The sequence below is a fragment of the Agrobacterium sp. lyk4-40-TYG-31 genome, from assembly GCF_030209855.1.
Classification (GTDB): domain Bacteria; phylum Pseudomonadota; class Alphaproteobacteria; order Rhizobiales; family Rhizobiaceae; genus Agrobacterium; species Agrobacterium vaccinii.
The window spans coordinates 978,036-1,034,140 of the sequence record NZ_JARVRE010000004.1 but is presented as its reverse complement, the minus strand read 5'-3'; the positions used below and the strand labels follow the sequence as shown (position 1 = coordinate 1,034,140).

62 protein-coding genes and 1 tRNA gene (2 of these 63 cut by a window edge) are annotated in these 56,105 nt (G+C 56.6%); 19 read left to right on the top strand and 44 right to left on the bottom strand.

Annotated features, from left to right (window positions below):
- On the bottom strand, positions 1-96 hold the 5' portion of the coding sequence (locus QRN55_RS10265) for a hypothetical protein (RefSeq protein ID WP_111838177.1). It extends 117 nt beyond the left edge of the window; only the first 96 of its 213 coding nucleotides appear in the window; its start codon is at positions 94-96; its stop codon lies off the left edge, out of view.
- 215 nt (positions 97-311) lie between these two features.
- On the bottom strand, positions 312-740 hold the full coding sequence (locus QRN55_RS10260) for a hypothetical protein (protein ID WP_284776597.1): 429 nt from the start codon (positions 738-740) through the stop codon (positions 312-314).
- A gap of 127 nt (positions 741-867) precedes the next feature.
- On the opposite strand from QRN55_RS10260, the gene QRN55_RS10255 reads away from it, so the two are divergent.
- On the top strand, positions 868-1,512 hold the full coding sequence (locus QRN55_RS10255; protein WP_284776596.1) for a hypothetical protein: 645 nt from the start codon (positions 868-870) through the stop codon (positions 1,510-1,512).
- 361 nt (positions 1,513-1,873) lie between these two features.
- On the opposite strand, the gene QRN55_RS10250 is transcribed toward QRN55_RS10255, so the two are convergent.
- Positions 1,874-1,950, bottom strand: a tRNA-Lys gene (locus QRN55_RS10250).
- A 231-nt stretch (positions 1,951-2,181) separates the two neighbouring features.
- Between QRN55_RS10250 and QRN55_RS10245 the strand changes: the two genes are divergently transcribed.
- On the top strand, positions 2,182-3,633 hold the full coding sequence (locus QRN55_RS10245) for a site-specific integrase (protein ID WP_112961732.1): 1,452 nt from the start codon (positions 2,182-2,184) through the stop codon (positions 3,631-3,633).
- Between the two features lie 74 nt (positions 3,634-3,707).
- Here QRN55_RS10245 and QRN55_RS10240 read toward each other — a convergent pair whose 3' ends face one another.
- The 10 genes from QRN55_RS10240 to QRN55_RS10195 all read right to left on the bottom strand — a co-directional run bounded on the left by QRN55_RS10240 (position 3,708) and on the right by QRN55_RS10195 (position 9,931).
- Positions 3,708-3,968 (bottom strand): hypothetical protein, encoded by a 261-nt coding sequence (locus tag QRN55_RS10240; protein ID WP_162723324.1) that lies wholly within the window; start codon positions 3,966-3,968, stop codon positions 3,708-3,710.
- Between the two features lie 20 nt (positions 3,969-3,988).
- Positions 3,989-4,657 (bottom strand): hypothetical protein, encoded by a 669-nt coding sequence (locus QRN55_RS10235; RefSeq protein ID WP_284776595.1) that lies wholly within the window; start codon positions 4,655-4,657, stop codon positions 3,989-3,991.
- Positions 4,657-5,172: a hypothetical protein gene (locus tag QRN55_RS10230; RefSeq protein WP_284776594.1), complete on the bottom strand. Its 516-nt coding sequence runs from the start codon at positions 5,170-5,172 to the stop codon at positions 4,657-4,659. The genes QRN55_RS10235 and QRN55_RS10230 overlap by 1 nt, the downstream gene beginning before the upstream one ends.
- A complete protein-coding gene (locus QRN55_RS10225; RefSeq protein ID WP_112961724.1) occupies positions 5,160-5,642 on the bottom strand; it encodes a hypothetical protein in 483 nt (160 codons plus the stop codon). Before QRN55_RS10225 ends, QRN55_RS10230 begins: the two co-directional genes overlap by 13 nt.
- Entirely contained in the window at positions 5,629-6,132 is a 504-nt protein-coding gene (locus tag QRN55_RS10220) for a hypothetical protein (protein WP_112961722.1), read from the bottom strand. Before QRN55_RS10220 ends, QRN55_RS10225 begins: the two co-directional genes overlap by 14 nt.
- On the bottom strand, positions 6,125-6,430 hold the full coding sequence (locus QRN55_RS10215; RefSeq protein ID WP_112961719.1) for a hypothetical protein: 306 nt from the start codon (positions 6,428-6,430) through the stop codon (positions 6,125-6,127). Before QRN55_RS10215 ends, QRN55_RS10220 begins: the two co-directional genes overlap by 8 nt.
- A complete protein-coding gene (locus tag QRN55_RS10210; RefSeq protein WP_284776593.1) occupies positions 6,423-6,866 on the bottom strand; it encodes a hypothetical protein in 444 nt (147 codons plus the stop codon). The genes QRN55_RS10215 and QRN55_RS10210 overlap by 8 nt, the downstream gene beginning before the upstream one ends.
- Entirely contained in the window at positions 6,859-7,401 is a 543-nt protein-coding gene (locus QRN55_RS10205; protein ID WP_162723323.1) for a hypothetical protein, read from the bottom strand. The genes QRN55_RS10210 and QRN55_RS10205 overlap by 8 nt, the downstream gene beginning before the upstream one ends.
- A 212-nt stretch (positions 7,402-7,613) precedes the next feature.
- Positions 7,614-8,552 carry a hypothetical protein gene (locus tag QRN55_RS10200; protein WP_284776592.1) on the bottom strand — a complete coding sequence of 313 codons (939 nt, stop codon included), beginning with the start codon at positions 8,550-8,552 and terminating at the stop codon, positions 7,614-7,616.
- Positions 8,549-9,931, bottom strand: a complete 1,383-nt coding sequence (locus tag QRN55_RS10195; RefSeq protein ID WP_284776591.1) for a replication initiation protein — start codon at positions 9,929-9,931, stop codon at positions 8,549-8,551. The genes QRN55_RS10200 and QRN55_RS10195 overlap by 4 nt, the downstream gene beginning before the upstream one ends.
- 1,402 nt (positions 9,932-11,333) lie before the next feature.
- Between QRN55_RS10195 and QRN55_RS10190 the strand changes: the two genes are divergently transcribed.
- Complete coding sequence (locus tag QRN55_RS10190; protein WP_112961706.1) at positions 11,334-12,938, top strand: DNA cytosine methyltransferase; 1,605 nt, start codon at positions 11,334-11,336, stop codon at positions 12,936-12,938.
- 96 nt (positions 12,939-13,034) lie between these two features.
- Here QRN55_RS10190 and QRN55_RS10185 read toward each other — a convergent pair whose 3' ends face one another.
- Complete coding sequence (locus tag QRN55_RS10185; RefSeq protein ID WP_112961704.1) at positions 13,035-13,214, bottom strand: hypothetical protein; 180 nt, start codon at positions 13,212-13,214, stop codon at positions 13,035-13,037.
- A 202-nt stretch (positions 13,215-13,416) separates the two neighbouring features.
- Between QRN55_RS10185 and ku (QRN55_RS10180) the strand changes: the two genes are divergently transcribed.
- Both ku (QRN55_RS10180) and ku (QRN55_RS10175) read left to right on the top strand, forming a co-directional pair.
- On the top strand, positions 13,417-14,316 hold the full coding sequence (ku, locus tag QRN55_RS10180; RefSeq protein WP_284776590.1) for a non-homologous end joining protein Ku: 900 nt from the start codon (positions 13,417-13,419) through the stop codon (positions 14,314-14,316).
- 11 nt (positions 14,317-14,327) lie between these two features.
- Positions 14,328-15,143 (top strand): non-homologous end joining protein Ku, encoded by an 816-nt coding sequence (ku, locus tag QRN55_RS10175; protein WP_284776589.1) that lies wholly within the window; start codon positions 14,328-14,330, stop codon positions 15,141-15,143.
- 55 nt (positions 15,144-15,198) lie between these two features.
- Here the strand turns inward: ku (QRN55_RS10175) and QRN55_RS10170 are convergent, their stop codons facing one another.
- From QRN55_RS10170 to QRN55_RS10160, 3 genes are all read right to left on the bottom strand, one after another.
- Positions 15,199-15,795: an alpha/beta hydrolase gene (locus QRN55_RS10170; RefSeq protein WP_284776588.1), complete on the bottom strand. Its 597-nt coding sequence runs from the start codon at positions 15,793-15,795 to the stop codon at positions 15,199-15,201.
- Positions 15,796-15,954: 159 nt separating this feature from the next.
- The gene (locus QRN55_RS10165) at positions 15,955-16,404 is read right to left on the bottom strand and encodes a DUF892 family protein (protein WP_284776587.1); all 450 of its coding nucleotides are present in this window, start codon (positions 16,402-16,404) and stop codon (positions 15,955-15,957) included.
- A 483-nt stretch (positions 16,405-16,887) separates the two neighbouring features.
- A complete protein-coding gene (locus QRN55_RS10160) occupies positions 16,888-17,772 on the bottom strand; it encodes a hypothetical protein (protein WP_284776586.1) in 885 nt (294 codons plus the stop codon).
- 222 nt (positions 17,773-17,994) lie between these two features.
- Here QRN55_RS10160 and QRN55_RS10155 point away from each other — a divergent pair, with 222 nt between their 5' ends.
- Entirely contained in the window at positions 17,995-18,486 is a 492-nt protein-coding gene (locus QRN55_RS10155) for a GyrI-like domain-containing protein (protein ID WP_284776585.1), read from the top strand.
- Between the two features lie 184 nt (positions 18,487-18,670).
- Positions 18,671-19,615, top strand: coding sequence for an aromatic alcohol reductase (locus tag QRN55_RS10150; RefSeq protein WP_112961846.1), 945 nt, complete (start codon positions 18,671-18,673; stop codon positions 19,613-19,615).
- A 134-nt stretch (positions 19,616-19,749) separates the two neighbouring features.
- On the opposite strand, the gene QRN55_RS10145 is transcribed toward QRN55_RS10150, so the two are convergent.
- Both QRN55_RS10145 and QRN55_RS10140 read right to left on the bottom strand, forming a co-directional pair.
- Entirely contained in the window at positions 19,750-20,175 is a 426-nt protein-coding gene (locus QRN55_RS10145) for a winged helix-turn-helix transcriptional regulator (RefSeq protein WP_112961688.1), read from the bottom strand.
- A gap of 283 nt (positions 20,176-20,458) precedes the next feature.
- Positions 20,459-21,391: a LysR family transcriptional regulator gene (locus QRN55_RS10140; RefSeq protein WP_284776584.1), complete on the bottom strand. Its 933-nt coding sequence runs from the start codon at positions 21,389-21,391 to the stop codon at positions 20,459-20,461.
- 84 nt (positions 21,392-21,475) lie between these two features.
- Between QRN55_RS10140 and QRN55_RS10135 the strand changes: the two genes are divergently transcribed.
- On the top strand, positions 21,476-22,198 hold the full coding sequence (locus tag QRN55_RS10135; protein WP_284776583.1) for an SDR family oxidoreductase: 723 nt from the start codon (positions 21,476-21,478) through the stop codon (positions 22,196-22,198).
- Between the two features lie 176 nt (positions 22,199-22,374).
- Here QRN55_RS10135 and QRN55_RS10130 read toward each other — a convergent pair whose 3' ends face one another.
- The 18 genes from QRN55_RS10130 to QRN55_RS10040 all read right to left on the bottom strand — a co-directional run bounded on the left by QRN55_RS10130 (position 22,375) and on the right by QRN55_RS10040 (position 42,945).
- Positions 22,375-25,635: an error-prone DNA polymerase gene (locus QRN55_RS10130; RefSeq protein WP_284776582.1), complete on the bottom strand. Its 3,261-nt coding sequence runs from the start codon at positions 25,633-25,635 to the stop codon at positions 22,375-22,377.
- Positions 25,635-27,149, bottom strand: coding sequence for a Y-family DNA polymerase (locus tag QRN55_RS10125; RefSeq protein WP_284776581.1), 1,515 nt, complete (start codon positions 27,147-27,149; stop codon positions 25,635-25,637). The genes QRN55_RS10130 and QRN55_RS10125 overlap by 1 nt, the downstream gene beginning before the upstream one ends.
- Positions 27,070-27,822 (bottom strand): ImuA family protein, encoded by a 753-nt coding sequence (locus tag QRN55_RS10120; RefSeq protein WP_284776580.1) that lies wholly within the window; start codon positions 27,820-27,822, stop codon positions 27,070-27,072. Before QRN55_RS10120 ends, QRN55_RS10125 begins: the two co-directional genes overlap by 80 nt.
- 799 nt (positions 27,823-28,621) lie before the next feature.
- Positions 28,622-29,341, bottom strand: coding sequence for a haloacid dehalogenase type II (locus QRN55_RS10110; protein ID WP_284776578.1), 720 nt, complete (start codon positions 29,339-29,341; stop codon positions 28,622-28,624).
- A 247-nt stretch (positions 29,342-29,588) separates the two neighbouring features.
- Complete coding sequence (locus QRN55_RS10105) at positions 29,589-31,322, bottom strand: sensor histidine kinase (RefSeq protein WP_284776577.1); 1,734 nt, start codon at positions 31,320-31,322, stop codon at positions 29,589-29,591.
- Positions 31,323-31,441: 119 nt separating this feature from the next.
- Complete coding sequence (locus QRN55_RS10100) at positions 31,442-31,816, bottom strand: response regulator (protein WP_284776576.1); 375 nt, start codon at positions 31,814-31,816, stop codon at positions 31,442-31,444.
- A complete protein-coding gene (locus QRN55_RS10095) occupies positions 31,816-33,216 on the bottom strand; it encodes a sensor histidine kinase (protein ID WP_284776575.1) in 1,401 nt (466 codons plus the stop codon). Before QRN55_RS10095 ends, QRN55_RS10100 begins: the two co-directional genes overlap by 1 nt.
- 385 nt (positions 33,217-33,601) lie before the next feature.
- A complete protein-coding gene (locus QRN55_RS10090) occupies positions 33,602-34,606 on the bottom strand; it encodes a sensor histidine kinase (RefSeq protein WP_284776574.1) in 1,005 nt (334 codons plus the stop codon).
- 3 nt (positions 34,607-34,609) lie between these two features.
- Entirely contained in the window at positions 34,610-34,828 is a 219-nt protein-coding gene (locus QRN55_RS10085; RefSeq protein ID WP_284776573.1) for a hypothetical protein, read from the bottom strand.
- A gap of 116 nt (positions 34,829-34,944) precedes the next feature.
- Positions 34,945-35,154, bottom strand: coding sequence for a cold-shock protein (locus QRN55_RS10080; protein ID WP_284776572.1), 210 nt, complete (start codon positions 35,152-35,154; stop codon positions 34,945-34,947).
- 519 nt (positions 35,155-35,673) lie between these two features.
- Complete coding sequence (locus tag QRN55_RS10075) at positions 35,674-36,108, bottom strand: thermonuclease family protein (protein ID WP_350225184.1); 435 nt, start codon at positions 36,106-36,108, stop codon at positions 35,674-35,676.
- A 159-nt stretch (positions 36,109-36,267) separates the two neighbouring features.
- Positions 36,268-36,510 carry a hypothetical protein gene (locus QRN55_RS10070; RefSeq protein ID WP_284776570.1) on the bottom strand — a complete coding sequence of 81 codons (243 nt, stop codon included), beginning with the start codon at positions 36,508-36,510 and terminating at the stop codon, positions 36,268-36,270.
- On the bottom strand, positions 36,507-36,950 hold the full coding sequence (locus tag QRN55_RS10065) for a hypothetical protein (RefSeq protein WP_284776569.1): 444 nt from the start codon (positions 36,948-36,950) through the stop codon (positions 36,507-36,509). The genes QRN55_RS10070 and QRN55_RS10065 overlap by 4 nt, the downstream gene beginning before the upstream one ends.
- Before the next feature lie 143 nt (positions 36,951-37,093).
- A complete protein-coding gene (locus QRN55_RS10060) occupies positions 37,094-39,004 on the bottom strand; it encodes an AAA family ATPase (RefSeq protein WP_284776568.1) in 1,911 nt (636 codons plus the stop codon).
- Positions 39,005-39,118: 114 nt separating this feature from the next.
- Entirely contained in the window at positions 39,119-39,676 is a 558-nt protein-coding gene (locus QRN55_RS10055) for a hypothetical protein (protein WP_284776567.1), read from the bottom strand.
- Positions 39,677-39,849: 173 nt separating this feature from the next.
- Positions 39,850-40,713: a CBASS oligonucleotide cyclase gene (locus QRN55_RS10050; RefSeq protein WP_284776566.1), complete on the bottom strand. Its 864-nt coding sequence runs from the start codon at positions 40,711-40,713 to the stop codon at positions 39,850-39,852.
- Positions 40,714-40,722: 9 nt separating this feature from the next.
- Positions 40,723-41,493 carry a hypothetical protein gene (locus QRN55_RS10045; RefSeq protein ID WP_112961635.1) on the bottom strand — a complete coding sequence of 257 codons (771 nt, stop codon included), beginning with the start codon at positions 41,491-41,493 and terminating at the stop codon, positions 40,723-40,725.
- 12 nt (positions 41,494-41,505) lie between these two features.
- The gene (locus QRN55_RS10040; protein ID WP_112961837.1) at positions 41,506-42,945 is read right to left on the bottom strand and encodes an SMODS domain-containing nucleotidyltransferase; all 1,440 of its coding nucleotides are present in this window, start codon (positions 42,943-42,945) and stop codon (positions 41,506-41,508) included.
- A gap of 183 nt (positions 42,946-43,128) precedes the next feature.
- Between QRN55_RS10040 and QRN55_RS10035 the strand changes: the two genes are divergently transcribed.
- Together QRN55_RS10035 and QRN55_RS10030 are read left to right on the top strand one after the other, a co-directional pair.
- Positions 43,129-43,455 carry a helix-turn-helix domain-containing protein gene (locus QRN55_RS10035; protein WP_112961633.1) on the top strand — a complete coding sequence of 109 codons (327 nt, stop codon included), beginning with the start codon at positions 43,129-43,131 and terminating at the stop codon, positions 43,453-43,455.
- Complete coding sequence (locus tag QRN55_RS10030) at positions 43,452-44,357, top strand: ImmA/IrrE family metallo-endopeptidase (protein WP_284776565.1); 906 nt, start codon at positions 43,452-43,454, stop codon at positions 44,355-44,357. The genes QRN55_RS10035 and QRN55_RS10030 overlap by 4 nt, the downstream gene beginning before the upstream one ends.
- 833 nt (positions 44,358-45,190) lie before the next feature.
- Here the strand turns inward: QRN55_RS10030 and QRN55_RS10025 are convergent.
- A complete protein-coding gene (locus tag QRN55_RS10025; protein WP_112961629.1) occupies positions 45,191-45,859 on the bottom strand; it encodes a hypothetical protein in 669 nt (222 codons plus the stop codon).
- A gap of 160 nt (positions 45,860-46,019) precedes the next feature.
- Here QRN55_RS10025 and QRN55_RS10020 point away from each other — a divergent pair, with 160 nt between their 5' ends.
- The 9 genes from QRN55_RS10020 (at position 46,020) to QRN55_RS09985 (ending at position 52,412) form a co-directional block, all read left to right on the top strand.
- Positions 46,020-47,168 (top strand): DNA cytosine methyltransferase, encoded by a 1,149-nt coding sequence (locus QRN55_RS10020; RefSeq protein WP_112961627.1) that lies wholly within the window; start codon positions 46,020-46,022, stop codon positions 47,166-47,168.
- A gap of 2 nt (positions 47,169-47,170) precedes the next feature.
- Positions 47,171-47,938, top strand: coding sequence for a GIY-YIG nuclease family protein (locus QRN55_RS10015; protein ID WP_112961625.1), 768 nt, complete (start codon positions 47,171-47,173; stop codon positions 47,936-47,938).
- Between the two features lie 56 nt (positions 47,939-47,994).
- Positions 47,995-48,468: a hypothetical protein gene (locus QRN55_RS10010; protein ID WP_284776564.1), complete on the top strand. Its 474-nt coding sequence runs from the start codon at positions 47,995-47,997 to the stop codon at positions 48,466-48,468.
- Positions 48,469-48,812: 344 nt separating this feature from the next.
- Positions 48,813-48,995, top strand: coding sequence for a hypothetical protein (locus QRN55_RS10005; protein ID WP_284776563.1), 183 nt, complete (start codon positions 48,813-48,815; stop codon positions 48,993-48,995).
- Entirely contained in the window at positions 48,992-49,429 is a 438-nt protein-coding gene (locus tag QRN55_RS10000) for a hypothetical protein (protein ID WP_284776562.1), read from the top strand. The genes QRN55_RS10005 and QRN55_RS10000 overlap by 4 nt, the downstream gene beginning before the upstream one ends.
- A 288-nt stretch (positions 49,430-49,717) precedes the next feature.
- Complete coding sequence (locus QRN55_RS09995) at positions 49,718-49,969, top strand: hypothetical protein (RefSeq protein ID WP_284776561.1); 252 nt, start codon at positions 49,718-49,720, stop codon at positions 49,967-49,969.
- Positions 49,966-50,256: an Rz1-like lysis system protein LysC gene (gene lysC, locus QRN55_RS24525; protein WP_112961604.1), complete on the top strand. Its 291-nt coding sequence runs from the start codon at positions 49,966-49,968 to the stop codon at positions 50,254-50,256. Before QRN55_RS09995 ends, lysC begins: the two co-directional genes overlap by 4 nt.
- 53 nt (positions 50,257-50,309) lie before the next feature.
- A complete protein-coding gene (locus QRN55_RS09990; protein ID WP_112961602.1) occupies positions 50,310-51,524 on the top strand; it encodes a Shedu immune nuclease family protein in 1,215 nt (404 codons plus the stop codon).
- Between the two features lie 381 nt (positions 51,525-51,905).
- Positions 51,906-52,412: a GNAT family N-acetyltransferase gene (locus QRN55_RS09985; protein WP_077107701.1), complete on the top strand. Its 507-nt coding sequence runs from the start codon at positions 51,906-51,908 to the stop codon at positions 52,410-52,412.
- A gap of 12 nt (positions 52,413-52,424) precedes the next feature.
- Here QRN55_RS09985 and tnpC read toward each other — a convergent pair whose 3' ends face one another.
- From tnpC to QRN55_RS09955, 6 genes are all read right to left on the bottom strand, one after another.
- Complete coding sequence (gene tnpC / locus QRN55_RS09980) at positions 52,425-54,035, bottom strand: IS66 family transposase (RefSeq protein WP_284776560.1); 1,611 nt, start codon at positions 54,033-54,035, stop codon at positions 52,425-52,427.
- A 68-nt stretch (positions 54,036-54,103) separates the two neighbouring features.
- Positions 54,104-54,457, bottom strand: a complete 354-nt coding sequence (gene tnpB / locus QRN55_RS09975) for an IS66 family insertion sequence element accessory protein TnpB (protein ID WP_284776559.1) — start codon at positions 54,455-54,457, stop codon at positions 54,104-54,106.
- Positions 54,454-54,840: an IS66-like element accessory protein TnpA gene (gene tnpA / locus QRN55_RS09970; protein ID WP_284776558.1), complete on the bottom strand. Its 387-nt coding sequence runs from the start codon at positions 54,838-54,840 to the stop codon at positions 54,454-54,456. Before tnpA ends, tnpB begins: the two co-directional genes overlap by 4 nt.
- 79 nt (positions 54,841-54,919) lie before the next feature.
- A complete protein-coding gene (locus tag QRN55_RS09965) occupies positions 54,920-55,672 on the bottom strand; it encodes a hypothetical protein (RefSeq protein ID WP_284776557.1) in 753 nt (250 codons plus the stop codon).
- A 108-nt stretch (positions 55,673-55,780) separates the two neighbouring features.
- Entirely contained in the window at positions 55,781-55,987 is a 207-nt protein-coding gene (locus tag QRN55_RS09960) for a hypothetical protein (protein WP_112961596.1), read from the bottom strand.
- A 72-nt stretch (positions 55,988-56,059) separates the two neighbouring features.
- Positions 56,060-56,105 carry the end of a hypothetical protein gene (locus QRN55_RS09955; protein ID WP_284776556.1) on the bottom strand. It continues 260 nt past the right edge of the window, so the window shows 46 of its 306 coding nt (coding positions 261-306); its start codon lies off the right edge, out of view — the gene reads right to left on this strand; its stop codon occupies positions 56,060-56,062.

Sequence of the window (56,105 nt, the reverse complement as noted above, 5' to 3'; positions counted from 1 at the left end):
AAGGCCGTTGATCGATGGCTCAAGAGCAAATTGGCATTCAGCCTGATAATCCATGGTGTCGACCGAAAGCGACGGGGAATTGATCAAAGCGCGCATTAAGCACTCCATTCTAACGCACGGGCTCCCGAGAGGAACTCGGAACGTACGAAAATTCACACACTCAAAGCACTGGCCACCACTAAGATGACCGGCGGTACAAGTAAAACGAATCCCCCAGCGAGAGGGAGATTCTGTCATATGAGTGTGAGTGTCAAGTTCAGATCAGTTACGATCCTGTGGATATCCGGCCAGGCACGCGGCTGAACGGCGTCTCAATAGTCCCGTCGAGGCTTGCGCCGCCAGATCAGCATCGCCATCAGAACGAGGCAGAACATGATGAACCATGTCAGCGGAAACGCCATGAACAGGGCCGCATAGCCGCAGGTCTCCCCCAAACAGGAGCCCAGACCACCCGCTTCTGCCACAATGGTCACCGTGAAGGCGGCAACAAGCCCGCTGCCCACCACTCCGGCCATCAGAATCAAAATATTGGTAACAGTTCTCATTCGCACCATTATGCCGAAAAATAAGACGGCTTTGGGGATGGCAACCCATATCGGAAGAATAAGCTGATAAACGTCGGCGTGTGTGGCATTCGTGTTGAGGATTTCAGTATTGCCAACGATTTCAATATTCTGCAGACAATGACGGATGACGGATGACGGATGACGATGTCTTTCTTGGCCAAGTCTCGATGTCACCGGAAAATTGAAAGGCCCGACGCAGGCAACTCCCTAGTCATTCTACCTGCGGCTGCAAAAAGGACGACGTAGCGATCCATTTTTGATAAGCGTTGCTAGACACAGCTTGAATGAAGGGGAACTGCGAATGAGCCACTATCTTCGAGGAACACTCGTCGTCGCGCTCATTTGGATTTCGTCAGTTGCGTCTGGTCACGCCGACGACAAGGCGGTCAAGGAGTTCCTGATCGATCAAGGCTGCGCGCTCGGCCCCTCAACCATGTCGGCCGCGCTTACGGCCGGGATCGATACCTCAATCATCGTTAAACTCACGACAGATGCTCAGAAAGATAGCCGAACGGTGAGGACCGGACACTGGCTGGTTCTTCCCAGAGAGACGTGCGAAATTAAACTGCCAAGGGTTACAAGCGAAATCGCCATAGACGATCCCGAGGTCGTTCAGAATACCTCTGCGATCGACGCCTATGTAGCCGATGGTTCTCCTGGCTGTTATCTTGATGGCCAATCAGTATTCGAAACCGCAAGGGTCTCGCGAGGATGGACTGCCGATAAGGCCAATCAGGAATATCTACGGTTTTTAAGCGCTGGGTTGATTTCAGGTGATCTGGCTTTCTTCTCCCCAGACCCGCTACGAACTCCGCGGGGATTTATGATCACGCGGCGCCTGCGCAAAGGTGCCGCAGATGCCGGAGGTCGAGAAGACCCACGCGCTTTTGGTAAAACACTTCGATGCCCTGATCAGAGCAGATGCTGCGGGCGAAGCGACATGTGACAGTTCCGGCGTTCCAAGCTGGAAGTTTACGGAAATTTCAGAGCGTATTTTTGGCGAGAAGGCACCAAATGCCTGGATGGGGTTTGAAATCACATTCATCGCCATGGGCGCAGGATGGTACGAAGGACAGTCCGCGACGAAAAAAGGCGTCCCGCGTCCGCCATTATGCCAATACAAAGCAGACTGATCACTACCCCGGACGTCTTCCTCTAGACAGGCTGATGTAGGAGGTAGTGCGCATCGTCGTTAAGATAGGATAAGTGTGCGTGCTTGAGACAAATAATGGCGAGCAGATGCCATGCCTGCATCACGCTCACCAACATTAACAAGCAGCGATAACGTTTTGATTTTTGGAAGAAAATGGTGGGTGATGTAGGGCTCGAACCTACGACCCGCTGATTAAGAGTCAGAGGGTTCGTCATTTCTTTATGCTCACCCTGTCTACGCTTGTCAACAAAGTTGACGGATCAAGGCCTTAGAAACAAGGGCAAATTTGTTGACCAGCGGTCTTGGCACATATCTTCGTCAACTATCTTGGTTGTGACTTAGCGGACCGACCCCAAATCACATGTGATTTGGCCACTAACTGGTGAATGATTATGGGTCTAGCTCTTGCCAAGCGATTCTATCCGGGCGACCATTTTCTCGGACAAGAGAAAGAGATCCCGAATGCCCTCCGAAATCTTCACTGGCTACACGCTCACTAAAGTCAAAAATCAGATCAAGAAAGGTGTCTCCGCAGCCGTGGTCTATCGCGACCAGGATACCGTCGGGCTTGCAATCAAGCTCACGAAGACAGGAGCATCCTGGTACTACAGCACACGCGACGCAAACTTGCAGATCGCACCGTTCTCCCACTTCGGACTCAACGACCTTCCCATGCTCCGGGAGCTGGTCGTCAAAATCCGGAAGGAAGCAAAGAAGGGCAATCCTATTGAGACCCTCGTGAAGTCCTTCGCGGCCGGATATTCGGTTCAGGATGCAGGACATCTCCACGATGTAGCGAATGGTACTGGAGTAGTCTGGGAGGTTGCACGCGACCTTTATCTTGAATGGTGCGGCCGTAACCGCAACGCTGATACAGCGCGTGGCTACAGGTCGGCGCTGGGTGCGACACCCGGCCTCCATGAAGACTTCGCCCCTATCCACGGAAAGCCTCTTGCCTCCATCCTCACGCGCGATCTCGCTCAGATCCGAGATAACATCGTGTCCCGCTGCACCGAACGAGCTATCGAGGAACAGCAGGCTCGCGGCGACAGAGGCTCAAAGAAGGATGTTGTCGCTGGGATCCGCCAGGCCGATCTCACGGTCAGCGCTCTGAAGGCTGCGTTCAAGCATTTCGTAAATAAGAAGCAGTTTAACTTGGATCGTAACCCAGCGGCCGATCTTTCTAAGTGCTTGGAACGCCCGACCGAGATCGCGGGCAAGGAGAAGTTTCGCGCTCTATCCCAGATCGAGATTGGAGCACTTTGGGAGGCTCTTGAATCCTGCCCCAATGAGACAGTGCGCGGCGTCCTCAAGCTACAGCTTCTCACTGGACAACGTCGCACCACACCGGCGATCGCACTCCAGTCAGCTTTCCAGTTCGACTCCGAATACTACGAATGTGTCTGGGGCCTCGAAGACAAAAGTCATCACTGGCGCAAACTTCCGCTTCCACCTCTGGCAGCCAGCATCGTGAAGCATGCCCTCCGGATGGCCGTAAACAACCCGGCATCGATCCATCTCTTTCCGAAGCAGCGACCCAAGAAGAGCGGCGACGATATGGCTGGACACGTCAACGTTCGAACCGTCTCCGACAAGGTCGAAGAGATGCGGAAGCCTGGAGGCGTGTTCGAGCTGATGCCGTTCAACGTCTCGACACATGACCTTCGCAAGGCGTTCGTGTCCATCGTAGGGCCAAAGATGTCGCGGTTCGTGTTGAGGGGTCGCCCGATGGATTCTGAGGAAGTAACGATGATCACCCACAAGAACGAAGGCCGAGAAAGCGTTGCGCAGCTCGTCTACGACAAGAACAGCTACCTCGATGTGAAGCTCGAGATCCTGACGTGGTGGCAGGAATTCGTTCTTGAGGGTCATCGGATGTATTTGGCATCGCGCGAGATGAAGAAAGCCGCCTGACGGTCACCGGTCGGTGATCTCCGCCCACCCAAGTGCCCAACCGGATTCATCTCTGCGGGCAGTGGGTGTCAGTTTCAGTGCTTCGTTGCGGGATCGCTCCTATCCGGATCCCGCTGCAGCCCGCGGACCATCTCCAGCCCAGCACCGTAGTCCTGGCTCAGGTAAGCCGTCAGCTCTTCCTCAGTCTCGAAAGCGTAAGTCATCGCCGACCGCGCTCGCAGCCACTCCTGGGCATCGACGACATATTCATGCCGGACGCATCGAATCCGCGCCTCGTAACCGACAGGCATGCCCGGTCGCCCGCAGCACTCACACGCGACGACAATTTCCGACATTTCGGGCTCCCCTGTCGGTTTTACTCGACATCGTCCGACCAGCGCCACGGATCCGCGCAAGCCCCGTCGTCTTCACGAAAGCTTTCGAAGATGGCCGCGTGCTTGTCGCAGACGGTCTTCGCATAGCCACCCAGACGCAGCCGACCCTGGCCACCGCAGATATCGCACGTGGCCAGACTGCGAAGTCGGATCTCTTCCCGGAGCCGCTTGACCTCGGCCATCGCGCCGCGCTCGGCGACCACGCACGACACGTGCAGATCGCAGTAGCCGAATTTTTCCTTTCCGCCGACGAGCCGCACCTTCCACGCTTCCGGATACGTCCGCATGCGCTCGACCGCATCGCGAACAAGCGGGATCCAGCCAATGTCGAAGGCGAAATCGGCGTAATAGACGACGATGTCCGGGTAGTTGGCGATGAGCTTGCCGAAAGCCGCGTCACGCTGCTTACAATGGGCGGCCTTCAGACGATGCCACAGATCTGCCATGACGAGTTCTTGCAGCACGGGCATATCGCTCTCAGTCACCGGCTTGCCATCCAGCCGTGCCATCATCGCCGCCACTTCAGCATCGAAGATGCTCTCTACGAAGTGGTAGCCGTAGTCAGACATCAACGACTTCATGATGACGGTTGCCTGCCGGATCTGTACCGCGCACATCTGTGCCAGCTCTGCCTTGCGATCTTCAGTCATCAGATTCTCCTTCCAAGACGAACCCATCCGTCATCCGTCAGCGCCATCCCCCAGGCGCGGTTGAGATACAGCATGCGGCACCAGATCCGAGGTTCCCAATCCTTGTGATACACAGTACCGCTAATCCGCCACTCCGCCGGGAGGTGATCCGTCTGCCAGAGTTCGATGCGATACGGCGCGGCAATCGGAGCCTGAAACATTTCCAGTTCTGTCGGCTCCGTTTGAAGAGACAAGCGGTATTCCGGGGGCGGCAGTAGGTAGCCATCCGGCGAGAGAAGCTTCAGAATTCGTCGGCCGATGCGGAAGTCGGTACCTATTTTGGCTGCCATGTGCCACCCTATCTGTTTGACAGTAGGATCCACGTCGAATGGATCCAGGCCATAAAAATCGATGGCTTTTTCAATGTCCGGGCATCTCTCTAGCGCCAGCGATACCAGTTCCTCCAGGTCCAAAGATTCCACATCGAGCGTCGAACGCACCCCGAAACGGCGACGTGGTGCTGTCATCGTGCCCAATCCGGCGCCTCCGTCGGAACGAGTGCGTCGGCATCCACGTCATATACCCACCAGCTACCGTTTTCGTCGCAGTACGTATAAGGGTCGCTTTCCACTGGCTCCGCACGATATCCATCGACGACTGCGTGGTCTTCGCAGACGGTCGTCAGATATCCGCGACGACTGCTCCAGACACCTGGCTGAGCGCAGTATTCGCAGACATGATAGCTGCGGGCCTCGGCGAGACGATGCGCGTCTGTGACTGCTTCGACTGATGCCCAAGTCTCGTCATAGATGGAATCGTAGATCCGGAGGCTGCCGAGCTTTTCCTTGATCTGACCGATCTCGTAGACAGCGCCCGTCGGCATCACGCTGTCTACGACGGCGAAATATCCGTCGAGGATTTCGATCCATCCGACCTCGCACTGGAAGCCGACGCGCTTTAAATTCAGTCTCGGATACTTCGCGCGCAAATCGTCAAAGGTCTTCATGCGTATACCTCGAAGGCGTTTCGGTCGGAAACATCGAATCCGTCGCATCGTCGTAGCGGTACCACTGCCCCGCTACCTGCATGGTGCCGTACATCGGTCCTTCTCGGCGCGCGCCCCATAGTCGCTGATCCGGGGACGCGTGCTCGTAGCAGAGACATCGCCACCAAGCATAGCGGCCCTTTGGCGGACGGCGGAGTTCGCCTTCCTCTCCGCAAATCTCGCAGGTCATCCCGCTCTTGATCTCGGCCTTGCCCTTCGCCAACCGCGCCTGCAGAACCGGGGTGTCGCACCAGATCCTGAGGCCACCCCACTTCTCTTTCATTTCGAGAACGGTCAGCGATGGATCATGCGGCAACGCCTCGTTCACAAAATCGCGGACGAGCTGCAGCCAGCCGATGCCAACATCCACATAACGTGCGGCATCGAAAACGCCCGGGAATTCGGCGACGAGGTCATCCTTTTTGATGCGCGCGATTTCCGGGCTATGCATCTGCAGTCTCCTCGTTGCATTCATCGCAAGTCACCACACAACCATTCCCTCGATCTCGCGGGTGTCCAGATCCGCAGCCCGCACAAGTCGACAGCGACTGGGTGACAAAACCCTGCACGACGCGTCCGAGCTTGTAGCGCTGTTCGGGGTCGAGCGTGCTGTCGTCGACGGCGACATGAAGCCAGCCGCGATCTGCGGTCAGCGCGGCTACGGTGACAGACGGGTAGTCGCGGCTGAGCGTAAGGCGGAGGTCGTGGACGAGGTCGAACCAGCCGAACGGGAGACGATCTTCAGACATTGCGACCACTCCAGGATTCGTAGCATTCGGTGCACAGCAGTCGGTCCCCGCGAACGGCATCGGGATCTTCGAGAAGCACCTCCAGTCCCGCCTTTGCGACGATCTCGCCAGTGCGGCCGCAGTGCTCGCAAGCCGCGTTTAGGCGCTGGCCACGTGCTTCAAGCGCGAAGTCGAGAGCAATCCGGGGTTCTTCGTAGATTGCGCTATGGTAGCGGGTGTCGATAACAATGAAGCCCGCGTTGCGCGTCGTGATGCTGATAATGTCTACATGGCACAGCAGATCGAGGTCGTGGAGCTGCGCATACATGTCGCCGACATGACGCTGCAGGCCGCGGCGGATCTGGAGGCGCTCGATGTCGGGCACGGTTTCGCCGTAGCGGTCGCGCATCGCCGAGTACCAGATGTCGTCGGGGCGGAGCGGGAATTGGTTAGACATCGAGCGACCCCTGGATCTCTTTGAAAGTCATCGGGGCGAAATGGGTATCGGCGCAATCGATGCCGACATCGCGAGAGCGTCCCATCGGCGGCAGGCTGCCGTGAGAGTGGCCGAAAAGGTGGTAGCCGCCGTGACGATGCCGCGGCCACACGCGGCAGCCGTAGTGATGTAGGTAAATGTGGCAGCCTTCGTCCGTCGTCTCGAGCGCATGCGTCGGGGGGCGATCCCAAGGCAGATCGGCGAGATCCTTTCTGACGCGACCTTTGCGGTCGATGTCGTGATTTCCTAGGATCAGGCGCTTACGTCCGGGGAGCATGTTGAAGCAGTGGCGTACATACTCTGGATCGCTGCAGACCGCGAAATCACCGAGGACGTAGAGAATGTTGTCCTTGCCGACTCGCTCTTGGACACGCAGCATGATCGCGATATCCATTTCTTCGGTGATGGCGAAATTGCGCGTTTCCGGGCAGTGTTCGCGGATCGCGGAGTGACCGAAATGGAGGTCGGCTGTGTAGAATTTGCGCGTGAAAGACATTCTGGACTCCTGAAGATAGACAAACGAAAGCGGCACCCCGCTAGGGGTCAGGCGGCTATTCGGGCTATCTTCAGTCCAGTCATCGTGATTTCCTTGTTCCGAGTGCTTGCATAGCAGGACCCGGAGGAGTTGTGAGCCCCGCCGACGAAAAAAGGCGCCGGAGGGGTTAATTTTGTGCGATCGATATAACGGAATAGTCCGTGAGTACGCAGTTAATGGTATGAAGGGTCGGTGTAAGCACCGAAGCGCAGCCATCTCAAATCCAGCTCCTCGTCGTAGCCACACGCTTTGAAGTGCGCGCGGAGCGCGGCATGAAGCTCCGCTTTTGTCTTCCAGCGGCGGTCGAAGGTATGCTCTGTCAACTTCTCCAGCTCCCGGATCATGTTTTTGGCGCTAGAGCGCAAGTACCGCGCTTCGTGATCCTTGGCTCGCTCTATTTCCTCGGGGGTGAACGTGGAGAACTCCTCTTCCTGGTACACGACTTCCACGTAGTCTCGCGGATCGAGAGTGCGCGAACTCCACTCACGTTCCCGGATCACGTAGTCCGGTACTGGAGGGTTTGTAGCCTCGTACTCGAGACGACGGATGGTGCCTGCTCTCATATCCGCGTCAATCTTGGCACGGCTTGCCGCAGCCACCTTTTCGGCTTCCGCAGCCATTTTTTCGCGGCGCGCTTGTTCAAACGGTCTGAGCTCTTTCCGTGCCACGGCGATTTCGGATGCGGTGTAACCCCAATTCGCGCCATAATTAGCGATGAAGTCTGCAGCGGCGTAAGGTGTCATAAGACTGTACGACATCCGCAGTTCTTCTGCGGTCATCAGCATAAACTCCGGGGTGTCACCAACATCCTTGCCCGCGGGACAATCGTTGACGACGCGGCTGATATCCGTGTTGAGGTTAGCGACCGCCGCCTCGAATTCTTCCTTTCTCATCCGGAGCCGCGTCTTTGCGATCCGAACGACCTCGGCGAAGTCGAGGTTCAAGCTCTGCCTATGAATGATTTCCGGATCCGTCGTACCATCGAGAGTACGCTTGATCTGGCCGATCAGCTTCTCAAACCTTGCGCGATGCTCATCATCATGTGCAGCCTCCTCAGCCGCAATCGCTATGAGGTTGGCCATTCTACTTTTCTTAGCTAGCTGCTTGCTCATGCTGCGTACTCCATATCTTCGATAACGTCTGCGTTGTTCAAAAGGAAATGCCCTAGGTCGCTCTCAGTGGGTCTAGCCTCGATGTCGTGCTGTTTTCGTTTGCCAGCTTCTGTCCAGACAAGGCGGAGGGTCTTCGTCGAAGACCCCGTCCAGAGATGATCCTCGACGATGGCGGCGGCTTCCATCGGATCGAAACCTTTAGTTATGAAGAGAGACACAACCTTCGCGGCGCCAAGATCGAGGCCATCGTCATCATCGGCTTCTGCCACGGGCTCCGAGCCTTCCTGCTGCCGCACCCAAGATTCGAACGCGGCGATCAGACCCTCGCGGTCTAGCAGAGCCATAAGGGCTTCGTCTGCGAACGCTTCCGTCCACATCGACGCAACCGCTGTGACAGACTCACCGATGCGGGTAGCAGCGCGGCGAAGGGCGTCTTCTCCAGGCATCTGCGTTGCCGTATCCACAGCGGCAGTCTTGGCGATCTGACGGACTACGGTGCGGTCGGAGCGAGCCATGTCGGCCTTCTGGTATTCCTCGGCCATTCGCAGGGCCTTACCAACGGTGATAACGATCTCGACCACAGGTCGACCTCGGCTGGACGCACGGACATATTCGCAGGTGATCTCGAAGCGGCGGACGTGATCACGGATGTCGTCGAGGACGGGTTGCAACACGCGGGATTCAAAATTCGAGAACTTGAAGGAATCTGGCTGCCAACCGAGGACGTCTGCAAGCTCTTCCGGGGTCCACCGCATCGGGGGGCGCTGGTCTCTACCGGACATCAAGGCCAGCGTCGGGTACAGGAGACTCGTGTATTTCGAGGAAAAGCGCGGGTACGCACCGAGTTCGAGATTCGCCCAGCGATCGCTTTCAAGGATAGCTTTGCGAACACCCGGGAACATCGAAACCCCGATAAAATTCTCGCCAGACACCACGTGAGTTAGCTCTTCGCAGTTCAGAAGCTGCACGCGGGTGCCCTTGCGACGAAATCCCTCTTCTTTATCGAGGAAGTCATAGCTGACCCAAGTCGAAGAGAGTACCGACATGTATTTCCGGAGCCTGGAAGATTTGTCGATCCCGAGGTATGTTTTGGCATCCGTATAAGTTACGGCGCATGTGTCCTTGTCTTTAAGTGTCGGTCGCCATCTGGCCATCAGGTACTCGTAGAGAGCAGCGGTTGTCGCGGTCATTGCCTCGGCTGGCGTCGTTCCTTCGCGATCACCGTAGTAGCGGACGCTATTGATGAGCGCTGCGGACTTCTGCGCTGTCGGCTCTTTCTCAACGCTTGGTCGTTCTGCGGCGAGTACCAGACGGATGTCTCCTCGAATACCTTTGCGGTCTGCTCCCTTAGTCTTCTGGCGGCTGAAATTTTTCGTCATGTTTGTTCTCCTCGTACAAACATGGTCAGTGCCGGCGGAGATTGGCGCAAGGGTCTAAGCTCATTTTGAGGATGCGTGAGCGAAAAGATTTCATCTTCAGGTGAGTGTCGGCACGGACAAAATGTAGCTGAGACAGGGCCATTCGCGGACAAAATGTAGCTGAGACGGTTCCGATACAAGGCGCGGCTTCAGACGCGGTCAACGTAATTTGCCGGGAACTCTAAGAGAATATACCGAGTGGATCGCTATGAAGTGAATCTGCACCCGGATTGGGTAGACTATCGTCTCCCGTAGGCGCTACGCGTTGCTCCGCTCGACCACCTCCGCAGTTCCATTATTCCCGTAGTGACGAGCGTGATGCCTTTGTCACTTGCAACGCCGAGAACAATCATTCCCGTAGTGACGAGTGGAGTGAGACATGCCGAGGCAAGCCGACCCGAGTAACGAAGTGGGACGCAACGCGACGGAGCGATGGAGAGCAGGACTGCGGTCGGCTGCGATGCCCGAAGCATGCCATGTCGACACGGCACTCGCTGCAGCAGTGTCAGTTTATCTGGCGCGAGTCCAAGAAACTGGCGAGGACATCCCAGCTCCAATCAAGTCGGTCATTGCCGATTCGTTGAAAATACTTGAGTCTCGGGGTTTCGCTGCCGATGCAGCAAGACGTAAGACCATGGGGCGACTCTTGTATCGGCGTGACCGTATGAAGCTCGGAACGTCGGTCGCGAAGCCAGTTCGGAGGAAGTCACTATGACGACCGGTTCAGTTTGTGCTTCCCCCCGTTACTTCGCTGTTCAGAATCGCCAATCCGACCATTTCGGTAGTGATCCGGGAGTTTCAAAATGAGGAATTTCAAACCACTCCCCTGCGGTGACGATCCGCGCTGGTCGAAAATACGTGAAGCACTCAGTGTACTCGCTGCCGTCGCGGCCGAAGACCCCGATTACGCAAAGCACCAGAACGGTCGTGGTTTCTCAAAGTCAGACTCGACGAAGGGCCACGGCCTTGCTCGACTCAGGCCTGGCACGGTTATTCGCGACCCGTCCACATACCAAGAGGTGTTGAAGATGGCTACGAGATACAGACGACAAGCTTCAAAGATCGCCCGAGGCACTTTTTTGTAACTCGTCACAAATTGCGGACTTCCGATTCATGTTGCGTGCGACAGCCGGCGAGTGAATCTTTCACAACTCAGTCCGATCCCGATCTTCAGACCGGAAGACCCCCGTGGACGATAAGTCCGCCGACATCCAAACCCTTGCACCGCGCGTCAGGCGAAGATTTATTCGAAAGAGATCGCACGCGCACTGAAGAAGTTGAACGGTTCATAATCACCAGCGCGTTTACCGGCTCGTAACGGTCCCCGCAATATTACTCATGGAATAGTGAGTGAGGGTTTGGGATGCAATTTATCGAATTATTCGCCGGAGCCGGCGGCATGGGCATTGGCTTCCACGCCGCAGGAATGGGCCATGAGCTTTCGATCGAGAGAGAAGAGGCACCGCATAGCGTCCTCGTGAATGCGGGAAAAATCGCGGTCCGGATGGATCTCCGCGATGTTGGAGGCTTTTGCAACAAACTTCGGTTTCGTCCGGATCTGATCGCCGGCGGGCCGCCGTGCCAGGACTTTTCGAAAGCTGGTAAGCGCAAGATCACGGATCGCGCGTTCCTCACACAGCACTTCGCTCAGGTCATTTGCGTGACGCGGCCGGAATGGTTCATTTTCGAGAACGTCGAGCAAGCTGCGAAGTCTAGTCAGTACCAGTACGCCCGTGCACTCTGGAAAAGACACGGCTATGGACTAACTGAGCTTGTCATGGATGCCCAGAACTACGGCGTCCCACAGAGGCGCAAGCGCTTCTTTTGTATCGGCAGGCTAGACGAAATCGATCAATTCTTGCTCAAAGAACTCGAAGCCGCAAAAACGCCCAGACCGATGGTCGTCCGCGACATGCTCGATCCCAAGGTTTATCCCGAAGATGCCGCGCTGCTCAAAAAGGGAACGTTTTTTGCGAGGCCGTGGATGGGAAAGAAGGCCGAACCTAACGGTCGCGGCATTATTTCTATAGACGAAGTCTGCCCAACGATCGCAAGGAACACGCGTGAGCATCCAGGCGAATCCTACATCGCGCACCCAAACGACGCTGCTCTTCTAAAAGACACGCATATTCTGACGATCGACCAAGTCGCAAGAATTCAAGGGTTTCCCCCGACTTACGATTTCCAGAAAAAGAAGACAAAGTATGCCAGGGGCAAGGGATCCGGTTGGCCGGAAAAAAAGATCAATCTGATGATAGCAAACGCCGTTCCTGCGCCTATGGCACGTGCGATTGGACAATGCATCTACGATCGCCATCACGGCTACTCTTTGCCGAACTTGGGCGATGGGTTTACCGATTTCATCCTGAAGACGAAGAAATGGACGGCTGACGCGCCGAAAGACCCAGTCTACAACATCCGATCGATGGTCAACCGCGCGAGGAAGATGGTGGGATGTCGGATATATTCGAACCTGGCTCTCGAGCTGCAGGCGCTAGAAGCTAGCACCGAGATAATCTGGACTGACAAAAAGACGCGTCGCAGCGAACAAGGCAAAGCATACGCAGAAATGAGCACCCGTCTCAGATCAGACCTCCGTAACGCACTAGAGCTGCATCACGCATACATGTTGGAGTTCCGTGAGCCGTCGCAGTGGGCACCGATCCCGGAGACATCGAAAAAAGCAAGCAAGAAGAAATCTAAGAAGGCCACACCAAAGCCAACGACCATGCCCGTAGACGAAAACGCTCACCTCCGGAAAAAGGTGGTCACGTGGCCGCTCTCTTATGCCATGGCTAACGAAGATCCAGAAATCTCGCATCTTGAAGAATTACTTGACGATGCCGTTCCTCAATTCGATCCGTTCGAGCTTCACCCACCGCGTGGCGACCCGAGCGAACTCTGGAGGCCCGATGGATACGATCCTGACTACGAGGACTTCCTGGAAACCTTGGAAGACGAGCAGTAGCTTACATCGGTCGGCGCCGGCACAAACAATCTTTTCAAGACATCAGCAACACATCGAGCCGACCGTTCACGCCGTTAACGTTGTATGTGGCGACCTTCACCTGCGCTTGTGGTCGCCTTTGTCACCCTCGCCCGGCTTCGCATCGTGCTTCGCCTCGTAACGCTTGTCGGCGGACAGCGATCTACCGACATCGACAGATTCCTTGAACTGACCTTTCTCGTCACGGCGGACGTATCGCTTGTCGGTTCCGGTATCGATCAGCTCTCGCTTGCTCATGGGACTCTCCTGCGGTCGCGATACGACGATAACTCGCGATCTGACAAAAAGATGCATCGATTCCAGCGGCTTGGTTCGACTCCTGTGGTTGCGGTGGAAAACTGAATCAAGTCATTGAAAAAGAGTCGCTTTTTGCCCCGGAACGAATCGCAGGTGATTCGGTTGAATCGCCTAAGTTGCGTCAGTTGCGTGGGAGAGTTCGATGGCAGGCCAGCGTGCACAGTGGAAGGGCTTTATCAAATTCGGGGAAGTGGCGGCAGGAGTGGCACTCTATACAGCCGCATCGACATCCGATCGCATTACCTTCAACACTATCAACAAGGCGACGGGAAACCGGGTCAATCGCGTCTTCATAGACAGCGAGACGGAGGAGCTTGTTGAGAAGGAGCACCAGACCAAGGGCTTCGAGATCGAAAACGGCCAGTACATCATCATCGACCCCGACGAAGTGGCAGCCGCCATTCCTGAGAGCAACAAGACGCTTGAGATTGAGGCGTTTATCCCATGCTCAGATGTAGACGACGTTTATTTCGACAAGCCTTACTACCTAACCCCGGACAAGATGGGTTCTGACGCGTTCGTCGCTTTACGGGACGGCATGCGCAAATCGAAGGTCGCCGCCATTGCCAGAACCGTTCTGTTCCGTCGCATGCGAACTGTGCTGATCCGCCCTCACGGCAAGGGCCTGATTGCTACGACCCTGAACTACGATTACGAAGTTCGCTCCTCGAAGAAGGCCTTCGAGGAAATGCCCAAGATCAAGGTCGATGCCGAAATGCTGGAATTGGCGAAGCATATCATCAGCACGAAGAAGGGCGACTTCGACCCCGCTACTTTCGATGATCGATACGAGGCTGCGCTCGAGGAGATGGTGAAGGCCAAGATCGAAGGCAAGGCGATGCCGAAGCGCAAGAAGGTCGAGGCTTCCAAGCCGAACGATCTGCTTGCTGCGCTGCGCGAGAGCGCTGGCATGATGAAAGCCACTGACAAGCCGAAACGCACGGCGGCCAACGCGAATGCCGGAGCAAGCAGGCAGCGCGCAACGCGTGGTGCGGCGAAGTCCACCTCTTCCAAGACCGCGCAACAGCGCAAGGCCAGCTAAGGAAACCGATCATGGCACTACGACCATACTGGAAAGGTTATCTGAAACTATCGCTGGTCACCTGTCCGGTGCACATGATGCCCGCAACGTCAGAATCGGAAAAGGTCCGTTTCCACACGCTCAACAAGGAGACGGGCAATCGCGTCGTGTCGCAGTACATCGATTCTGTGACAGGCAAGCCTGTCAAGGACGACAACGAGGCGAAGGGGTATGCGCGTGGTGAGAACGATTACGTCATACTCACGGACGACGACCTCGACAACGTTGCGCTCGACACGGTCAAGACGATCGACATCCAAACATTCGCTCCCGCCGAATCCATAGAGTGGGTGTACCTGGAGAAGCCCCATTACCTTATGCCGGACGACGCGGTCGGTCACGAGGCCTTCGCCGTCATCCGGGACGCGATGAAAGCCGACAAGGTCGTAGGCATCTCGAAGCTCGTAATCGGGCGTCGCGAAAAGGCGGTGGTGCTGGAGCCGCGCGACGATGGCATCGTCCTGTGGTCGCTCCGCTTCGGCGACGAGGTTCGGCCAGAGGAGGCATATTTTGAAGACATCGACGACGACGCAGACCCCGATCTGATCCCGCTTGTCCAGAAGCTGATCAAGCAGAAGACGGCAAGGTGGTCTCCGGGCATGGTAAGCGACCCCATCCAGGAAAGCTTGCTCAAGCTGATCGCCGAAAAGAAGAAGGCACTCAAGCCTAAGAAGGCGACGAAGGGCAAGAAATCGGAAGCCGCCGAGCCAAAGTCCAACGTGATCAACATCATGGACGCGCTGCGCAAGTCGGTCGCAGACGAGCTCAAGAGCCGGAAATCAGGCTGACTTGATCTTTGGGTTCGCATACGTGCAGAACTAGAGATGTCAGCGACTGCCGTTATCAACGTAAGGCATCCTGAAGAAACCGCGCCGCAGTGTCCGCACCGCTCATTGAGATCGTGTGACCCACTCCAGGCTCGATCTCCAACTCGACTGAGAACCCAGCGGCTCGCAACTGTCTGGCCGCCGTCGTGGAAGCGACAGACGGTATAGTGCGGTCATTAGCTCCGTGTATGAGGAGCACAGGGGTCCGGTTGCTTTCTGGCAAGATGGATATGGGAGGCAAAAGGCCCGAGAACGCGACCACGGCGCCTATGCTCCAACGGCCAGACGCGACGCCATCCAGAGCCATGATTGCGCCTTGTGACACTCCCACGAACGCAACGTCGCGAAGTCGGTCTTCGAAGCCGTTATGTGTGATCACGTCGCGGATCTTACCGTCGAAACCCTCTCGCGCATCGCGTATTCGATCAGGATCTAGCTGCATGCCATCAACTTTGAACCACTGATGGCCGCCGTACCCATTACGATATGGCGCATCCGGAGTCGCGAATACCGCTGTGGGCAGCCGAGCGTTCCACGACGATGCCAGAGGCGCGAGCTGCTGGCCGGACGCGCCGATGCCATGGAGGAAGATGATAAGGTGCGATGCTGACATTTGATCTCGGTGGTGGAAAACAAACAGAGGGCGCTCAACCCATCATGGGGAGCGCCCTCGTCACCCGCGACAGCAAACGCACAACCGTCATGGTTGCTGCAGGCCGCCGATATGTGGGTGGTGATCCTTAGATGAGCACCGCCCACGCGCTTTTCAAGGTCACATCGACTCTGCCGTTGTTTCCATCCACGCGCGGTGTTTCAGCTCATCCTGATGAGCGGTGAGGAAGAATGCCTTCGTGCTCGGAATGGCATCATCGTGTTTTGCTGCGCGCTCGTAAGCGGTTACCGTGTCATCCTCGTTCGTCTTCATGGCTTTGAGAATAGCGGGATCGCCGAATAGATCGGCAAGCGCGATCTTCCCCGTCGTCAGCATCTGTTTCATGTCGCCTTCCGCGGGTGGCTCGATACCGATCTCCAAAGCGATCTCGTTCAGCACAGCCACGTGCTGAAGATGGTCCTGCTTGAATTCATCGATCTTCGCAGCCAGCGCCTTGTCGTCAAGGCGTTCGATGCAGGAGTCATATGCTGCGATAGCGTCATGTTCGAGATAGAGCAGATCCTTGACCAGCGTTTCGATGCTTCCTTCGTTCCCAACCATGGTGACCATAAATTCTTCTCCTCGTTGATGTGAAGGCGTAATAACCAACAGCTTCCGCTAATGTTCCCTTCCGGGACCGCCCGTTGAGCGGAGCGGCTCGTGAGGCGGCCGCGTCTGAGCGAACACGCCCACATCGCGACGAATCCTCAAATCACCAAAGCCTGCGGCGCGCTGCATTTCGCGTGGCGACGTGAACGACTACTGCGGTTGATAGGAGGATGCTGGATACCAACACCGCAATCGACAACACCCCCCCGTTCGATATCTCAGCCTTTGCAGTGAGGCCTGAATCCTTAGGCAGCGACAGCGATACCTCAGCCCGCTGGCGGTCACTGAGAAAGGGTGGGCTCGCACTGTTGTAATCTTCATGATTGGAAAGTGCCATTTCCTTATGTCTCATACCTTGCTCTCCTGATCTGTCTTCAGCCTCGTCCGGGAGTTTCAACCCGGAAACTCAGCGGCTATGCCGATGCTCCGCAGTCTCAGCCGACATTACGGTGACGTTGTCTGCGGCTGCTCCAGCGCCCTCTTTCGGCTCGCCGCCCGCCGAGCCGGTCTGAGTTCTTCGATTGTTGGTTGCCACCATTCCGCTCCATCGGGTGCAGAAGTTTTCGATGGCCATGCCTGCACGAGTTCTTCGAACGTGGGTTTTCGCCAAATTCCCCAAACATGATCGTCGGTCACACCGGGGTAGAATTCACCGACGATTCCTGGGTCAACGATTTCCCCGGTAACCTCCTCAAAGACAACCAGTCCGTACTGGATTGCGACGACGCGTCCAGCGGGCGGAAGGTCGTCGCTGTTCAATGGATAGCGCCGTCTCTTTCTTTCTGCCGACCGTGCTTTCGACTTCGCTTCCTCTTCTGTTCCCTTTCGCTCGGCCGCACGGCGTCGCCGTTCCTCAGGTTCGTTCCGGCGTGCTGCTTCCTCGATCTTAGGCCATCGATCCTTGAGCTCTTGAAATGAACGAAACGGAACGTGCCACACCTTGAGGTCGCCATCCCATCGCGAATAGGGAACCTCATGAAGCCTCTCGACGACGGTAGTCGAATAGGGGGTCTTGATACGGAAGCCCGCTCTGCCAAGTTCAAGGTAGGCACTCTGGATCGGATCGAAGTCGAAGGCATCTCTGCCCTTCGCATCAGCGAAGGCATCGGCTTCCGCTTCGAGTTCTGCCAGCCACCGAGTAAACCGACGGGCGGCTGTGCGGCCAGGGACGAACCACGCTTGACGAGCGTCGCTCCACCGGGCCCGGGGAAAGTGTTCCCGGAACTGCTCCACAGTCACCCGGTCGTATGGAAAGTTAACGTCGGCACCGGACCTGGTGTCGTCTCCAACCGTACATTCGACATCGTCTTTTGTTGTTTCGTCACTCATGACGAGCATAACGCCTGTCGGCCCCGTCAAGTTTCCCACAGCTATGCTAACCTAAAAGCGTTCCGATGCAAGCTCGGCGACTAGAGCGGAAACAATCGACGCGTGCTGGCCCGAAACAGACCTCGAAGACGCTGTAAGTGTTGGCCTAACAAAAACTCAGGAGCCAGCCTGTCGGAGTCGTTATATTCTGTACGTCATAGAAAAGAACAACAGGAGAGGCCGATGCTAACGATGCCGGAAATGGTCGAACGCGAACCACAGCGTTATGTCGCTGTTCGTTTGCCAGTTGTAATCCCGTTCGATGAGGACGTCGATCCAGCTTTCGATGAGCTGTTTGATGCTTTCGCGCGAGCGGGTGTTGCACCAGACGGCGTCGAGTTCATCAAGTTCAACCTCGTCGATATGCCCCGCCTCGAGATTGAAACGGGTATGACCACAGACGGGTCCATTCCACTTTCGGGCCGTCTGGTCGAAGGCGTGCTGCCCGGAGGACGCTATGTCCGAATGACCTACACTGGCCCGTATGAAGGACTTTATGATGCTACCACCATGCTCGTCGGATGGGCAAAGGAGAAGGGCTTGGTATGGGACTCATGGAGCACGGAGGCCGGAGAGCTATTCGCGTGCCGGCTCGAGGTCCACGACAACAATCCTTCCGTTGAACCTGATCCAAGCAAGCTGATAACAACGTTGCTGTTCAAGCTGGCAGACTGATTACGAAACTGCCGGAGGGCCGTTGTTGGCGCTCAGCGGAAGGCGGCTTCTGGCCCAAAGCGGACAGCCGATTATGGCATTGCCGTTCTTCTGATTCGCTGCAGTATCATCCGTGTACCTTCTTTTCTTCGTTGGCCTGACTTGCCAAATAGCGGCAACACAGGATTTTGAAGGATTCAAATCGATGAACACAACAGCCTCCACCGTGAAGTCTCGGAACATTCTTGTCCTCGGGGCCGGGGAACTCGGCATGCCCGTTCTGCGCAACCTGGCTCTTCGCGCCAAGGACGTCGAGCGCGCGAAGATCAGCGTTTTTCTGCGCGCCAGTGCCGCTGTATCAGATGTGCCGGCGAAGCAGCGCGACATCGCTGAAATCGGAGACCTTGGTATCGAGATCGTCGAAGGTGATTTGGTGAAAAGCTCAATCGACGAACTGGCGTCTCTTTTCTCGAGGTACGACACCGTCATCGGCTGCGCTGGCTATGCGGCTGGGATTAATACACCGATGAAGCTTGCCAAGGCGGCGTTGCGGTCCGGGATTCCACGCTATTTCCCTTGGCAATTCGGCGTCGATTTCGAAGCGATTGGTCGCGGCGGCCCGCAGGACATTTTCGACGCTCAGCTTGATGTCCGGGAACTCCTTCGCTCCCAGAGCAAGACGGAGTGGGTCATCATCTCCACCGGCATGTTCATGAGCTATCTCTTCGAACCGGATTTCGGCGTCGTTGATCTGCAGACGAACACAGTCAACGCCCTCGGCAGTTACGACACTGCTGTCACGCTGACCACACCCGACGACATTGGTGCTCTCACCGCTGAAATCGTCTTCTACGAGCCGACCATTAGCAACGAGATCGTCTTCCTTGCCGGAGATACGATCACCTACGGTGAACTCGCCGACAAGCTGGAGGTAGGTTTGAACCGGCCCTTCAGCCGGTCCGAATGGACTGTCCCCGTCCTGATGGAGGAATTAGCAAACGACCCCCAGAACATGATGCGCAAGTACCGAGCAGCCTTTGGTATTGGGCGCGGCATGGCGTGGGACAAAGCCAACACGTTCAACGTACGCCAAGGCGTCAAAGTGACGGCTGTGTCTGACTGGATAGAGGCGCACCTTGGCGGCAAGTGAGACCGCCCGCAGGCATCGTGGACAGGAAACAGTGACTTGGGAGCGTGGTCCGAGAATGCCCCCAAGTCACGCTGCGATCCGCATACGCTAGAATGCGGGCGTGCTTTCCTCCATTTCGACGCAACGCTTGTTCGTCAAAATGTCTGCCAGGAAGGTTTTCCTGGCGGGCAGGAATCGTAATCCTCGCGTGCCTTGCGAAACTCGCCGGAATTCTCCACGACCCATGTCCACAGCGGAACCATTCGGATGAGAAGACCCATCCCTAGTTCTGTCAGTTCGTATTCAACCCGAGGCGGCATCTCAACGAGATCGTGGCGAGTGACGAGACCATCTCTTTCAAGTTGGCGGAGCGTTCGGGTGAGCATTCGCTGCGTGACGCCGTGCATTCGTTTTCCGATATCTGCGTGCCGGAGCCTGCCATAGACACCGAGGGTATGTATGACGCCGAGCGACCATCGGCTTCCCGCGTGTGTGAGAACCTCGCGCCGCACACCGTCTTCGTCCTCACGAAGGCCATCGCACACCGCTTGAGAATAGGTAAGCATCTCTTCTCTGGTCATTAGTCTTGCCTCCGGTCTTCCAGCCCTTTCGTCTTACCAGCCTTCAGAAGACATTCCACCTGCCTCTCCTGGGTTCTGAAAGGTTCATAGAATTTGACAGAATGACAGCGTCGTTGGTGTCACCGATGGCTGAAGACGTCCGCTGTTGGCGCACAGGCGACGTATGCCCCCACGGAGCTATGTCCGCTCGCGGGCAGGAGCGATGACGACCTTTAGACCGAATTAAAGGCGCAAAGCGGCAGTCGCCTGTCGGACCAACGCAGACTACGGATGTCCGATGGACTTAATCTCTCCGTTCTGAGCCAACAAAGTCTATAAATGCTCTTAGCGGCGCGGGCATGAACCTACGGGAGAAATATATGCTGGGACCGTCGAAGGTCGCCCACCATTCCGGCAGAACTGGTTCGAGGTCACCAGAAGCGAAGTGTGGCTGTAACCAGTTTTCGAACGTATAGATCAGGCCACGGCTGGATCGGGCGAAATCAATTGCGGCGGCGGCGGCATCCACCCCCACGACCAGCCGTCCCTGTGGATCGACCGTGAATGCTTCACCCTCTCTTTCGAACTCCCAGAGCACGTAAGCCCCGCTGGAGAATCTAAGTCGGATGCACTCGTGATCAAGCACATCGCTTGGATGTTGAGGCCTTCTTCGACCTGCAAGGTACGATGGACTTGCGGCGAGTGCGCACCGCTGTCTGCGCGGACCCAACGGTACGGCTATCATGTCTTGAGCGAGATGCTCGCCATAGCGGATGCCCGCATCACATCCGGCGGCGACGGCGTCCACAAGTCTATCCTCGACCACGAACTCCATGCGCACGCCAGGATGCACTTCAAGGAAGCGGCCAACGAGCGGCGGCAGGATGTCTACCATGACTGCTCCAGTCACGTTGAGCTTCAGCAGGCCGCGCACTTCGCGCTGAGAACTTGCAGCATCTTTCAGGGCAGCACGAGCTTCAGAATAAAGTGGCAAAAGACGTTCCGCCAGCAAGCGCCCTGCATCCGTTGGTGAAACGCTCCGCGTAGTCCTTGTGAGCAAAGGGACGCCAATCTGCCGCTCCAGTTTCTTCACTCGTTCGCTGACCGACGACGGGGACAACCCGAGCCGCTGCGCAGTCTTCCGAAAGCCGCCAGTGTCGCAGATGTCGAGAAACACTGCGAGGTCGTCAAAGCCGGTACCGTTTTCATTGTTCGTCATGGCGATCAGTATATGCATCAATCAGGTGGTTATCGAAAGCCATTTTCGCATCTATCTGTTTCATCAGGTCAGCGGTTGTCGCCGATTGTAAAGGGAAAAACGATGGACAAGAAAACAGTGCTGATCACAGGTGCGAACAAAAGCATCGGGTTCGAAACCGCGCGCCAACTCGGGCGCAAGGGCTACAGTGTCTGGATTGGAAGCCGCGATGCAGCACGTGGCAAAGAGGCTGTAAGGTTGCTGACTGCTGAAGGCGTCGAGTCGAGGTCGATTTTGATCGACGTGACCGACGAGGAGTCAGTAAAGCAGGCGGCTGATCGCGTGCAGACAGAAGATGGCATGCTCGATGTTCTCATCAACAATGCTGGCATTCCCGGCCAGATGATCCCGCCCTCTCAGCAGTCCATAAATGACATCCGCCACATTTACGAGACCAACGTCTTCGCACCTGTTCTGGTGACCCAGGCGTTTCTCCCCGTTCTCAAGAAGGTTGGGAACGCAAACATCGTCATGGTCAGCAGCGGCCTCGGTTCCCTCGGCTGGCTCTCGGACCCGGACAATCAGTTCTACGGTGTCAACTTCCTCGGCTACAACAGCTCCAAAACGGCACTTAACGCCATAACGGTGGCTCTTGCCAAGGAGCTTGCGGACTCCGGTATTAAGGTAAACGCGGCCGATCCAGGCTACACAGCAACAGACTTCAACGGTCATTCTGGCTATCGCACGGTCGAGGAGGCTGCAAGCGGCATCGTGTGGCTTGCGACGTTGGATGAGAAAGGACCGACAGGTGGCTTCTACTTCGACGGGGCGGTGGTGCCCTGGTGAGCTTGCACAGCGTCTCAATATGACCGCTGTTGGCGCAAAGCTGCCAATGTAGTAGTCGGCCCTTGCCGGGCATTGGCAGTCCCATTTTGCAGATCAAGGGTCGACATGGTGATAGACGCAGAAGTTCATCCGCCACACGTTGCACCTATTCCGTCGCGGATTACTGGCCTTTTAGACTACTGGAAATTCCGGCTCTTCACCTTGAGACTATCGATGTGCAAATCCGGGATGAAGATGTCACGAACCTTGTTCGGCTTTGGACGATCCCTCGCATCCCCGCCTCCATGCGATCCGTGCGCGAACTCATCACCACGACCACTCGGATTCCGGAACTCCGCATCTCGATCCGACAGAGACGATAGATCAGCAGAAAGGTCATAGAGCTGCCGCGCGATCAGATGAACGACATCACCCTCTCTCTGAATCTTGCCCTGTATCGCCATCATCGACGCTCCGAGCACGATGCGCCGCCGCTTTTCGAACAGCGACGGCCAGACCACGATGTTCGCAGGCCCGGTCTCATCCTCGATCGTGATGAACATGACACCCTTCGCCGAGCCGGGTTTCTGCCGGACGAGCACAAGCCCGGCAACGCAGAGCCAGCTCTTGTCGCGGGCATTCATCGCATCCGCGCAAGTGACAATGCGGCGTGCGGTCAGATCTAGGCGCAGGAATGACGATGGGTGCGCTCGAAGCGTCAGGCCAACGTGCTGATAGTCCTCCACCACGTTGTGGCCCTCGGTCATCTGCCTGAGTTCGACTTCAGGTTCCTGCTGCTCGGCGACCGTCTTCATCTCCCGCTCTGCTGCCGCTACGAACAATGGAAGCGGTTCGTCTCGCAATGCTTTGATGGCCCACAATGCATCACGACGCTCGATATTGAACGCAGGTCGGAAAGCATCCGCCTCCGCAAGCTCGACGAGTGCCTCTGACGGGACTTCCGATCGTCGCCACACATCATCGACGCTCTCGAACGGACGTTCGATCCTTGCGGCGACAATTCTGGCGGCATCTCGGACAGCTAGCCCGGCGACCTGTCGCATGCCAAGCCGGACGGCATGTCGGTCGGTGCCGGGGATGGCTTCCAGCGTGCAGTCCCAGCGTGAATGTTGAACGGAGATCGGACGGACTTCGACACCATGCTTCTGCGCGTCGCCGATGATTTGGGCGGGAGCGTAAAAGCCCATCGGAAGCGAATTCATGAGCGCCGCGGCGAAGGCATCCGGGTAGTGGCATTTAATGAAACAGCTCGCATAAGCGATGAGCGCGAACGATGCAGCATGGCTTTCCGGGAAGCCGTAGCTGCCGAAGCCTTCGAGCTGCGAGAAGGTCTTCTCGGCAAATTCCGGCGTGTACCCGTTCTTCACCATTCCGGAGACGAGCTTGTCCTTGAACCGACTCACGCCGCCAGTGAATTTGAAAGTCGCCATCGACTTGCGAAGCTGGTCCGCCTCCCCGCCCGTGAACCCGGCGCAAACCATGGCGACCCTCATCGCGCTCTCCTGAAACAGCGGCACGCCCAGCGTCTTGCCAAGCACTGCCTCCAGCTCGGGTGTCGGGTATTCGACGGGTTCCTTGCCCTCGCGGCGGCGAAGGTATGGATGCACCATATCGCCTTGTATGGGGCCTGGCCTAACGATGGCAACCTGGACGACGAGATCGTAAAACGTTCTGGGCTTGAGCCTTGGCAGCATCGCCATCTGCGCCCTGCTTTCGACCTGGAATGTGCCGAGAGTATCGGCTTTGCGGATCATCGCGTATGTCGGACCATCTTCCTGCCGGACCTTCGCGAGATCGAGATCCTCGTGTTTGTGCTCCCGGATCAAGTTGAAGGCTTTCTGCATGCAGGTCAGCATGCCGAGCGCCAGCACGTCGACCTTCATCATCTTCAATGCTTCGACATCGTCCTTGTCCCACTCGATGACCTGCCGATCTTCCATCGCCGCCGGCTCGATCGGAACGAGATCATCGAGGCGTGAGCGCGTCAGGATGAAGCCGCCAACATGCTGGCCGAGGTGCCGAGGAGCACCCATGAGTTCCCTAGCGAGCCGCAACGTCATCACGAGACGGTAGTCGTCAGGATTGAGGTTCAGCTCGCGAACGTTGCGTTCGGTGATCTCTTCGGACCACGACCACAGGCCTGACGAAAGCGCCTTGGTCACGTCCTCCGGCAGCCCCATCGCCTTGCCGACATCCTTGATTGCGCCCTTGGCTCGATAACGTGTGACAGTGCAGACGAGAGCAGCCCGGTCGCGGCCATAAGTCTTGTAGATCCACTGGATGACTTCTTCACGGCGCTGGTGTTCGAAGTCGACATCGATGTCCGGCGGCTCGTTACGCTCCTTGCTGACGAAGCGTTCGAACAGCAGGTCGTTGGTTTCCGGGTCGATAGAGGTGATGCCGAGGATGTAGCAGATCGCCGAATTCGCGGCAGAACCTCGGCCCTGACAGAGTATGCCCTGCTCGCGCGCGAAACGAACGATGCTGTAGACGGTCAGGAAGTACGGCGCGTAATCCATCTCCTTGATGAGATCGAGTTCGTGCTTGACCGTCCGCAGCACGCTTTGTGGCAGACCCTCCGGATATCGGTCGGGAATGCACTCGCGGACACAGTGCTCCAGCGACTGTTGCGCATCCATTCCGTCGATCAGCGCTTCCTCGGGATATTCGTATGTCAGTTCCTCCAAGCTGAATGTGCATTGGTTCACGATTTCCATCGTCCGTGCCAGCGCTTCCGGGTAACGCGGGAACAACCGCTTCATCTCCTCTGGAGGCTTGAGATAGCGGTCGGCATGCCGTTCTCTGTCAAAGCCCACGTCGTCGATAGTCGTAGTCGTGCGGATACAAACGACGATGTCCTGAAGCTGTCTTCTGGACGGCTCATGGAAGAGAACATCGTTGGTGACGACCGTTTTCACTTTGAACTTCGTCGCAAGGTTCGAAAGCTCGTGGAGTCGCATCTGGTCGTTGGGTCGCCGCCTAAGACTGAGCGAAAGATAGGCGCGCCTACCGAAGATCTCGTTCATCTTGCGGAGCTGCACAGCACAGACATCGTCTGCGAGATCAGGCACGAGAATGCCGATCAGGCCCTCGGCATAGAGGGCGAGATCATCAATATGAAGGATGCAGTTGTTCTTGCCGCCCCGGCCCTTGCCGACGGTAATCAGTCGGGTGAGCCGGGAGTACGCTGCCTTGTCCGTCGGATAGACGAGCACCGACATGCCGTCCTGCAGATCGAGCCGACAGCCTACGACCAGACGAATCCCGGTTTCGCGGGAAGCTTCCAACGCGCGTACGATCCCCGCCAGGCTGTTGCGGTCCACCAAACCGATGGCTTCGATGCCGAGTTCTTTCGCCGTCGCGAACAACTCCTGCGCGGACGATGCGCCTCGCAGGAAGCTGAAATGTGTCGTGACCTGGAGTTCAGCATATTTCATCAGGCAAAGATCCCGTGCATAAACCATCGGTGCGAACCCGTTTCCGGATCGATCCCGTCCCCAGAGCGGAAGATCCAGAACCGCTCGCCGTCGTCGTTTTCGATGACGAAGTAATCTCGCACCGCCTCGAGCTCGGTCGGGCGTTTCCACCACTCACCGAATATGCGTTCCGGGCCGTCGGCTCGCTTCACGCGGTGGCGTTTTCCGCGCCAAGTTATGCTGGCGGGTGGATAGTCTGGCATGAGTGCGATCGCCTGAATCTGTTCTGGTCGTGCGAACAATCTGGTCGGTCTGCGCCAGTGCCCCACCCAGCTATCGGCAACGTCTTCGGCGACCGCGGAGATCTGCTGCACGCTCCGCTCGGGAACATCCGAGGCCACGGGTGCCACCCGATAAACGCGCTGACCGCCACGATTGCTGAAGATGTCGATCAATGGTGTGAGGTCGGTTATCTCTTCCTCGACGAGAGACGAGGCCTTTTGCTCCTCCTGCAGCGGTTCCGCCGACACGGCAACGAGGACGAGTTTCTCGATGCCGAAACCGGGATCGATCTGCTCTGTGCGATCCCTGAACAGTTTTGTGAGCCACGCAACATCCCGTGCTGGCTTCGCGGTCCCTGCACGGATCGCCTGGAGGGTGTTGTCGACGCGATGCACGATGAGATCCGTCCGGCGCGCGCCGAGGCCGCGTTTTTCGAGTTCGGCGACGAGCTGGACGACGAGTCGACCGACATATTTGTTGATGGTGTCGGCCGCGCCTATCGGTTCCTGAAACGATCTGGAGACCTCGACGAGATCGGCAGTGCGGATCGGATCGATCGGTTCTCCAGCGCGACCGAACAATTGGTCGAGGCGGCGGCCGACCTCTGGTCCGAAACGGAGCGCCAGCGGTGCTCTCGGCGTATTCGACAGCTCGCCTATGGAATGAAAGCCAAGGACACGGAGGTCTTGGACAACCTTCTCCGGGAGCCGAAGCAATGAGATCGGCAGCTTCTCAACCGCTCGCACGATCTCGCCGCGGGGAACGTTGACGGTATCCCGGTTGATGGCTCGGACGCATGCGTGCGCTGCTCCCCACGTATCCGCGATGGCCACCTTCGCAGACAGCTTCCTCGAATGAAATGTATTCACGATGCCGCTGATCATTTTGGCCTCTCCGCCCTGCAGGTGATCGGCACCCTCGGTGTCGAGGACGAGGCCATCGATGCCGTCAACGGCGACGATCGGGGAATAGTGACCAAGAGCCCACAGCGCGATGCGATCCAGGGCGGCGGCATCGGCGGCGGGATCTGCATCGACGAGCATCAGCCCGCAGAAGATCGCCTGAGCCTTCGCCGCGGCCATGCCGACGCGGACACCGATCTTCTGCGCAGCCCCGTCGGCAGACGCGACCCACCTCTTGGATCCGCTATGCGCAATCACAGCGATCGGCTGCTCAGCCGGTATGGTGGGATCGTCGCGTCTGATCCTGTCCGTAGCCAGATCCGGAAGAAATATGGATACGACCCTTGCCATCACATGCTCCTACGCAGAACTCTTTGCACTCGCCAGCGCGTGATCTCATCAGTTCCAGAAACCATCTCGGCCTCCCTACTCCCGGTACCGGAAGCTCTTCGGACGGCATCACACTCACCCGCCACCTCGTGGTCGATGCCGTTGGCTGACCGAAGTCGTTGGCCTCGGTCTGCCTTCGCCAACGGCGCACTGCCAAGGCAATTGTCCCCGTTCGCTCGGCCACAAGTTGGAGCCGACGGCTTACGACCATTGGCAACCGAACCATCTCGCCGACGACCGCGCCACAGCCGCCGTAAGAAAGCGCCTCTTCCATATTGGCAGCGACATCCTCTTCCTTGTCGCTCTCGACGAAGATAACCCTACGCGGATGCAATCCAGCCTGAGCGAGCGCCGGGAAGAAAAGGTCAGGCCGCGTCAGGCACCAGACTATCGGCCCCTTCGTACGAGCGGCGATCCCGGCGGCAAAGAGAGCAGCCGCGGCGCCATCGACAGTGCCAGAACCACCTCCCGCGAATTCATGGAGTGCTCCATGAGCCAAGCCCCCGCCCGGAAGGATTCCATCAATCGCTTCGACACCGAAAGGAAGACAGCCCGTCTTCTTCGCGCCCTCTCCTTGGATAGAAGAGATGCGGTCGCGCAGGTCAGCCAGGACTTGATCGCGAACAGCCGCCATCGATTACGAATCCTTCCGAAATCGCAGTGAAAAGGTGCAACATCATGTCGCCAGAACTTGATTGTTCTTCTTCTGTTCCCTATCGTCGGCGGCGTCAAGACGCCCTAAAATCAGGAATCTACTCCTAGCATTAGCAAGGCTGAAGATTCACCGAGTTGAATCATAATGGTAGCGGAGATTCCGTCTCAGGCGTTCTGACGTAAATATTTTTGCGACCTCCAGCGCGGACATCGATCTGATGCCGGTCCACTAGACTGGGTGACGCAGGGCACAGGGAAACGGGATGCGAAGAAGACGACCAAAGCCCGATAACGAAGGCGGACCGATGCTGAAGGATTGCCGTCTACCAATGATCGAGATCGCATGTGCACCGTGTGGTCGTCATGACCTACTGGAGCGAAAGACACTGGTCGAACAGTTCGGAGCCGGGGTTAGCTTTTCACGATTGAGACGACGGCTGGCGATGGGATGCGAGCGCCTTTGCCATCCAAACGGCGATCACTGTGCAACGCGTTTCCCATGCCTGGAAGACGTCGGAGATCGCAAAAGTGGCTAAGCGACAAGACTTGGGGACCTACTTTGAGAACCCAAAGCGAGAAAGCGGTGGACAGGTTGGGCGCTCGTCTGGCGTTTCGTTGCCTGCAGCGAGAAATCGGAAAAACCGCTGCATTCACCATCTCCGTCGTGTCCGATTGACACACCGCAATCTCACAAATCTAACCAAGAACGATCATGAAAGTTCCCAACACATCGTGGCGGTCTGGATATCGCAAATGATTTTCATACGCAGGCTAGGCCGTCACACCCGCGTGCCATCGACCTCATTGAGAAGCAAGTCGGCCGCCCCGTTTAGGTCGGACACCTCAACGTAAGGAAGCCACTCTGGATTGCCCTTTTCTCCGCGACGGTTAACCCAGACACCGCGCAATCCCAATTCGTGGCGAGCCTTCATGTCCCAGTATATCCCCATGGCGACATGAACGGTCTCGTCCGGCGTGACCCCCATCCGCCGATACGCATATTCGAACATCTCTCGGGAAGGCTTGTAGGATCCAGCTTGCTCGGCGGTGATGACATAATCGAAAGGTACGCCAATGGAATTCACTGTGGGGGCGATCAGATCGTTGTCGGAGTTGGTGAAGATCGCTAATTTATAATGCTCTTTCAAGCGGCGGAGCGCATCCGGCACCTCGGGGTGAGGCCCCATCGCCATCGGAGCTCTAGCGACATGCTCGATCTCTTCCTCGCTCAGTTCCACGCCATGTTCCTGAAACGCGTTCGCGAAACCGATGCGAAGAACGTCCTTATACAGCAATTGAGGCTTTTCGGCCGTAAGCGCGCGTCCTTGGGAAGAGAAACTGTCAAGGATGGACGACGCGCTCTTGTCTGCAACGTCGTGCGCCTGCAGGACAACATCGATTTCTTGTAGAAGAACCTCGTACCATTGCACCAGCGTGCCGTAGCAATCGAAGGTAATAATCTTCGGACGAGGATCGAGCGGGAACTTCTGCTGGGGCATGACTGGCCTTTGTGCTGGGCGTAAATTTGTCTTTGACGGGGTATCTTTAACTCCCGGCTTATTTGCGGGTTCCTCCGGTCAGGCTTTGAACGAAAACATGTTTTTCAATTTGCCTTGCATGCATGGACGTAGGTCACAGGCTGCACAAGTTTTCAACTTCTGAGATGTGATTGTCACTGGTCCAGTTCATATGCACGGGACTTGTCAGCCATTTGGAAGCGCGGCTGGTGCAAACAATTCCACTGCCTCACATATCCGTTGGGGCCGCAGAAATCGGCATTCTGAAAGCAAAGCAGGTCCTGGTTGGATCGGAATGAACATCGATCCGCCCCCCGTGAGCCCGGGCGATCTGAGAAGCGATATACAGGCCGAGGCCAAGGCCCTGCGCGCCCGACTTCCCCTCACCTCGTCTGAAAGGCAGGAAGAGCTTGTCGATCTGAGATGCCTCGATGGGCTCGCCGCCATTGGTGACGGAAATTTCGAGTTCATCGTCGGCCGACTGTGCTCTGATTTCGATAGGCTTGTCGTCTGCGCCGTGCGTGACAGCGTTGGCGACGAGATTGGAAACCATCTGCGCTATTCGGAGATGGTCGACTGCGACCGCGTTTGTGATGTTGATCGACGCAACGATCTGTCGCCCAGGATTTGCCACTACGACCTCATCGACAACGTTCTGAATTGTTTCAGCAAGATCGTCCAGAGACATGGAGAGAGCTATCCCGCCGCCCATACGAGCCCGCGCGAGGTCCATCACGTTCTCCACGAGACCGGACATCCGGGAAAGACTGGTCTTCATGAGCTTGAGGATCACAGGGCTTCGTTCAGTCCATCCCTCTTTTAGCAGGCGGGATGTGCCCGCATCTATCGCAGCTATCGGGTTGCGCAGATCGTGTCCGAGAACAGCAATGAACTGCTCTCGCAGCTCGGCCAGTTCCCTTTCCTGTTCCAGGGCGGCGCTGGTGGTTTCAAGACGTGTTCCAGCATCAAGATGATAGGCGATCAATTCGGCAAAAAGCTTGAACGCACCAAGGACCTCAGGGCTTTTGACCTTTGCCGGATGGGGATCGATAGCACACAGCGTTCCCCAGAAGGCGCCGTTCCCAAGGATGATCGGCTCGGATATGTAGCTTCGCAGGCCGTATATCCGAGGGGTGTGATGATCTCGATAATCTGGATCTTCCGCGGCATCATCGAAGACGATGGTTTGTCGATGGTCCCGGATCTCGTTGCAGAGAGTGCTTTCAATTGGAAGCTCGTCGCCAGGCTTGAGGCCGAAACCGAGTGGATCGAGAACCTGACATGCGACCCAGCGGTTCTCTGTTACGCGGGCAACTGCGGCGAAACCCATACCCGTCATCCGCAACACGACATCAAGCATGGTCGGCACGGCGGCGATGCCGGAAATACGCTCCATATCGTAGAGGAAGTTGTCGCCCAACCGCCCGCTCTGGTCAGACACCGAAAGTGAGCGGGCTGCGGTCACGGAGCCGACGAGAGCTGCATTATCCAAGGCGGCGGCTGTAGCTTCGGCGAGTGCTTCGAGAACTTCTACTTCCCAGTCCGTGGGCGTGTATGGCTGAGACCAATAGGCACCGACTGCGCCAATCGGATCCTCCGACCGAACCGGTGCCATGACCATCGCCTTCACAAACGTGCCAGCATAGAGCTCATACGGAATCCGGTCGTCCTGCGCGATGTCCGGTATCACAGCCGTTGCCTTGTTTATCATGGACCATCCACTGACACAGGCAACTGCTGGAAACTTCTGACCCTTCCACAAGGGGCCGATAGCATCCTCTTCAACATAGTGGCAGAGGTCGCCATCTCTCAATATGATCGCAATGCCCTCACACCCAACAACCGACCGCGCGGTATCACGGAGGGTTTGGATTGCAGACTCTGTAGTCCGGGCGCGCGCGATCTTCGCGAGCGCTTTGGAAAGTGCTGCGATGGGCGTCGAGGGTCTGGTCTGTTGATCCATAGGCCACTGCCTTTCCGGCACGTGCCGTTTTTTCAGCGTACATTTTCGCACAACGTGCTATTTTTGCATAGTAAAAGTTCTTTGAAGGACTTTCCGATGGAGTGCATCGCTAGCCGTTTTCAGGGGCCGATGGCGAGCTGTCCGAGTGAACCGAGCACCTCTCTTTCCGAGTAGGGTTTGCCAACAAAACCGAGCGGCCTGAGAGGAAGCGCGGCTTCGCGTGTGCGATCGTCAAGATTTCCGCTGACGAACAGTGATGGGATATTCCATCGCTCTCGCAGGGCCGCTGCTGTGTCGACACCGTTCGTCCCCCGAGCAAGATTGACATCCATGATGGCAACGTCGATCTCGCCGCTGTTCTGTTCGGCGAGATCGATGGCCTGCTGCATGTACGATGCCTGACCGACAACGTCGTAGCCCGCGTCGAGGAGCATATCCTCAAGATCCATAGCCAGAAGCATTTCATCTTCGACTATCATGATACGTAGAGGCATCAGTTGCGATCCTTGGGAAAGGTCACCGCAACTTTTTGCTCGGCTGTCTGTGGATGGTAATAAAAATCTCCGTCGATCTGCGTAGCCATGCTCTTAACCAGCCTGAACGACAAGTCGGACAGGACTTGTGGACCGCGGCTCGCGTCCGGCTCGCGAATTTCCAGTTCCATCAGTCCATCGGAAACCTCACGAAGCGATACGATAACAGGGCCATCGACCTTCGATGCGCTCCTGATTTGCGCACTGAGTAACTCGTTGAGGATAACCGACAGGGGAATAGCCCGCTCAGTCGGCAACGACAGCGCATCGGCTTCGACAGTGATCTGTCGTGCCTTCGGTGATGCAGCAATATCCAGGCAAAGCCTGCTGATGTGATCGACCATGTCTACGCTCAGAGAGTTTTCTGATCGGTAAAGCCGTTCATGAACTGAGATGATCGCCCTAACCCTAGAGATGGCTTGGTCGAACGCCTCCATCGCGACGGGGTCTTCAAGGCGCCTCGCCTGCAGACGAAGCGTGCTAACGACAAGTTGGAGACTGTTCTTCACACGGTGATTGACTTCGGAAAGCAACTGCTCGAGGGCTTTGAGAGCGCTGGATAGATCTTCCTCTCTTTTGCGGTCGGCCGTCACGTCCATCATAACGCCGATCATCCTGACCTTTCCGGTCGATGTCCTGAGCACCTCACCGCGTGATGCAATGTATCGGATGTCGCCGTCGGGAAGAAGAATCCTGTAGTCGAAGTTCATCAAGGTCTGATCAGGACTGTCGATAGCACTTGATACAACGCCCTGAACACGCTCGAGGTCCTCAGGTAGCATTCTTGCGAAAAACGGCTCGGCAACTGGCCCGCCGCCCCCTGGGGAAAAACCAAACATCACATCGACCGCGTGGCTCCGGCGCCAGATATCGGTCTCAGGCTCATACTCCCATGACGCAAGATCTGCAGCGTGTAAAGCTACGCGCAACCGCGCATCGGCCTCACGTTGTTTGACGACGCTCTCGGTGACATCCATGGGGTTTTGAATGATGTATTGGATGGCCCCGTCCTGCCCGATGACCGGTGTATGCACCGGTGTCCAGAATTTCTGAACGAAGCCGCCACCTGGTTGCGGGATGTCGTACTGGATGACCGCCATCTCGTGCGGTTTTCCGGAGGCGATAACGTGTCTGAGTGAGACTTCAAGCGGGCCCTGCTCGACGGTGCCCACTTCATCAGGGTTCTCAGGGAATGCCTCAAGGATGTTCCGACCGACGATGTCGTCTCGGGTCCGCTGTGTAAGCGCCAGATAGGCGTCTGATGCTCCCACGATCACCAGGTCAACATCAAGAACCAAGTAGGGTTGCGGCATACCCATGAGGATCGCTGCGTAGTCTATCTGCGTGGTCGTTACTTTCAACTGCTCGTCTACCCCATTCCGCCTAGGAAGGCAGCGCAGATGCACCAGCAGCCGCAGAAACCAAACTGATCAATCCGTCGAGACCAGTGGCGCGGCATCCGATAGATCAACTCCTGGACAGCCTAACTCGAAAAATGCGAAAAGGTTCAACATCAACCGCGAAAATTGCTTCGACGGACGGAACAAACTCGACCATACCGCCGTTTGCGCTCGTTTCTCCACACATCCACATCTGAGTGGGGTAGCGGCCGCAGCAAGAAGACTGGTATCTCCGTTCGATACGCCGCCATCGGAAACCCCTACCCGTCAGTCGAGTTCATTGCGAAGCTGCATGATCTTGATACGATGGTACACCCAATCAAGGAATCGTAGAGGATACAGCAAATCAAGAGGATAGACGCTTTCCGTCGATCTGGAGAGTGACGATCAGTCCTTCTTCTGACCAGTCGTGCTCCAGCGTTCCGCCTAGGTGACCTGCCAGTGTCCTGTGAAGGAGCTTGCTCCCGTAGCCGCCAGGACCATCAGGTTTCTGGACCTTGGGTCCGCCGCGTTCCGTCCATTGGACTTCAACAACGTCGCCGCTGATCGTTCCCGACACGTCCAGCGTACCCTCAGGCACAGACAACGACCCATACTTCATGGCGTTCGTCGCCAGCTCGTGAACAATCAGAGCCAAGCCCGTGGCTGCGTTCTCTCCGACACCCAGTCGAGGAACTGCTACCCTAATCCGACCGGCGAATGCGCCCTCATCATCATACGGTGCCAGCAAAACCGTGAAGATGTCGCCGAGCAAGGCTGCGTTCCCCTGCCCCTGAGGCAATGGGCGTACAAGATCATGAGCACGACCCAGCGCCGTCAGTCGATTGGTGAGCTGCGCTGTCATATCTTCCAGAGAAGCGGACGAACGTGACGTGATCTTCGTCAGTCCGGCTGCGATCGCCAGCAGGTTTTTGACCCGATGGCTCATCTCGCCAGCAAGAAGCTCGTGGCTCTCCTCGGCGTTTTTTCTTCCGGTGACGTCCAGAAATATGCCTGTCATCTTCCGATCTTTGATACCCGCGTCGCTCCCACGTCCTCTTGCCGATATCCAGCGAACATCCGGTCCGAGAATGATCCGGAAATCAATTTCGTAGGATCCAACGACAGCTCTGGTTGCAGTAAACGCCGCCCTGACCCGATCGCGGTCTGCGGGATGAATTTTTTCCGAGAGCAACTCGAAGGAAAGCGGTTCTGCGTTCGTGACACCCCATAAGGTATAGCCTTGGCGGTCCATCAAGAAATCGTCGCTGTCGACCTGCCAGGACCAGAGCGCAACGCCGGCCGCCTCAAGCGCCTCGCGCAGTACGTCTGGCGACCAGTCGGAATGATTGAGGCTATGATCCTTGGTCATAAGTCATGCCCTCTTCCGGGTTTTCACGGCAGGTTTCGTTGAGGCGCTGAGACGATCTTGCTCTTCCTTCGCAAGCCGTGCCTCCCTGAGGCGGAATGTCTTGTCCTCGCGGGACTTCGTGACGTAGTCATTTTCTGCGACGGCGTGACCGCGGGCGAAGAACTGGGATTGCAGACTGCTGAACGCAACTTCTGCCTGTTCGCGAGATTTGCTCTGGGACATCGGTCCTCCAATGATCTGGCTGAAAATGAAAAAGGCCGGACATTAAGTCCGGCCTTTCAAAAAACTAGCTTCACGCAGTGCCAGTACATCCGTGGTCAAAGCAGAAGCCGTTCAAATTAAGCAGCCTGAAGGTTGCAGGCCGACATTTTGCCCGACTTGTTGTCGCGCTCCATATCGTAACCAAGCTTCTGGCCTTCTACGATTTCGCGCATTCCGGCGCGCTCGACAGCCGAGATGTGGACGAACGCATCAGCGCCGCCGTTGTCTGGCTGAATGAAGCCGAAGCCCTTGGTGGAATTAAACCATTTTACTGTGCCTGTGGTCATGATGATGAACCCTTTCAAAGCATACGTGTGAGATCGCACGGATCAAATCCGTACGACGATGATAGCGATAGTTTTGAAGGAAAGTTCGTTCAGGCGCGGTGCTAATCGCGCAGTAACCAAAGTTCAGCAAGCAAAAGATCGATAAACCATTGATAGCAGATAGGATGACCTGAGTCAACTTTTAGTTTTGAGACTCTTCGCGTCGCACGGAGGGCTCGATGTCCGGTGAAAGTCTGGGCATTTAATGAAACTGCCTCTTGCACTACGTCTAACACCCCAAGACCGCGTTGAAACCCATCCCATGCTAGCGGTACAATATGTCGATGACGTCACCATCGACGCGTACCGAGCCACAGTCTTAGCGGACGCATGCGGTGATACAAGTTTTACGATTTCTTTCACTCTCGTCGGCTTTCTGGATGACCGAGGCACCGAGTGCCGTCTAACGAAAGCAGCGGCAATCTGCTTGATCGGCAACACAGTCTTTGTCTGCTCTCCCTCGCCGTAATCGAAGATTAGCTAACACCATGGCTGCCGACGGCCAGTCCATGTCCTCGCCAGACCTTCGCTGACAAGAATATCTCCTAAGCTGCGACCGTCCCGCACGAACACCCGGAGCTTGCGACCGTACTTGTCCTCGTCACGACCTTGCCATGACTGCATCTGGAAGGGTCCAGCGTTAACGAGCTGGAGGAGCCGCTTTGTCGCCTTTGCACCGAGGGCCGCCTCCGATGAACATTTCGGATCGCCGACTTCCGGTGTGTCGATGTCGGCTATTCGAATCTTCGTCCCCTCGTGCCAGATCGTATCGCCGTCAACGACACAGTGAGACCGAGTTGATCCTGAGCAAAGGGAATAAGGCCTGAAACCTGGAACGTTTTGTGTCGGGGGCGATTTCACCACCTGCACAGCCGATGGGTTTTGGGTATGAGCGCTTCCGCCCGGTGGCGACATATGTTTGTCTGCGTAGAAGCTGTAGCCAGCTCCAGCCGAAAATGCTCCGATCATAGCGAGAGCGACAAGTTTACCGAACGACATGATACCCTCCGTCTCGCTTTGCTATACATGCTGAAGGTTGAGATAACTGGAATCGTCCGCATAAGATTTTATACATCACGGGAGTGGTCGGTCCCTGCCGATGCCATAGCGGTTTCCGAAAAATCCGAACACGACAGCGAGTATCAGTGCTGCTGGCACACCTCTCGCACCACCCATCGCTGCAATGCCAACACCGCCTATCATGAGACCGATGACGGCACCTGCGATGACGCCGATAATCGACCAACGTGTCTCGTGAGGTCGAGCCTTTACTGCGTCACCGACCTTGCGCACTCCATCCTGGATTTTCTGTTTCATCCCGCGACTCCCGACAAACGCTTCCCGATCTGGGTGCACGCTATCTCAGCCACTTGGGTTGCTGACGAGCCGCCCATCAGTTGTCCCCACGAGGGATCGGCCTTCGATTTGAGCATTCCTTCGACGGTCTCGCCGCTGCCAAGGGTCTTCAGCCGCCCAGTGTCACACTTGAAGGCGCGCGTGGTATAGACCCAGCCGGATGCATCCGAATACCTCGTGTTTATCGATACCACTGATCCCTCAGGCCCCTTGCCGATAGCAACGACCTTGTACGTCGCTTTCGGCTCCAAGGGACGATCCACCTTGATATCGACTGCCTTCAGTCCTGTAACGCTCGCGATCTTCAACGAGCTGACATCGATCCCCTGCGCGATCAGTACGGATGGAAAACACAGTGCGCTGACAACAATGAGTGCTTTTGCTTTTGCTCTTGAATTCATTGGATCCCCCTCGTTGAATTAAGAAAAACGAATATCCCGCTGAAGTTGATAGCGAAGGCTTTCAGGGGGAGCAAGAGTTCAGTCGAATGCCGAACGGTAAACCGCTCCTCATTCGGAGCGGTTTACCGATATCGACGCTACGGTTATCTCAAACGAAGGGCTTGAAGTCCAAGGCCCACATCCAGCGCATCCATCACCTCCTGTCCGGATAGTTCAAGTCCGGCCACCAGCGCATCCACGAGCCTCTCGCACGTCGGGCGATGCTGTTTCAGAATCCCCGTCGCCCGCTCAAGCTGTCGCTGCAGAATCCGGTCGACCCGCAGCAGAACACTCTTATCCATCCGGGTGATGTCGATCATGGGCGCGTCCGCGATGTCTCCCAGCGATGCCAAGCCATCTCCCATGCCATAGGCCCTTTCCAGCATTGCGGCGGTTCGGGTGGCATCGTGGAGGTCTGATCCCCGGCCTCCTGCCACGCCATCATCATGACATCCTAGTAGCAGTTGTTCCGCCGCCATTCCGCCGAGGCCCATTGCGATGGCATCGAGATAGTACTGCTTCGTGCGCCGTTCCCACGGCCGACGGCAGAATGTCGCCTTACCCACGGGCTGGTGTGTCGAAGTCACAATGAGCTTCGATGAAATCTCGACGCTGGCGAGTTCCATGCCCAGAACGACACCGACCACAGCATGACCGATCTCGTGGATAGCATTCACCCTCAGCGTCTCCGGAGGAATAAGAGCCGGGACCGAAAGGTGCAGGAGCACGTCCGCCAGCTTGATCGGCCTTCGAAGCCTCCGCGCGCGTCGACGGGCGCTCCTTACAGTCTTCTGAATGTCGGCACCGGAGGCACCTTCGCTAAGCTCGGCGCAGGAATGGCAATCTCGCTCCTCAAACGCATCACGCAGATGCATCCGGAAGATCGCAGCTCGAGCCTTGAGATCAGGGAGCGGAATCCTGATGTGATTATCCAAGCGCCCTGAACGCAGGATCGCAGCATCGATGTTATCCGGATGATTGGAGGCGGCTACGACGACCACCCCTTCCCGTCCTTCGAGACCATCCAACTGTTCGAGCAGGCCATTGATCGCCTTGATATCGTAGGAAGCATTGTTCCCGGAGTTTTGATCTCTCACCCCGAACGCATCGATCTCGTCGAGGAAAAGGATAGCCGGTGCCGAATTTTTGGCGTCTCGAAAGCTCTTCTGCATGCCCTTGAGGAAATCGTTGAGATAGCCCTTCGCCTGCCATTGGGCATACGAGGTGGCGACAAGGGTCGCACCGCAGGAGGCTGCCAATGCCTTGGCGAAGATGGTCTTGCCAGTTCCAGGAGGGCCGGAAAGCAAAACTCCCTTGTCGACATCGTCCCATGAGATCGTCCCTGCGCGCCAGTCATCCAGATCCTTGACGAGTTCGAGACCCCAGATCTTGGCATCGCCATAGCCCTCCATATCTTCAAGGCTGACATCGAGCAGCGCCTCCCCTGCTCGCTTAGGCACGAACCGTGCTCGTGGCACGGCGGCAGCCTGCGCCATCTTCTCAACGACGGAAAGAACGCGAGGCATCGGTCGCCCCCAGGTCATGGCGAGTTTGAGCCGTCGCCAGTCGCAACTGATGAGGGCCTCGGCCTGCTTTTCAGTGACGGAAGTCTTGTATCCCCATTTTACGACACCTTGAACCTGCCGGACATCGGGTGGCTCGATAACAACAACCTTATCGAAGGCATGGCGAAGATCCTCTGGGATCGCCTCTTCGGATTTGAAAATGATGACAGTCTGCTTATGCTGCAGCATGTTCATCACGGCTTCGATATGTTCATCCGCTCTGGCCTCGTCGAAGATCTTGACCTGGTCCTGGAAGCGGTGGTCCGACTGTGGGTCGAAGAACATGAGAGCCGCCTTCACGTAGCTTGTCTTGCGTTCCCACTCTGGAAGGACGAGGCCAATGGCGAAATGCGGAACGCGCTTGTAGGGCCGCATGGCGCGGTTGATGCCTGCATAGGCGAGAAATTCCGGCAGCGTGAATCCTGCCTTGTCGCGAACAATGTTTTTCATTTGTGTAATCCCGGATTGAAGATGATGACGGCAGACGCGCGTTGGCGCGTGTCCTCATCCCCGTATCCGGCGGACCTGGGTATCAGGGCGGATCATGTCGCTATCGAGATCGATCTACAGGAATCCTTGCAGGACCAGCGCAGCCACCGTTGGCATCGGCCGTCCCTCAACGACGGCCGACAAACATTCTGCAACCGTCAGCGATCCCATTTCATCCATTGCTGCCAAAATACGAATCCTGTCGCCGAGTGGAGGACGGTAGAGGCCGTATCGAAGCAGATCCTTGGCATTCCTCAGGCGGAAGCAACCATCGACCTCTTCCATGGCAACAGGACGATATCTGTGCCCCATGGATTCGATAACGGGAATGACCCACGACGGCGGCGACGGTTCTTCATAGGCGACTTCGACCAGATATGACCCGCTTTCGAAGACGACGAGAAAGTCGAGATAGTATTCGGCGAAGCCGCCGCGGGTCAGCGGCGGGGCTACTCTCCACTCGACCACGTTAGGATCGACATCAAGCAGGCAGGCGTAATCCCTCGCGTGCTCGGAGCGAAACGATGCCGGGCCGACGTTTTTGATCGTGGCCTCTGAGTGATAAATTGTCGGTTGTCTGGCCAGATGCGGAGCGACATCGCTCCTGCGGCCAATATGCGAGACACTCTTCATGGTATCCCTCGTAAACGAAATACAGGACTGGGCGGCACCGGGCACGCCCGGAGTGCGTCAGCGTATTCGTATCGAGTGGCGCGTGAAGGTGTTCATGGGCGGGAACGAATATAGAACATGCGGGAGGGCGTCAAGGACGATTGTTTCCACAAATGTCATCGCATTTATTCCAGCTAGCCGTAACTGGGAAAGTAATCACCGAAGAGTTCTCGCCAGTTGTGGATCGCCGACCTCACGAGTCCATAACTCGCATCACTCTCGGCAGAAGCCGCCTTCCGATAGGCCTTGTCCAAAGCGGCGATGATCTTGTCCGCTTCAGCTTTTGTAAGATACGACGCGACGTCGTCGCTGTAGCCTGCGGGATCCGCGACCTTTACCCAGACCTTTTCCCTCATTTTATCAAATACCCACCGGCAACCGCTGGCGTAGTCACTGATGGTTATATCCTGCAGGACGTGCCTAACGAGAACTTCGAGATGAAACGATCGGAACAGGTTCCCGTTCGCTCGATTCCAGCATTTGATCATTTTGATGAGGGGAACTAACGCGCCGTTGTGAAACTTGTTGGACTGGCTCCAGAGTTCTACGTGCTTCTTCGGATCGGTAGGTATCCACCGTCTCAAATTGGCGTCGGGAATTAGAAAACCTCCGCCATTCCGGTAGAAGCCCGGCACGACATCGACCTCGAAATCGGTAAAAGTTATTGTCACGGCCTGCCCGTCAGGCTTTATTCGTGGTGTTGACGGGTATCTCTTCTTTAGCGTGGTCATCACCGACGTTAGTAATGAGTGCTGGTTCTGGGGCGCATAATATTTCGGATCAAGAACGGCGAACACATCGATGTCGGCCTTCTTCAGGGGAGCGATCATTGTGTTGCGGCGATACGATCCGGTCAGGAAGGCATCAAGTACTGTAAAGTCGCTGGAGACTGCTTCACGGACGTTCTGCTGGCGAATCGATGTAGTGCCCTCCTGCAGGCTGGAAATCTCCAGATTTGCCTTAAATTGTTGAAACGCTCCGGCGATGGTCGTTGCCATTGATGTACCTCAAATTCCCAATCTGTCTCGTACGCGATCCCATTCGGCAGTCAGCGACGGGTTCTTCTCATTGAAGATCTTCGTGGAGAGAAGGATCGCGGCGGTCGATTTGGTTGTCTCGTAGTAAGCGAAGAACTCGATGATCTGGGCCTGCGTTATGGCCTTTTTGGTTCCCTTCGCGCCATTAAAAAGCCGGTTGAAATCATTGAATAGGTGCTCACATCGCATCCGGAGCCATTCCATGCGAACCAGTCGCCCAACGACCTCGCCGCTGAATAATGCTTGTGCGGCAACGCCGATGACCTCGAGGTCGGTTGATGGATAGGCAAATGCCACGATCCACACCACAACGTAAAGCAGTGTCGTAATTCGCTGCGAACGCAGCATCGTACGGAGGATGCTGCGCGTGAAGAATACGCTCTCCATGGAGTTTGCCGCAAGCCGCCTGAGAGGATTGGTCTGATCGTTGTTATAGTATCCGACAGTCTCCTCGTGGGTGAGCACGACGTCGAAGCTGTTCGACAATGCCTCTTGCCGCCTGGCATCCTCCGCCCTCGGGAAGAGATAGATGTTCTGAACCTGGCCATGCACGAAGAACAGGATGGCACCGATCAGAAATACTATCTGGAGGGCGATGTTGAACTGCGGATATGACGCCTTGTCTACAAAGAGAGTTACGATGGACAAACTGGAGACTGCCCAAAACAGCAAGCCTCCAATAGTGTCCATCAGCGCGAGCGGTGCATAATAGTTCTTTCCGACGGTATCGACCTTGGGCATCCGCCTCTCCTCTTATTTGATCACAACGTAGAACGGGGCGCTCTGGCCAACGACACGATCATCATATCGCCGGATAACAAAAGCCTCGGCCATATGAACGCCACGGTACTGCAGTCCTTCCCAACGACGATCTCCGTCTGTGGGCTTTTCGAAGCCACCTCTGCCACATTTCTGGGCCATCGCGGCCGCGCCCGTGTTGGTGATACGCCACCGCACATAGCAGTCGGAGGGCACCGACTGAAACTTGTTGACGCGCACGTCGAACCAGAGCCCGCCAAGTGGTGAGAGGGCTTCGCCGGAATTGATGCGATGCCCCCTTCCCTTCGCCTTGGTGCCGCTGTGCTCCGCGAATATCTGGACATTGCGTGAGACGGTCTCCGCCATCTGCCACGGCGGCGCCTGCTGATGCCGTGGCTTGTTGAAGATAGACGGAAGAATCCCGACCCCGTAATCGATGACGGTGTCGACGAGGCCATCGAGATGGGCCGCCGTGTCCATCAAAAGGACGTGCGCGCGCTCCGTAACCGAGGCCTCGGCCTTCTTTACGTTCTCACCCTTCGCGAACTCGTCGCCGAAGACCCTGCGCCATTTCTCGATGCTGTCGACGCGGCTCGTGGCATCAATGGCCTCGTCGATCCACGTCCGATATTTGTGAACAAAACTGCGAAAGTTCAAGTACTGGGTTTCGTTCCACAGATCCGCGAAGTCCTGTGAAGGCAGGGATGGGTTCTCCACCTTCGGCTTGTCCGGATGATCCTGGAGCCAGTCGTCGAGCCTGCCCATGATCGTCTGAAGCGCGCTGGGCGTGTCAGCGAAATCCGTGGAATCCTTGTCCCACCAATTGATCCGGTGGCCGATCAGGGTCGTCAGCAAAACTGACTGGCAACTGAACCGCTTCTTGATATCGCGGATGTACTTAATCAGGCGCGTCGCCTTCCGGAACGAATTGTTGCCCGAGTACCCGTTCTTTTCCTTAATCCAGCGCGTGTACTCGATCGGCTGGGATTCCTCGAATTCGTCGGCGCGCTTGTTGCAGACCTCGAGCGTGCCCTGGAACTCCCGATCAGTGACCAGCGGGGCGATGTCGACCTTGCAGTCGTCCGCATACGTAATGGTGACACAGAAATCGTAGACAACTGTCATCTCGCCATACCGCTTACTGTCTCGGAAGACGCGTCCAAGTTCTTTTATGTACTGGGCGGCGCTCCAGCCGTCGACGTGCTTCACCTTCACGAGCAGGTCCGCATCGAACTCGCCGTTGTCGACCGGACGAATGATCGTGTCATGGGCCCATGACCCCTGCTCGATGAAGCGGAGGATCTGTGGATCCCAGTCGGATGCCTTCAAAAAATCCTTGATCGCGTCGACACGGGCCGTCAGCAGGTCGATCCGCGTCTGGTTCAAGTTGACCGTGTCCTTCAGAAAATTTTTGAAATCACTGTCAAGCTTCATGCTTCTTTCCAATCTCGTTTGGCGCTGCCGCTGGGAAACCATCCGTCCTTTTTCGAGAGAGTGGTTCGCTATAAGGCTTCATTAACTATCGCTACTCCGAACAAGATGGGGTTGTTGCTTTCCTGAGTCAAGGCCCTTAATGTAAGTCTACACCGAACAACAAAAACAACGAACGGTTCTGCCATGACACAGCCAACATTCGGCAAAAAAATCAAAGAGCTACGCACCGCAAGGGGTCTGACCCTCGATCAGCTTGCAACAGAGACTGGCTCCTCGAAAAGTTATATCTGGGAGCTGGAGAACAAGAATCCTCCGCGACCGTCCGCGGAGAAGCTAGCCGCCATCGCCGTCGCGCTCGGAGTCACGACCGACTATCTGATCGGACGCGAAGAGGTCACACTCGCTGACGCGCAAGACAAAGCCTTCTTCCGCGAATACAGCAAAATGCCAGACGATACCCGCGAGAAAATCCGCGCCATGGCAAAGCTTCTCGGAGGAAAGAAGGAGTGACACCGAAGTCGCCGCGAGGCACCGCCAACAACATTTCACTAATGTTGAATACCGTCTTCGGAAAGGACAGGTTCGATAAAGGTCCGGTCGATGTTCAAGAGCTTGCCGTCGAATATACAAGGCAGATCGCTCCGGACAGCCACATAGAGCATGTGGTTGCAGAGGATCTTCCTGGCTGTGACGGAGCGCTCGTGCCCGGCGATAGCAAGCCCCGACGTTGGGCGATCATGTATGATCGGAAACAGAACGCAGGGCGGCGTGCCTACACGATTGCTCACGAATTCGGTCATTTCATGCTGCACCGCGATCTCGTAGACACCGATCCAGACTTCGACGGCGGTTTCTATTGCTCGAAGGAAGCCGTCGAGCACGGTGCTGGCAGGGACATCGAGAAGGAGGCCAACGAATTCGCCGCGAACCTTCTAATGCCCCTCGATGATTACCGTCGCCAGATACCCCCGGATCAACTCGCCAGCTTGGAACGCTTGGGCGATGCAGCTTCTCGTTACGGCGTATCTCTGACCGCCGCGTCGTTGCGATGGCTCGAGTACACAACAACAAGGGCCATGGTTATCGCATCGGTCGATGGATTCGCTCTGTGGGCTAAACCGAGCGAGGCCGCCTTCAAATCCGGGCGCTTCCTCCGAACGAAGGGAGAACCGTTTGAATTGCCGGCGGCATCTCTCGCCGTCCGGAAAGCCGCCGCCAAGGAATCGCTTGATGGCATACGTCAGAATGCGGGAATTTGGTTCCCAGAGACGACCGTTGAAATGTGCATGCGTTCCGACAAGTACGATTTAGAATTGACACTGCTGCATTTCGAAGGGCGGGCACCTGCATATCAGGCTGAAGACGATGTAGAGGATTCGTACACACAGTTTTTCAAGATCGGTCTATCCTAGCAGAAATTTGTCGGCGAGTTCTGCGCCATTGGCTAGCAACTGCCACCAGACACCGGCAGGCTGATCCGATACCTTCCCATGTGGAAATGGTTTTGAAATATATTGCTCTCAGGACATCGGCTTCAAGTCATCACCACCCTTCGAGATCCACACTGGATCGTGGACGGCGGCGAGAATTGTCTCGACAACGTCCGAAACCGGGAGGTCCTTCCCTATGGGCCACTTGGTCTCGACACCTCCGCGCAGATGGACGTTCGATGAATAGACGATCGTGCGGCATTCGGGATGGCTGAACAGCATCCATGCGAGGCTTTGCGGTCCGGACCCTCCTGAAACCGCAGGAACGATCACTGCGAAATGTGGCGTGACTTTCGCTAAGATGGCACGGCAGTCTTCCTGTGCGAATGGCGACTGCGGTAGCACCGGCCCTATTTACGGCGATCAAAGGCATGCGGTGGGACATGGAGGCGATGTTGTGGCCGTAGGAAGCCCGCGTTCTTGTCACCGCCACCCCAGCCCTGGAGCCGAACTACGACTCATAAGACTTCGCAATCCCACACAAGTGCGCATAAAGATGCACGAATTCTACAGGGCAGCCAGACTTATTGCCGGAACGCGGGGTCTATACCAGTTTCCAGCCTCGGTTCGACCACCATTCCGTATTGTGTTGAATTTCACAATTCAGTGGCAGGTAATGGATGAGTGGTGCTGCGCGGCTGTGGCATCCAGCGTCTCACATTTTTATCTCGGTGATCGAGCAAGCGATCAGAACGGATAGTCGCCCGTCGCATGGGACGAATCCCGCCGACACTAGCGCCGAGCGCCGGCAGATTTCATAGGAAGTTTCGAGCGTAGTAATAGACTGTGTCGGCAGCCTTCTCACCGCGCTCTTTCACCTTCCTCCGTAGCAAGATCATATCCGGGTGCTTAGCAGAAAGATCGAACGCACCCTTGAAAGCTTCCTCCACATCATCCATGCCGAATATGGATTCATTGACAGCAAGCTCAAGCAATGTCCTCTCGGCAGACGCAACGCGATACGGCCGTCCGTCGGTGTCCTCCCGGACTTCGACACCCCATCGCAAGTCGACGCCGGGAATCCATTCGAGATCGTAGCCGCCCCACGTCTTCGGCTGCGGCATCCGCTCGGGCTGTGAGAGCTGCCGGAACCCATGAGAGTTCGCCGATGTCCATCCTCTCGCGATGGCCGACTGCATTCCGGTGATATGGGCGTTCGGGAACGCAGCGCAGAGATCGGCCCAGTCTGCCTGGCCGGCATACGCGTCAAGCAGCTCGGCATCGCGGCCTACGGTCGTTCTGGAATTCCCGAGCCACTCCTGAGCGCGTGCGGTCATGTAATCTTTGACCCCGACTTCACCGGAACGGAGGCGTTTCGCGGTGCGCTCGGAGACATCGAGAACGACGGCAAGCTGCGGAGCCGATAACCCGGAGGCGGAAAGCCACTTCTGGAACTGCTCTGTTGTCCAAACTCGCCGAGCCATAACCGTCTCCACCCCGCTCGATAACAACTGGGTGCCATTATTCTGGCACCCAGTCAAACAATGACCCATCCCAGCCTTAATGACCCGTTAAACAAAATCAGTATTGACTTCCGACATCCGTGGGTTTCGAACGGTTAGAAAGCATGCGCGGGGATTCGTTATGAAATCAGTCGAGTTGTTCGCCGGAGCTGGTGGTCTAGGACTCGGTCTACATGCTGCGGGATTCAAGCCTGCAGCCGTCGTCGAGTGGGACAGCTACTGCGTCGATACTATCCGCGAAAATCAGAAGCTCGGCATGCAAGCCGTCAAGGGCTGGAAGGTCAAGCACGGCGACGTGCGTGCCGTCAACTTTACCGAATACAAGGGCAAGATCGGTCTCGTCTCCGGAGGGCCGCCGTGCCAACCTTTTTCTATGGGCGGCAAGCACGCGGCGTATGACGACGCTCGGGACATGTTCCCGCAAGCAATCCGCGCTGTTCGGCAGGCCCAGCCTCAAGCATTCATTTTTGAAAACGTCAAAGGACTGACACGCGCGTCCTTCAGAAACTATTTCGAGTACATCCGCCTTCAGCTCGAGCACCCCGAGGTCATCAAGGGCGGCGAAGAGTCCTGGCAAGACCATCTGTCCCGACTTGAGCAGCACCACACGAGTGGCAGCCGTGAAGGCCTCAACTACCGCGTAGTCACCCAGTTGCTCAATGCCGCTAACTTCGGGATACCGCAGAAGCGCGAGCGCGTCTTCTTCGTTGGGATTCGCGAAGATCTCGGCAAGGCCTTCCATTTTCCACACGAGACGCATTCCCGCGAATCCTTGCTGTGGGATCAAATCAATGGCGAATATTGGGATCGGCATCGCGTCCCCAAGAAAGACCGCACGGATTTTGCGGCAAACGCCCGGATCAGAGACATGTCAATGCCGGATGAGCTGCCGTGGCGCACCGTCGCAGACGCTCTCGTTGGTCTCCCTGATCCCACGAAAAAGATCTCGACCGACGGCATCTACTACAATCACCGCCTCCAGGTCGGTGCTCGTTCATATCCAGGTCATACAGGCAGCCCGCTGCACGAACCCGCCAAGACCTTGAAGGCTGGTGTCCATGGCGTGCCGGGTGGCGAGAACATGCTACGCCGCCCTGATGGATCGGTCCGCTATTTCACCGTCCGTGAAAGCGCCCGCTTGCAGACCTTCCCTGACGACTATGTGTTCCACGGCTCGTGGACGGAGACGATGCGTCAGCTCGGCAACGCTGTGCCAGTAGAGCTGGCTGCTGTCGTTGGCCGCAGCGTTGCCGCGCAGCTAGGAGTCTGAGATTGTCTGAGGGTTACGTCGAGTTCGAATTCGATCTTCCATCGGCACTCCTGCGGAGCTTGGTGAATGAGTTTGCGAAGATGGATTCGGCTTCTCTCACTCATGAGCACACGCAGCGCGTACCGGACGAGCAAGGCGTCTACCAGCTTCTCGTCGGCGGCAAGGTGGTCTACGTTGGCAAGACGGATGCCGCCTCTGGACTGAGGGGCCGTTTGCGGAAGCACGCGTGGACGATCCAGCACAGGCAAAACCTGAAAGCTTCGGACGTGCAGTTCAAAGCGGCGCGCGTGTTCGTCTTCACGGCTATGGACCTCGAAAAACTGCTGATCGCGCACTATGCGGCCACTTCGGGAGAAGTCTGGTGGAACTTCAGCGGTTTCGGAAGCAATGACCCTGGGAGAAATCGGGACACTACCGAACTCAAGGTTGCGGGTTTCGACGCTCAGTACCCCATCGATCTTGATCACCCTGTCGAGATCAAGACCGACGGCGGCGTATCTGCAGCGCGTATCCTTGAAGCTCTCCGCGCTGAGCTACCGTTCACGCTCAGAGCGGAAGGCGAAGCTGGCAAAGCCAGAAAGCCGAACGCGGATCTTGTAAACGCCGTCGTTCCGACGTTCGAGAGGAAGCCTGCGACCACTCGGCAGGTGTTCCAGGCCGTGCTATCAGTGCTGCCTCCAGGCTGGCAGGCCACTGCTCTACCGGGTCGCATTATCATGTATCGGGAGAACCGCGAATACAGCGCGGGCGTCGTAATCGGGCGTTCGTAGGCGAGTTCCCGCCGTCTTCTCTAGGTGTAAGCGACTACATTATCTGGGGGATGCCAATGAATGAAGACTTCGATCCGAAACAGTTGCCAAAATGGGCTGTCAGCGAAAACAGCATAGGAACACTCCTTCCGCGAACAGGTCTCCAGCTTATTGCGGCGGCACTTTTGGGATTCTACCTGTACAATCTCATCTACGACTGGAAGCCTCTGATCCCGACGTTTCAACGTCTGGCTTACATCGTTTTCCAAGTGGTCTCGCTTGCCGCAGCCGTTACCATCTGCGAACAACTTCCGTTCCGGATAGTAGCAAATGGGCGCAAGGGAACTGTTAAGCGAGCGTTAGGAATGCTCTCTGCAGTTGCCCTATCCATACTCTTCGCTGGAGGACTCGTATCGATGGATGCCTGCCTTGTTTTGGTGATGGCGTACTGCATTCTGGCATGGGACTTAGTTTGGAAGCTGAGCGCTCTCAACAGACACGAACACATCAGACAGGTGGTTGAGAAACGTCGCGCAGCAGGATTCGAGTAGCAGACTTGTCTGCCGGCGTTTGCGCCGTGCCTCGCCAGCGCACACCAATGTCATGGGCGCCGATTACGAGGAGGATGTGATGCCGGAAGAAAACAAACTGGGAACGTTGCTGGATTCGTATGTGAAGGTGCTCCACATGCCGAACTGGAGAAACTCGACGGCAGCGGGGCCTCAGATCCGGGATCTATCATGTCAGTAGGGTGAGAATATATCACGGACCTTTCCGTGATGACATTTTCAACACATTGATAAATATCGCTTATTTTCTCGACATAAGCTGTTGACGCGGGTCTGAATATCCGTGCCTTCTGTATCCGTACGCAACAACAGAAAGGCTCCGTACCGTGTTTATCAGTGACTTCATCACATACGAAGGCGACCGCTTCTTTGTCTCAGCCGATCTGCGCACCCGCAAGATCAGGATTGAACGTGTATCGAACGAGACATTCGAGACCTTCATTCGCAGCATCCTTACTATCGATGATCCTATCGAAATCGAAGCAGGCAAGAAGGAGGTGTCGGCATGAGTACGATCGACACACGTCAGCGCATGCCGCTCGTAGACCTCCAGTTCAGCTTCCGTCTGGATCCTCGCTTTTGGCGAGGGGGTGAACAGGCGTGGAGCCGCGAGATCAGCCTTCAGGCTCGCGACTGGTTGTGCTCGATGCCGCACGTCATCGGATCGGCACCATACGAAGAGGAGCTGTCGCTTTTTATCTGGAAAGATCGCGACGATTCACTGGGCGTGGACCTCGTCTACGTGATGATCGCGTCCGAGGAGCACATGGATAAGACCGCGCACGAGCGTAATGGCGCGATCGCCGTGAGCCTTGTCTTAGGGACCGGCATGTCGACATACGACGTCGCCGACGCACTGAGGAAGGATGACGTAATGGATAGCCTTCAGGAAGTGCTCGAACTCGTCCTGGCGCAGGGTCGTCTGCTCATCTACTCCGCCTGACCCCTTGAAGCCCTCGTAAATCGGGGGCTATCATTTTTTCTTCGCACTCGTCTCGAATCTTGCAGACGACCAGGCAACTCTCTCAGACACCGATCTGAAACGAGAGCGAATGCCGAAAACTACCACAGCCACAGCCGCCGCAGCCAAGTCCTTCCGGGCACGCTGAAGCGTGCGCTGTCGTCTGCTGATGTTTCTTCCGTTCCTGTTTCCGTCAACGCGATGACTGGGAGCTTTCAGGTCGTGATGATCACATCGACGCGCTGCCATCGACCGCGATGAAAGTTCGACGTGTTCGAATGGGTGATCCGGAGATCGAACCCCTCGGCCGAATTTGAGCTTGTGAGTGCAGACAAGCCGCTGCACGTCTATGGAACGTACTACGTCGCCGAGCTGGAGGTCGCGCATGCCGTGATCGAGGCCGCTGCTGCGCGGGATCTGGAGACCGTGAAGGAAATCCTGTCAGCTCCGGATGAGGAAGACGGCCCGGTGTCGCCGCTGCTCGAGAAGCTGCGTGCCAAGCGTTTCGGAGGTCGGACATGATGTTTGCGTGGCCGAATTCGCGAACGGTATGGACACTGATAGCCATGCTCTGCGCATTAGTGCTGACTGGGTGTCAGTCTGCGCAGAAAGATATCATCGTCGAGAAGATAGTGGAGCGGAAGATCGAAATTCCGAATTCCCTGCTGACGTGTTCACCGGAGCCGGTAGCGGGATCGACGTGGGTTCGGGAACGGGATGTCGCCCAGTATCTGGTGAAGCTAGCGGCTGCTGGAGAGGACTGCCGGACGAAACTGGCTGCGGTCAGGCGGCTTATACTGTCTCAGTAGTAAGCATGAACGCTTGTGGTATCTTGCCGTCAACGTAAACCCTGGGGGGCGGCATGATCGACATTCATAAAGACGGCGACACTCTTATACTGACCTATGACCCGGCCGGATGGCGCGATCCAGAGTGGGTTACTCGCGAGTTTGAGAAAGGTGAGGATGTCTCTTTCGTGAAGACGTTTACCCTAGGGAAAGCGGATCTCATAAACGATCCGACCGATCCTAAAAACATGGGAGAGCCTGTTTACGAGTTTATGCTGGGCTACAATGAAGAGGGGTACTACCGAATTCATTCCGGATTCGTCGGAACGCAGAAAGACGTCCTGCTGCACCGTTCACTAAACATTCGCAAAGAGATGTTCGTTGCCGCTGCCCAAATCGCGATCTTTCCAAAATTGAGCGATCTAGTGGGCGGATCTGAAATCGTGATTGGAGGCGACAGAGAAGAAGCGATGCCGGAAAGTGACTTCGAGTCACTGGTGCGAAGTTTCCCAAATTCAACAGAGCAGAGGAAATACGTCAGTTCGACGATCGGTAGGCTTCTGAAGGATCACTTTAGCCTGAAATCAGATCCAGAGAAATCGTTTGACGAGTTTGTTCGCAAGCGACGAGGCGACAAGGTTACCACGTATAAATCTGAGGTAGCAGAGGTCGAGATCGAGAAGTATACCTTCATAAGAGACGAGATTTCTCGTCTTCTGCTCACCTCTGAGGCATACGATGAGCGAGCTTGGCAGAAGCTGATACTGCGGTTCATTCTCGTACTATTTCCAAAATATCTGTACGCAGTCGAAGAGGTCTACATCCAAGATACATTCCTCGGCAAGAAGCGGAGGATCGACATCCTTTTGATCGATGTGGACGGGTACGTGGATCTCATCGAAATAAAAAAGCCGCAAGAAAATTTTCTGATTACATCCAATGCGAGCTCGGCTTCTCGCAACAATTTCACTCCTCGAAAGGGTTTGAGTGACACCATCATCCAAGCTGAAAAATACCTATACCACCTTGGTAAGGCTGGCCCGGCGGGCGAGAAGGAGATTACCGAAAAGCTCCGCAAGAAGCGGCTAATTGGACAAGATCTCGACGTTAGGGTTGCAAGTCCAAAGGCAATTGTCATCGCGGGTCGTTCGAACCAGCTTTCGGATCACCAGAGGTTCGACTTCCAGATCATCAAGCGACATTACGCGAACATGATGGAGATTTTAAGTTATGATGACCTGCTGCTACGTCTCGATCGCATAATCGAAAAGTTCCGGCATCAGCTTTAGACCGGGATCTGATCCCGGTCTGGCTGTCAAAACAGGCTACGCTGCCCCACATTTTCTTTCGCCTCGATCTCATCGATGCTTCTTTCGCGATACCAATCCGGTCCGGGTCGGCGGAAAGCACCAGGTTTCCACTGGCAGCGCGCGCACTCATTTTCTACGTCCCATGACCATCGTACCCAGCGAGGCGACGCTTTCGCTCTCCTGGGCTGCGCAGCCATCGCCTTTGCGTATTCGACTTGCTTCAAATCCGTTTTCGTCATGCGGGCCATCAGAAACCGTAAGCGCTGTTTCTGGGCCACGCTCTGATGTTATCGGCCTACTTTGTTGCATTGAATTGAAACGCGCGTATAGGCTTTGCCTTTATATCGCAGGAGGCCATTGATGGACGGAAGCTCGCTAGCGATCAGGCGTATTCAGGCAGACCAAGTGGACGCATTTCGACGCATTCGCCTGGAAGCGCTCCGCTCTGAACCGACCTTTTATGCAAGCAGCTATGAGGACTGGGTTTCACTGTCTGTCGATGAATGGCAGAAGCGTCTGCATGATCCGGTTTTTGTCGCGTTTCGGGATGACGAACCTGTGGGCATCACCGGTTTGCTCCGCCAACGTGCGAGCAAGATGGCTCATCGTGCCACGATTATCATGGTTTATGTGCGCAAGAACCTACGTGGAACGGGCCTTGCCCGTAATCTCCTGGGGACAGTTGCAGACTATGCCCGTGACATCGGGATTCTGCAGTTGGAACTGGCTGTGAGTGCGGAGAACCCGGCTGCAATACGTTTCTACCTGCGGGAAGGCTTCTCTGAGGTCGGTCGGATTCCTGCTGGCTTTCTACATGACGGCAGGGAGATCGATGACGTCATGATGGTGCGTCGCCTGCTCGATTAGCGTTTTCGGATATCAAGCAGCAGCTTCGCTATTGCGATTGGGGACAAAGCTCCAAGGCAGCAGTTCATCAATCCGGCTCTGCTTGTGACCGTTTACGATGGCGGTGAGCGTGGCAGTCAGGTAGGCGAAAGGATCGATGGCATTCAGTTTGCAGGTCTCAACGAGCGAGGCGATGGTCGCCCAATTCTCGGCTCCCGCGTCATGTCCAGCAAAAAGTGCATTCTTGCGATTGAGAGCAATCGGCCGGATGGTCCGCTCTACGGTATTGTTGTCGATCTCGATGCGCCCGTCGGTCAGGAAGAGTTTCAGGCCATCCCAGTATTTGGCGATGTAGGCCAAGGCCTCGCCGAGTGGGGACTTCGTTGCGACGCGGGCGCGGTGAAGGACAAGCCAGGTTTGCATGTCGGCGACGAGTGGCGCTGACCGCTCCTGCCGTCCAGCGAGACGGGCCTTTGGATCAAGGCCGCGCAGCTCGGCTTCGATGCGATACAGCGCTCCGATCCGCTTGACTCCTTCCTCGGCAATCGGTGCTGAGCCATTGCGAGTGATCTCCATCAGCTTGCGCCGTGCGTGAGCCCAGCAATAGGCGAGCTGAATGTCTGGCCAAATGCCTGATCTGGCGCACTCTGGCACGATCAGCCTGTTGTATCCGGCATAGCCGTCGACCTGCAGGATGCCTCCGAACCCCTGCAATATCCGTTCCGCATGAATGCCTCCGCGACCGGGCGCGTAGGTGAAAGCGACACCTGGCGGAGCACTGCCGCTCCAAGGGCGATCATCCCGCGCCAGTGCCCAGAAGTACCCGGTCTTGGTTTTGCGCGATCCGGGATCGAGAACCGGAGCACGGGTCTCGTCCATGAACAACTTGGTCGAGCGCTTGAGGTTGGCAATCAGTGCATCGAAGACGGGCCGCAGTTCAAAGGCTGCCCGACCGACCCAGTCGGCGAGCGTGGAGCGGTCGAGATCAATGCCCTGACGGCTCATGATCTGGGCCTGCCGATACAGCGGAAGGTGGTCGGCATATTTAGAGACCAGAACATGGGCGACGGTCGCTTCCGTCGGCAACCCTGCCTGGATTAATCGCGCTGGAGCAGGAGCCTGAACGACGCCGTCGGTGCACGCACGGCAGGCATATTTGGGACGGCGGGTGACCAAGACTCGGAATTGCGCCGGTACGACATCGAGACGTTCGGAGACATCCTCCCCGATGCAATGCAGGCAACCGCCGCAGGCGCAGATCATGCTTGCTGGCTCGATCACCTCTTCCACTCGGGGAAGATGTTTTGGAAGAGAGCCACGATTGGTCGTGCGTGGCTTGGTCGTCCTAGTTCCAGCAGGAGTGTCCGCCTCGTCCTCGGCATGGATCGCGGCCATCGCCGTTTCCAGGTCCTCCAATGCCAGATCGAACTGGTCGGGATCGGTCTTCTCGGATTTGCGCCCAAATGCTGCCTGCTTGAAGGCTGCGACCAGCTTCTCAAGCCATTCGATCCGCTCGTCCTTGCGAGCGATATGCTCGTCCTTACTTGCTATCGCGACGTCCTTGGCCGTCTCGCGTGCCTGGGCTGCGACCAGCATCACCTTCAGGGCAGCAACATCATCGGGAAGATCGGCGGCGTTCAGCATGGCTGGAACTACCAAATTCTGTGCCGATTTGCTTTCGGAATCTGTTGTCCTGAGTCATCTTGCCGCAGCTATTCGATGGTCTCCGGCGTTCTCGTCCTGACGGCATGAACCCGCCGCCAATCCAGGCCCGCAAACAGGGCCTCGAACTGGGCATGGGTCAACGTCATCAATCCATCCTTGATACCGGGCCATGTGAAGCTGTGCTCTTCCAGCCGTTTGTAGGCCATGACGATCCCGGAGCCATCCCAGTAGATCAGCTTCAACCGGTCCGCCTTGCGTGACCGGAACACGAAGACCGTTCCCGTAAACGGGTCCTTGTGCAGTTCGTTCTTCACCAGCGCCGCCAAGCCATCATGACCCTTGCGGAAATCCACCGGCTTGGTCGCCACCATGATCCGCACGCGGTTCGAGGGGAAGATCATGTCGTCGCCACCAAAGCACGCGCGATGGCGGCGATCCAGGCCGCAGACGCACCCTCCTCAAGACGGATCGTGACTGGGCCAACAACAATCTCGGTGCGACCAACCGCTTTAGGCGGAGGTTCCGAAACAGGTGGATCGACGATCACCGCCGCAAACTCTACCGCATCCTCCGGTGCGGGCAGGATCAACTTGCCCTGCCGCGCCATCGTCCGCCAGGTGGAAAGACTGTTCGCCCGCAATCCATAGCGCTGCGCAACTTCATTGACCGTCGTGCCAGGCCTCAGGCTTTCCGAAACGATCTTCGCTTTGACCTCGTCCGGCCATTGACGATGAACCTCACGCACAGGCTTCCTGGCTGTGAGAAACTCAAATGAGGTCTCCATGGAGAAACTCCTGTTCTTCATCCATGGAAAGGCGATCACAGATCAGACGGCAGCGAGCAATGTGGGGGCAGAACACTGGTTACCAGAAACCCTCTAGGTCGGCCAGTGCCCGAGCAACCGCGCTTTCCCACGGCTGGATATCGAGACCATTCGAGATGTCGCCGACGGCGGCTTCGAGGCGCTCGACTTGCGATGTCGTGACTTGTATCTGCCACGGCCGATATTCGGTCGAGAACGACCACAGTGAATAGCGGTCGCAGTCGGCGAGCTCGCAGAGCAGCTTGGCAGCATCCTCCGGATCATCGAATGCCGTCCTGATCTGCCAGACACCCTGTCGCCATCTGCATCGAAGATCGGCTGCGGCGTCGAGCGGGGGCACCTTCGTGACGAACGGATTCACGCTCCACGTGACCTGAACGGATCCCCCCATTTTATCGGCAACTTCACGCATGCGCAGAGGGTGCGGATGTCTGTCACGAACGAAGCAGTCTTCGTCATGCGCGGTGTAGACAGGAGTCAAATGAGCGCGGTCGCCGCCGATTTCACACCGATATGGCCACGCGGCAGCCTTCCAGTAAGCATCGACTGCCAAATCCCGAATGCGATCGAGCATGACTGCCGGAACCGTCCTGTGCGCGACCGTGGCTACGCCGCGGGCGTATGCGACCAGCGTCGACGGAGACAGGCGAAGTGCTGCCGCTGCCTGATCTCGGGCGATGCCGTGGTGCGCGAGCAGTGCCTCGGCATCGCGGAAAGCGATAACGACTTCGCCGACGGGCATGCGGTAGAGAGTGCCTTTCGGCTGCTCCTCGATTTTGAAGTGTAGTTCCATTGAATTCTCCCAGTTGAGTTTGCGTTCCCTGCGATGCGTCGTCATCTTCGTGAGTTTGGCTACCGCGACCTCCAAGAGGAGGTTTCGGCCGCTGCCATGCGGCCATCGTCAGGCGGCTGTTCCAAAATGGACGTGACCCAGATCTGTGGATTCCGGATGTCGGACGAGAGCATCAGCTTTAGGGATTCGCCAGTCAGCGTCTTCCAGCGCGTCGTAGAGATTGGCGCTATCGTTGCGAACAAGGCGATATCGGCCAGGCTCCAGAGCGATTATGCGACCTGTGGATTCGTCGATTACGTATATGGTCTTCTGCATGTGTCCTCCTTGCGGTTGAATTTGGCTACCGCGACCCCAGAGGGGGTTTCGCCGCCAGCCACGGCGGCATCGTCAGGCGGCTTTGTATTCGTCGACGAAAGACTGCATCTCGTGACGA

Coding starts and splice junctions, on each gene's coding strand:
- tnpB (WP_284776559.1), bottom strand. CDS start 54,457: ATGATCTTCCCCTCGAACCGCGTGCGGATCATGGTGGCGACCAAGCCG.
- tnpC (WP_284776560.1), bottom strand. CDS start 54,035: ATGCTGAACGCCGCCGATCTTCCCGATGATGTTGCTGCCCTGAAGGTG.
- QRN55_RS10065 (WP_284776569.1), bottom strand. CDS start 36,950: ATGAATTCAAGAGCAAAAGCAAAAGCACTCATTGTTGTCAGCGCACTG.
- QRN55_RS10055 (WP_284776567.1), bottom strand. CDS start 39,676: ATGAAGAGTGTCTCGCATATTGGCCGCAGGAGCGATGTCGCTCCGCAT.
- QRN55_RS10080 (WP_284776572.1), bottom strand. CDS start 35,154: ATGACCACAGGCACAGTAAAATGGTTTAATTCCACCAAGGGCTTCGGC.
- QRN55_RS10215 (WP_112961719.1), bottom strand. CDS start 6,430: ATGTCTGAAGATCGTCTCCCGTTCGGCTGGTTCGACCTCGTCCACGAC.
- QRN55_RS10060 (WP_284776568.1), bottom strand. CDS start 39,004: ATGAAAAACATTGTTCGCGACAAGGCAGGATTCACGCTGCCGGAATTT.
- QRN55_RS10035 (WP_112961633.1), top strand. CDS start 43,129: ATGACACAGCCAACATTCGGCAAAAAAATCAAAGAGCTACGCACCGCA.
- QRN55_RS10020 (WP_112961627.1), top strand. CDS start 46,020: ATGAAATCAGTCGAGTTGTTCGCCGGAGCTGGTGGTCTAGGACTCGGT.
- QRN55_RS10165 (WP_284776587.1), bottom strand. CDS start 16,404: ATGGTCACCATGGTTGGGAACGAAGGAAGCATCGAAACGCTGGTCAAG.
- QRN55_RS10025 (WP_112961629.1), bottom strand. CDS start 45,859: ATGGCTCGGCGAGTTTGGACAACAGAGCAGTTCCAGAAGTGGCTTTCC.
- QRN55_RS10070 (WP_284776570.1), bottom strand. CDS start 36,510: ATGAAACAGAAAATCCAGGATGGAGTGCGCAAGGTCGGTGACGCAGTA.
- QRN55_RS10145 (WP_112961688.1), bottom strand. CDS start 20,175: ATGACCAGAGAAGAGATGCTTACCTATTCTCAAGCGGTGTGCGATGGC.
- QRN55_RS10225 (WP_112961724.1), bottom strand. CDS start 5,642: ATGAAGACCTTTGACGATTTGCGCGCGAAGTATCCGAGACTGAATTTA.
- QRN55_RS09985 (WP_077107701.1), top strand. CDS start 51,906: ATGGACGGAAGCTCGCTAGCGATCAGGCGTATTCAGGCAGACCAAGTG.
- QRN55_RS10190 (WP_112961706.1), top strand. CDS start 11,334: ATGCAATTTATCGAATTATTCGCCGGAGCCGGCGGCATGGGCATTGGC.
- QRN55_RS10120 (WP_284776580.1), bottom strand. CDS start 27,822: ATGGCGGCTGTTCGCGATCAAGTCCTGGCTGACCTGCGCGACCGCATC.
- lysC (WP_112961604.1), top strand. CDS start 49,966: ATGATGTTTGCGTGGCCGAATTCGCGAACGGTATGGACACTGATAGCC.
- QRN55_RS10010 (WP_284776564.1), top strand. CDS start 47,995: ATGAATGAAGACTTCGATCCGAAACAGTTGCCAAAATGGGCTGTCAGC.
- QRN55_RS10150 (WP_112961846.1), top strand. CDS start 18,671: ATGAACACAACAGCCTCCACCGTGAAGTCTCGGAACATTCTTGTCCTC.
- QRN55_RS10205 (WP_162723323.1), bottom strand. CDS start 7,401: ATGTCTTTCACGCGCAAATTCTACACAGCCGACCTCCATTTCGGTCAC.
- QRN55_RS10000 (WP_284776562.1), top strand. CDS start 48,992: ATGAGTACGATCGACACACGTCAGCGCATGCCGCTCGTAGACCTCCAG.
- QRN55_RS10200 (WP_284776592.1), bottom strand. CDS start 8,552: ATGAGCAAGCAGCTAGCTAAGAAAAGTAGAATGGCCAACCTCATAGCG.
- QRN55_RS10255 (WP_284776596.1), top strand. CDS start 868: ATGAGCCACTATCTTCGAGGAACACTCGTCGTCGCGCTCATTTGGATT.
- QRN55_RS10235 (WP_284776595.1), bottom strand. CDS start 4,657: ATGACTGAAGATCGCAAGGCAGAGCTGGCACAGATGTGCGCGGTACAG.
- QRN55_RS10075 (WP_350225184.1), bottom strand. CDS start 36,108: ATGTCGCCACCGGGCGGAAGCGCTCATACCCAAAACCCATCGGCTGTG.
- QRN55_RS10155 (WP_284776585.1), top strand. CDS start 17,995: ATGCTAACGATGCCGGAAATGGTCGAACGCGAACCACAGCGTTATGTC.
- QRN55_RS09990 (WP_112961602.1), top strand. CDS start 50,310: ATGATCGACATTCATAAAGACGGCGACACTCTTATACTGACCTATGAC.
- QRN55_RS10185 (WP_112961704.1), bottom strand. CDS start 13,214: ATGAGCAAGCGAGAGCTGATCGATACCGGAACCGACAAGCGATACGTC.
- QRN55_RS10210 (WP_284776593.1), bottom strand. CDS start 6,866: ATGTCTAACCAATTCCCGCTCCGCCCCGACGACATCTGGTACTCGGCG.
- QRN55_RS10220 (WP_112961722.1), bottom strand. CDS start 6,132: ATGCATAGCCCGGAAATCGCGCGCATCAAAAAGGATGACCTCGTCGCC.
- QRN55_RS10240 (WP_162723324.1), bottom strand. CDS start 3,968: ATGTCGGAAATTGTCGTCGCGTGTGAGTGCTGCGGGCGACCGGGCATG.
- QRN55_RS10170 (WP_284776588.1), bottom strand. CDS start 15,795: ATGTCAGCATCGCACCTTATCATCTTCCTCCATGGCATCGGCGCGTCC.
- QRN55_RS10040 (WP_112961837.1), bottom strand. CDS start 42,945: ATGAAGCTTGACAGTGATTTCAAAAATTTTCTGAAGGACACGGTCAAC.
- QRN55_RS10140 (WP_284776584.1), bottom strand. CDS start 21,391: ATGCATATACTGATCGCCATGACGAACAATGAAAACGGTACCGGCTTT.
- QRN55_RS10110 (WP_284776578.1), bottom strand. CDS start 29,341: ATGCCCCAGCAGAAGTTCCCGCTCGATCCTCGTCCGAAGATTATTACC.
- QRN55_RS10045 (WP_112961635.1), bottom strand. CDS start 41,493: ATGCCCAAGGTCGATACCGTCGGAAAGAACTATTATGCACCGCTCGCG.
- QRN55_RS10125 (WP_284776581.1), bottom strand. CDS start 27,149: ATGGCAAGGGTCGTATCCATATTTCTTCCGGATCTGGCTACGGACAGG.
- QRN55_RS10100 (WP_284776576.1), bottom strand. CDS start 31,816: ATGCCTCTACGTATCATGATAGTCGAAGATGAAATGCTTCTGGCTATG.
- QRN55_RS09960 (WP_112961596.1), bottom strand. CDS start 55,987: ATGCAGAAGACCATATACGTAATCGACGAATCCACAGGTCGCATAATC.
- QRN55_RS09965 (WP_284776557.1), bottom strand. CDS start 55,672: ATGGAACTACACTTCAAAATCGAGGAGCAGCCGAAAGGCACTCTCTAC.
- QRN55_RS10135 (WP_284776583.1), top strand. CDS start 21,476: ATGGACAAGAAAACAGTGCTGATCACAGGTGCGAACAAAAGCATCGGG.
- ku (WP_284776590.1), top strand. CDS start 13,417: ATGGCAGGCCAGCGTGCACAGTGGAAGGGCTTTATCAAATTCGGGGAA.
- QRN55_RS10160 (WP_284776586.1), bottom strand. CDS start 17,772: ATGAGTGACGAAACAACAAAAGACGATGTCGAATGTACGGTTGGAGAC.
- QRN55_RS10050 (WP_284776566.1), bottom strand. CDS start 40,713: ATGGCAACGACCATCGCCGGAGCGTTTCAACAATTTAAGGCAAATCTG.
- QRN55_RS10195 (WP_284776591.1), bottom strand. CDS start 9,931: ATGACGAAAAATTTCAGCCGCCAGAAGACTAAGGGAGCAGACCGCAAA.
- QRN55_RS10105 (WP_284776577.1), bottom strand. CDS start 31,322: ATGGATCAACAGACCAGACCCTCGACGCCCATCGCAGCACTTTCCAAA.
- ku (WP_284776589.1), top strand. CDS start 14,328: ATGGCACTACGACCATACTGGAAAGGTTATCTGAAACTATCGCTGGTC.
- QRN55_RS10090 (WP_284776574.1), bottom strand. CDS start 34,606: ATGACCAAGGATCATAGCCTCAATCATTCCGACTGGTCGCCAGACGTA.
- QRN55_RS10245 (WP_112961732.1), top strand. CDS start 2,182: ATGCCCTCCGAAATCTTCACTGGCTACACGCTCACTAAAGTCAAAAAT.
- tnpA (WP_284776558.1), bottom strand. CDS start 54,840: ATGGAGACCTCATTTGAGTTTCTCACAGCCAGGAAGCCTGTGCGTGAG.
- QRN55_RS10130 (WP_284776582.1), bottom strand. CDS start 25,635: ATGAAATATGCTGAACTCCAGGTCACGACACATTTCAGCTTCCTGCGA.
- QRN55_RS10085 (WP_284776573.1), bottom strand. CDS start 34,828: ATGTCCCAGAGCAAATCTCGCGAACAGGCAGAAGTTGCGTTCAGCAGT.